At 50.5% G+C, this 57,671-nt stretch carries 53 protein-coding genes (1 of these 53 only partly in view); 15 read left to right on the top strand and 38 right to left on the bottom strand.

The features are described from left to right. Nucleotides 1-214 precede the first annotated feature (214 nt). From Q8K39_RS06455 to Q8K39_RS06445, 3 genes are all read left to right on the top strand, one after another. Nucleotides 215-2,161 (top strand): amylosucrase, encoded by a 1,947-nt coding sequence (locus tag Q8K39_RS06455; protein WP_305258808.1) that lies wholly within the window; start codon nt 215-217, stop codon nt 2,159-2,161. A gap of 95 nt (nt 2,162-2,256) precedes the next feature. Further along, complete coding sequence (locus Q8K39_RS06450; protein WP_305258806.1) at nt 2,257-3,261, top strand: PfkB family carbohydrate kinase; 1,005 nt, start codon at nt 2,257-2,259, stop codon at nt 3,259-3,261. Next, on the top strand, nt 3,258-4,589 hold the full coding sequence (locus Q8K39_RS06445; protein WP_305258805.1) for an MFS transporter: 1,332 nt from the start codon (nt 3,258-3,260) through the stop codon (nt 4,587-4,589). The genes Q8K39_RS06450 and Q8K39_RS06445 overlap by 4 nt, the downstream gene beginning before the upstream one ends. Before the next feature lie 25 nt (nt 4,590-4,614). On the opposite strand, the gene Q8K39_RS06440 is transcribed toward Q8K39_RS06445, so the two are convergent. From Q8K39_RS06440 to soxC, 11 genes are all read right to left on the bottom strand, one after another. Further along, nucleotides 4,615-6,210: a tetratricopeptide repeat protein gene (locus tag Q8K39_RS06440; RefSeq protein WP_305258804.1), complete on the bottom strand. Its 1,596-nt coding sequence runs from the start codon at nt 6,208-6,210 to the stop codon at nt 4,615-4,617. 6 nt (nt 6,211-6,216) lie between these two features. After that, a complete protein-coding gene (locus Q8K39_RS06435) occupies nt 6,217-8,121 on the bottom strand; it encodes a tetratricopeptide repeat protein (protein WP_305258802.1) in 1,905 nt (634 codons plus the stop codon). Nucleotides 8,122-8,243: 122 nt separating this feature from the next. Then, entirely contained in the window at nt 8,244-10,211 is a 1,968-nt protein-coding gene (locus tag Q8K39_RS06430) for a tetratricopeptide repeat protein (RefSeq protein ID WP_305258800.1), read from the bottom strand. 31 nt (nt 10,212-10,242) lie between these two features. Further along, nucleotides 10,243-11,970 carry a molecular chaperone HscC gene (locus tag Q8K39_RS06425; protein WP_305258799.1) on the bottom strand — a complete coding sequence of 576 codons (1,728 nt, stop codon included), beginning with the start codon at nt 11,968-11,970 and terminating at the stop codon, nt 10,243-10,245. Nucleotides 11,971-12,204: 234 nt separating this feature from the next. Beyond that, complete coding sequence (gene soxB, locus Q8K39_RS06420) at nt 12,205-13,917, bottom strand: thiosulfohydrolase SoxB (RefSeq protein WP_305258917.1); 1,713 nt, start codon at nt 13,915-13,917, stop codon at nt 12,205-12,207. Between the two features lie 471 nt (nt 13,918-14,388). Beyond that, nucleotides 14,389-15,009, bottom strand: coding sequence for a sulfur oxidation c-type cytochrome SoxX (gene soxX, locus Q8K39_RS06415; protein WP_305258798.1), 621 nt, complete (start codon nt 15,007-15,009; stop codon nt 14,389-14,391). 10 nt (nt 15,010-15,019) lie between these two features. Continuing rightward, nucleotides 15,020-15,853, bottom strand: coding sequence for a sulfur oxidation c-type cytochrome SoxA (soxA, locus tag Q8K39_RS06410; RefSeq protein ID WP_305258797.1), 834 nt, complete (start codon nt 15,851-15,853; stop codon nt 15,020-15,022). A gap of 12 nt (nt 15,854-15,865) precedes the next feature. After that, nucleotides 15,866-16,177 carry a thiosulfate oxidation carrier complex protein SoxZ gene (gene soxZ / locus Q8K39_RS06405; protein WP_186954858.1) on the bottom strand — a complete coding sequence of 104 codons (312 nt, stop codon included), beginning with the start codon at nt 16,175-16,177 and terminating at the stop codon, nt 15,866-15,868. A gap of 271 nt (nt 16,178-16,448) precedes the next feature. After that, nucleotides 16,449-16,937 carry a thiosulfate oxidation carrier protein SoxY gene (gene soxY / locus Q8K39_RS06400; RefSeq protein WP_186954859.1) on the bottom strand — a complete coding sequence of 163 codons (489 nt, stop codon included), beginning with the start codon at nt 16,935-16,937 and terminating at the stop codon, nt 16,449-16,451. 129 nt (nt 16,938-17,066) lie between these two features. Then, nucleotides 17,067-18,098: a c-type cytochrome gene (locus Q8K39_RS06395; protein ID WP_370868568.1), complete on the bottom strand. Its 1,032-nt coding sequence runs from the start codon at nt 18,096-18,098 to the stop codon at nt 17,067-17,069. Beyond that, nucleotides 18,082-19,446 carry a sulfite dehydrogenase gene (gene soxC, locus Q8K39_RS06390; protein ID WP_305258792.1) on the bottom strand — a complete coding sequence of 455 codons (1,365 nt, stop codon included), beginning with the start codon at nt 19,444-19,446 and terminating at the stop codon, nt 18,082-18,084. The genes Q8K39_RS06395 and soxC overlap by 17 nt, the downstream gene beginning before the upstream one ends. Nucleotides 19,447-19,716: 270 nt before the next feature. On the opposite strand from soxC, the gene Q8K39_RS06385 reads away from it, so the two are divergent. Beyond that, on the top strand, nt 19,717-20,313 hold the full coding sequence (locus Q8K39_RS06385) for a rhomboid family intramembrane serine protease (RefSeq protein ID WP_305258790.1): 597 nt from the start codon (nt 19,717-19,719) through the stop codon (nt 20,311-20,313). A 7-nt stretch (nt 20,314-20,320) separates the two neighbouring features. Continuing rightward, the gene (locus tag Q8K39_RS06380; protein WP_305258788.1) at nt 20,321-20,992 is read left to right on the top strand and encodes a M23 family metallopeptidase; all 672 of its coding nucleotides are present in this window, start codon (nt 20,321-20,323) and stop codon (nt 20,990-20,992) included. A gap of 24 nt (nt 20,993-21,016) precedes the next feature. Here Q8K39_RS06380 and Q8K39_RS06375 read toward each other — a convergent pair whose 3' ends face one another. Then, on the bottom strand, nt 21,017-21,892 hold the full coding sequence (locus Q8K39_RS06375) for a LysR family transcriptional regulator (RefSeq protein ID WP_305258786.1): 876 nt from the start codon (nt 21,890-21,892) through the stop codon (nt 21,017-21,019). Nucleotides 21,893-22,031: 139 nt separating this feature from the next. Between Q8K39_RS06375 and Q8K39_RS06370 the strand changes: the two genes are divergently transcribed. The 3 genes from Q8K39_RS06370 to Q8K39_RS06360 all read left to right on the top strand — a co-directional run bounded on the left by Q8K39_RS06370 (nt 22,032) and on the right by Q8K39_RS06360 (nt 23,925). Beyond that, entirely contained in the window at nt 22,032-22,631 is a 600-nt protein-coding gene (locus Q8K39_RS06370) for a short chain dehydrogenase (RefSeq protein ID WP_305258784.1), read from the top strand. Nucleotides 22,632-22,680: 49 nt separating this feature from the next. Next, the gene (locus Q8K39_RS06365) at nt 22,681-22,836 is read left to right on the top strand and encodes a hypothetical protein (RefSeq protein WP_305258782.1); all 156 of its coding nucleotides are present in this window, start codon (nt 22,681-22,683) and stop codon (nt 22,834-22,836) included. A gap of 273 nt (nt 22,837-23,109) precedes the next feature. Next, nucleotides 23,110-23,925, top strand: coding sequence for an ABC transporter substrate-binding protein (locus Q8K39_RS06360; protein WP_305258780.1), 816 nt, complete (start codon nt 23,110-23,112; stop codon nt 23,923-23,925). A gap of 21 nt (nt 23,926-23,946) precedes the next feature. Here the strand turns inward: Q8K39_RS06360 and Q8K39_RS06355 are convergent, their stop codons facing one another. The 4 genes from Q8K39_RS06355 to Q8K39_RS06340 form a co-directional block, all read right to left on the bottom strand. Further along, complete coding sequence (locus Q8K39_RS06355) at nt 23,947-24,525, bottom strand: YdeI family protein (RefSeq protein ID WP_305258779.1); 579 nt, start codon at nt 24,523-24,525, stop codon at nt 23,947-23,949. An 84-nt stretch (nt 24,526-24,609) separates the two neighbouring features. Beyond that, complete coding sequence (locus Q8K39_RS06350; protein WP_305258778.1) at nt 24,610-25,137, bottom strand: hypothetical protein; 528 nt, start codon at nt 25,135-25,137, stop codon at nt 24,610-24,612. A 31-nt stretch (nt 25,138-25,168) separates the two neighbouring features. After that, a complete protein-coding gene (locus Q8K39_RS06345; RefSeq protein WP_305258777.1) occupies nt 25,169-25,810 on the bottom strand; it encodes a glutathione S-transferase family protein in 642 nt (213 codons plus the stop codon). Nucleotides 25,811-25,883: 73 nt separating this feature from the next. Further along, entirely contained in the window at nt 25,884-26,714 is an 831-nt protein-coding gene (locus tag Q8K39_RS06340; protein WP_305258776.1) for a helix-turn-helix domain-containing protein, read from the bottom strand. Nucleotides 26,715-26,857: 143 nt separating this feature from the next. Here Q8K39_RS06340 and Q8K39_RS06335 point away from each other — a divergent pair, with 143 nt between their 5' ends. Both Q8K39_RS06335 and Q8K39_RS06330 read left to right on the top strand, forming a co-directional pair. After that, nucleotides 26,858-27,268: a hypothetical protein gene (locus Q8K39_RS06335; protein ID WP_305258775.1), complete on the top strand. Its 411-nt coding sequence runs from the start codon at nt 26,858-26,860 to the stop codon at nt 27,266-27,268. 128 nt (nt 27,269-27,396) lie between these two features. Continuing rightward, on the top strand, nt 27,397-27,762 hold the full coding sequence (locus Q8K39_RS06330) for an MmcQ/YjbR family DNA-binding protein (protein ID WP_305258774.1): 366 nt from the start codon (nt 27,397-27,399) through the stop codon (nt 27,760-27,762). Between the two features lie 231 nt (nt 27,763-27,993). On the opposite strand, the gene Q8K39_RS06325 is transcribed toward Q8K39_RS06330, so the two are convergent. The 3 genes from Q8K39_RS06325 to Q8K39_RS06315 form a co-directional block, all read right to left on the bottom strand. Continuing rightward, nucleotides 27,994-28,425, bottom strand: a complete 432-nt coding sequence (locus tag Q8K39_RS06325) for a hypothetical protein (protein ID WP_305258773.1) — start codon at nt 28,423-28,425, stop codon at nt 27,994-27,996. A 266-nt stretch (nt 28,426-28,691) separates the two neighbouring features. Beyond that, nucleotides 28,692-29,102, bottom strand: a complete 411-nt coding sequence (locus tag Q8K39_RS06320; RefSeq protein ID WP_186954874.1) for a hypothetical protein — start codon at nt 29,100-29,102, stop codon at nt 28,692-28,694. 280 nt (nt 29,103-29,382) lie between these two features. Further along, nucleotides 29,383-29,835 carry a DsrE family protein gene (locus Q8K39_RS06315; RefSeq protein ID WP_305258772.1) on the bottom strand — a complete coding sequence of 151 codons (453 nt, stop codon included), beginning with the start codon at nt 29,833-29,835 and terminating at the stop codon, nt 29,383-29,385. Nucleotides 29,836-30,093: 258 nt separating this feature from the next. Here Q8K39_RS06315 and Q8K39_RS06310 point away from each other — a divergent pair, with 258 nt between their 5' ends. Further along, complete coding sequence (locus tag Q8K39_RS06310; RefSeq protein WP_305258771.1) at nt 30,094-30,909, top strand: phosphate/phosphite/phosphonate ABC transporter substrate-binding protein; 816 nt, start codon at nt 30,094-30,096, stop codon at nt 30,907-30,909. A gap of 51 nt (nt 30,910-30,960) precedes the next feature. On the opposite strand, the gene Q8K39_RS06305 is transcribed toward Q8K39_RS06310, so the two are convergent. From Q8K39_RS06305 to Q8K39_RS06275, 7 genes are all read right to left on the bottom strand, one after another. Continuing rightward, nucleotides 30,961-34,737, bottom strand: a complete 3,777-nt coding sequence (locus tag Q8K39_RS06305) for a two-component regulator propeller domain-containing protein (protein WP_305258770.1) — start codon at nt 34,735-34,737, stop codon at nt 30,961-30,963. Between the two features lie 241 nt (nt 34,738-34,978). After that, nucleotides 34,979-35,536, bottom strand: a complete 558-nt coding sequence (locus Q8K39_RS06300) for a helix-turn-helix domain-containing protein (RefSeq protein WP_305258769.1) — start codon at nt 35,534-35,536, stop codon at nt 34,979-34,981. 136 nt (nt 35,537-35,672) lie between these two features. Beyond that, a complete protein-coding gene (locus Q8K39_RS06295) occupies nt 35,673-37,118 on the bottom strand; it encodes a hypothetical protein (RefSeq protein ID WP_305258768.1) in 1,446 nt (481 codons plus the stop codon). Between the two features lie 56 nt (nt 37,119-37,174). Continuing rightward, nucleotides 37,175-38,044: an ABC transporter ATP-binding protein gene (locus Q8K39_RS06290; protein ID WP_305258767.1), complete on the bottom strand. Its 870-nt coding sequence runs from the start codon at nt 38,042-38,044 to the stop codon at nt 37,175-37,177. Nucleotides 38,045-38,046: 2 nt separating this feature from the next. Then, nucleotides 38,047-38,469 carry a GntR family transcriptional regulator gene (locus Q8K39_RS06285; protein ID WP_305258766.1) on the bottom strand — a complete coding sequence of 141 codons (423 nt, stop codon included), beginning with the start codon at nt 38,467-38,469 and terminating at the stop codon, nt 38,047-38,049. 260 nt (nt 38,470-38,729) lie between these two features. Then, on the bottom strand, nt 38,730-39,032 hold the full coding sequence (locus tag Q8K39_RS06280; protein WP_305258765.1) for a hypothetical protein: 303 nt from the start codon (nt 39,030-39,032) through the stop codon (nt 38,730-38,732). Nucleotides 39,033-39,041: 9 nt separating this feature from the next. Further along, nucleotides 39,042-39,368, bottom strand: a complete 327-nt coding sequence (locus Q8K39_RS06275) for a hypothetical protein (protein WP_305258764.1) — start codon at nt 39,366-39,368, stop codon at nt 39,042-39,044. A gap of 261 nt (nt 39,369-39,629) precedes the next feature. Between Q8K39_RS06275 and Q8K39_RS06270 the strand changes: the two genes are divergently transcribed. The 4 genes from Q8K39_RS06270 (at nt 39,630) to Q8K39_RS06255 (ending at nt 48,090) form a co-directional block, all read left to right on the top strand. Next, nucleotides 39,630-40,643 carry a MerR family transcriptional regulator gene (locus Q8K39_RS06270; protein ID WP_305258763.1) on the top strand — a complete coding sequence of 338 codons (1,014 nt, stop codon included), beginning with the start codon at nt 39,630-39,632 and terminating at the stop codon, nt 40,641-40,643. 33 nt (nt 40,644-40,676) lie between these two features. Further along, nucleotides 40,677-41,447, top strand: coding sequence for a fumarylacetoacetate hydrolase family protein (locus Q8K39_RS06265; protein WP_305258762.1), 771 nt, complete (start codon nt 40,677-40,679; stop codon nt 41,445-41,447). Continuing rightward, the gene (locus Q8K39_RS06260; protein WP_305258761.1) at nt 41,434-43,938 is read left to right on the top strand and encodes a DEAD/DEAH box helicase; all 2,505 of its coding nucleotides are present in this window, start codon (nt 41,434-41,436) and stop codon (nt 43,936-43,938) included. Before Q8K39_RS06265 ends, Q8K39_RS06260 begins: the two co-directional genes overlap by 14 nt. 297 nt (nt 43,939-44,235) lie before the next feature. Beyond that, the gene (locus Q8K39_RS06255) at nt 44,236-48,090 is read left to right on the top strand and encodes a PAS domain S-box protein (RefSeq protein WP_305258760.1); all 3,855 of its coding nucleotides are present in this window, start codon (nt 44,236-44,238) and stop codon (nt 48,088-48,090) included. Between the two features lie 29 nt (nt 48,091-48,119). Here Q8K39_RS06255 and trmB read toward each other — a convergent pair whose 3' ends face one another. The 12 genes from trmB to Q8K39_RS06195 form a co-directional block, all read right to left on the bottom strand. Beyond that, on the bottom strand, nt 48,120-48,836 hold the full coding sequence (trmB, locus tag Q8K39_RS06250) for a tRNA (guanosine(46)-N7)-methyltransferase TrmB (RefSeq protein WP_305258759.1): 717 nt from the start codon (nt 48,834-48,836) through the stop codon (nt 48,120-48,122). 369 nt (nt 48,837-49,205) lie between these two features. Beyond that, nucleotides 49,206-49,619, bottom strand: a complete 414-nt coding sequence (locus tag Q8K39_RS06245) for a hypothetical protein (RefSeq protein ID WP_186956393.1) — start codon at nt 49,617-49,619, stop codon at nt 49,206-49,208. Nucleotides 49,620-49,690: 71 nt separating this feature from the next. Then, nucleotides 49,691-51,721: a phage tail tip lysozyme gene (locus Q8K39_RS06240; protein WP_305258758.1), complete on the bottom strand. Its 2,031-nt coding sequence runs from the start codon at nt 51,719-51,721 to the stop codon at nt 49,691-49,693. Between the two features lie 200 nt (nt 51,722-51,921). After that, nucleotides 51,922-52,167 (bottom strand): hypothetical protein, encoded by a 246-nt coding sequence (locus tag Q8K39_RS06235; protein ID WP_305258757.1) that lies wholly within the window; start codon nt 52,165-52,167, stop codon nt 51,922-51,924. A gap of 376 nt (nt 52,168-52,543) precedes the next feature. Next, the gene (locus Q8K39_RS06230; RefSeq protein ID WP_305258756.1) at nt 52,544-53,077 is read right to left on the bottom strand and encodes a hypothetical protein; all 534 of its coding nucleotides are present in this window, start codon (nt 53,075-53,077) and stop codon (nt 52,544-52,546) included. Continuing rightward, the gene (locus tag Q8K39_RS06225; RefSeq protein WP_305258755.1) at nt 53,067-54,131 is read right to left on the bottom strand and encodes a hypothetical protein; all 1,065 of its coding nucleotides are present in this window, start codon (nt 54,129-54,131) and stop codon (nt 53,067-53,069) included. Before Q8K39_RS06225 ends, Q8K39_RS06230 begins: the two co-directional genes overlap by 11 nt. 143 nt (nt 54,132-54,274) lie before the next feature. Then, nucleotides 54,275-54,520: a hypothetical protein gene (locus Q8K39_RS06220; protein ID WP_305258754.1), complete on the bottom strand. Its 246-nt coding sequence runs from the start codon at nt 54,518-54,520 to the stop codon at nt 54,275-54,277. 74 nt (nt 54,521-54,594) lie between these two features. Continuing rightward, nucleotides 54,595-55,017 carry a hypothetical protein gene (locus Q8K39_RS06215; protein WP_305258753.1) on the bottom strand — a complete coding sequence of 141 codons (423 nt, stop codon included), beginning with the start codon at nt 55,015-55,017 and terminating at the stop codon, nt 54,595-54,597. Then, nucleotides 55,010-55,492 carry a glycoside hydrolase family 108 protein gene (locus tag Q8K39_RS06210; RefSeq protein ID WP_305258752.1) on the bottom strand — a complete coding sequence of 161 codons (483 nt, stop codon included), beginning with the start codon at nt 55,490-55,492 and terminating at the stop codon, nt 55,010-55,012. The genes Q8K39_RS06215 and Q8K39_RS06210 overlap by 8 nt, the downstream gene beginning before the upstream one ends. After that, the gene (locus tag Q8K39_RS06205) at nt 55,479-55,760 is read right to left on the bottom strand and encodes a hypothetical protein (RefSeq protein ID WP_305258751.1); all 282 of its coding nucleotides are present in this window, start codon (nt 55,758-55,760) and stop codon (nt 55,479-55,481) included. The genes Q8K39_RS06210 and Q8K39_RS06205 overlap by 14 nt, the downstream gene beginning before the upstream one ends. 301 nt (nt 55,761-56,061) lie before the next feature. Continuing rightward, nucleotides 56,062-56,517 (bottom strand): hypothetical protein, encoded by a 456-nt coding sequence (locus Q8K39_RS06200; protein ID WP_305258750.1) that lies wholly within the window; start codon nt 56,515-56,517, stop codon nt 56,062-56,064. A 278-nt stretch (nt 56,518-56,795) separates the two neighbouring features. After that, on the bottom strand, nt 56,796-57,671 hold the 3' portion of the coding sequence (locus Q8K39_RS06195; RefSeq protein WP_305258749.1) for a hypothetical protein. It continues 588 nt past the right edge of the window; only the last 876 of its 1,464 coding nucleotides appear in the window; its start codon lies off the right edge, out of view — the gene reads right to left on this strand; it ends in the stop codon at nt 56,796-56,798.

The raw sequence follows: 57,671 nt of genomic DNA, 5'->3' as shown, positions 1-57,671 counted from the left end.
GTGGAGGGGGCGTAGCGAGCGGCGTCAGTTTGGGTTAAGACGCGCAGTCGTACTTTAAGTACGTCGAGCATCGCAGACCCAAAATCACGCCGCGCAGTAGCCCCATCCGCGCTTCCGGAACCAGTCCCTGGTAGCACTTTAGGCTCCCCTACACCCCCAACATGTGGGGGAGCCATTTTTATTGACCCGTTTTTTCTAAGGCACTGCCTGCACCATGTCTGTAGCATCGAACACAGCACCATTCACCCACACCTTGCTCGCCAACATCGCGCCGGGCATGCAAGCAAGCATTAATGCCAGGCTGACAAAGCACCTTCCCGATTTATACCAAACACTGCAGGCGTTGTACGGCGATCAATTCAGCAACGAGCAAGCATTTGCCACATGGCTGGCAGAACTCTTGCAAGTCACAGGCGAAATTATCGCTGTACGCCCCCAGCCATTACAGGAACTCGACACAGCCAGAAGCACAGACAAGAACTGGTTCGCCAAAGAAAACATGCTCGGCTACTGCTGTTATATAGACCGCTTTGCAGGTGACCTGCGCGGTGTACAACAACGTATCCCTCACCTGCAAGAACTGGGTGTGACTTACCTGCACCTGTTGCCTTTTTTAAAAGCCCGCGCTGGCGAAAATGACGGTGGCTTTGCCGTAGCCGATTTTGATGCGATAGAACCGCGTCTCGGCAACATGGCAGACCTGGAAGTACTCAGTTCAGCCCTGCGTACGGCTGGCATCAGCCTGTGTTCTGATTTTATCCTCAACCATGTGGCGGACGATCACCCCTGGGCTATCGCCGCAAAACTAGGCGATCCACATTATCGTGATTATTTTTATCACTACCCTGATCGCACAATTCCAGACAACTTTGAAAAGCATCTTGGTCAGATCTTCCCGCAAGTTGCTCCTGGCAATTTCAGCTTTGTGCCTGAACTGCAAGAATGGGTGTGGACTACCTTCTACCCTTATCAATGGGATCTGAATTACAGCAATCCGAATGTCTTTGCCGACATGGCAGCAGCACTGCTGCGCCTTGCGAACCGTGGCGTAGAAGCGTTCCGGCTGGATTCAACCGCTTTTTTGTGGAAGCGGACAGGCACAAAATGCATGAACCAGCCTGAAGCCCACCAGATCCTGCAAGCCTTGCGCAGTCTGGTAGAAATTGCTGCCCCTGGTGTTTTACTGAAGGCAGAAGCCATCGTTGAAACGGCAGAACTGCCAGCCTATCTTGGCAGCAAGGATGAGATAAATTTAAAACAGGAATGTCACCTCGCCTATCACAGCAGCCTGATGGCAGCCTCCTGGGTGGCCCTGACAGAACAAGACACCCGCCTGTTGCGTCACGTATTTGCGGGCACGCCAATGCTGCCAGAGCAAAGTAGCTGGCTGACTTATGTACGCTGCCATGATGATATAGGCTGGAATGTGCTGCGACCAGAAGCCAGCATGGAAGCAGAAGACGTACAGCAAAGGCTGGCCAGGGTATCCCGCTTTTATGCTGGCGATGGCAGTTATGCGCGGGGTGCCAGCTTCCAGGCAAATGATCCGGCGGCAGTGCACGGCACAGTCGGTATGGCGGCGGCACTGACTGGCTTTTCCAGCGCACAAACAACCGCAGAAAAACATCTGGCCAGGCAACGTCTGCTACTCTTGTATGGATTAAGTTTTTGTTTCGGTGGCATGCCGCTGATTTATATGGGCGATGAACTGGCACAGACGAATGACGAGGCTTACCAGCAAGTGCCAGCACAGGCAGCAGATAGCCGGTGGCTGCACAGGCCAGTCTGGGATGAAGAATTATATGGGCAACGTCATTCCAGTTCGCATGATGCAGGTGCTGTATTCAATGCGCTTGTTTATATGTTGCAGCAACGCCGGCAATTGCCACAACTGGCAGCGCAGACGGCAAGGTATTTACTCAATGCAAAAGATTCTGCCGTGCTGGCTTTTATGCGTGGCAACCCGGATGAAGCATTGCTGTTTTTGGGGAATTTTTCAGAAAATAGCATCAGCCTGAATATCGCGGAACTGCTGGTGGACTATGATATTTCTGGGCAAGGCTGGGTAAATCAGTTGAGCAAAATTGATGTTGATGTCACCGTAACATTGCAAGCATACTCGCAATTGTGGCTGGTAAGAAAATATGGAAATATAGTTTAAGCACTAGCTCCCTCCCCTTCAAGAGGAAGGAGAAAAACTGGATATTGCACAAATACTCGCCATTCGTAATTCAAGCTCGTTATTGGAAAAAACCCATGTCATTGCAAAGCAAACCCATCATCGTCTTTGGCGAAACCCTGATCGATGACTTCCCTGATCAGCCTGTAGTTGGTGGTGCGCCTTTTAATGTGGCACGCAGCCTGGGTTATTTTGATTGCGCGCCCCTGATGATTTCACGCGTGGGCAATGATGCCACTGCAGAATTGATACGTGCTGACATGCAGCGTTTCAAGCTGTCGGCTGTTGGCTTGCAGACTGACCGGCACTACCCCACTGGACGGGTCAAGGTGACTCAGGACGATAGTGCAGACAAGGCCAAACACCATTTCGAGATCTTGCCTGAGCAGGCATATGACTATATTGATAGCCAGCTTGCTATCGCTGTCATGCAACAAACCAGCCCTGTACATGGCCAGGGCATCTTTTACTTTGGCACACTGGCACAAAGAAATCCTGTATCACGTGACGCTTTGTATAGCCTGCTGAAACAAACACAGGCGCTCAAATACGTGGATCTCAATTTGCGCGCCATGCAATACAGCCTGACGACGATAGAGCAATCATTACAGTTTGCCGACATACTCAAGGTCAATGAAGAAGAATTGCAGATGTTGGCAGAAATTTACCTGGACAAGCCAAAGGCAGAAAGCGAAGCAGCACTGGATGATGCAGATATTCAGGCACATGCAACAGCATTGATCAAGCTATTCAAGTTGCAAGCCATCATCATCACGCTGGGTGAACGCGGTTATGCTTATCTGGATGAGGCTGGGGCCTTACTCAGTAGTGCATCGGAGCCTGTCAAAGTTGAAGTCGTGGATACCGTCGGTGGTGGCGATGCCTTCTCCGCCATCTTTTTACTTGGCATGCAGCGCGGCTGGCCATTACACATCAGCCTGCAACGTGCCCATCAATTCGCAGCAGCAATCTGCGGCGTACGGGGTGCAGTAGCCAGCGATGCTGGCTTTTATGACCAATGGCAACAACGCTGGGATGCTGAAACCCTGCCAGCCATTGAAAGCAGCGGAGCGAAGCCATGAATCCAGCCGCAAGCAGCGCACAGTCACTGACAGGGAAGCCCCGTCTGTCATTCTGGCAAATTATCAACATGAACTTTGGTTTTTTTGGCATACAGTTCAGTTTTGGTTTGCAGCAAAGCAGCATGAGCCCCATCTACGCCTATCTGGGTGCTGACGAAGCCAGCCTGCCCTATTTGTGGCTGGCCGGGCCAGTAACAGGTTTGCTGGTGCAACCGCTGATCGGTGCCGTGAGTGACCGCACCATCAGCCGCTGGGGGCGGCGCACGCCATACTTCCTGATTGGTGCCGTCCTGTGCAGCCTGGGCTTATTGATCATGCCGTTCAGTTCCACACTATGGATGGCTGCTGGTTTGTTGTGGATACTTGATGCTGCCAATAATGTGACGATGGAACCATACCGTGCCTTTGTCAGTGACAAGCTCGATGCCAGCCAGCATTCTGTCGGGTTCCTCACACAAAGCGCCTTTACCGGCCTGGGACAAACTCTCGCTTATCTGACGCCATCGATCCTGGTAGTAGCGGGCATGAACAGCAATAGCGTCAACAGCCATCACATTCCCTATATTGTCATTGCGGCTTTTATCATAGGCGCAGTATTTTCCATCGCTTCGATCTTGTGGACTTTGAAGACAACACCCGAAATCCCTTTGACGGCTGAACAGTTGGCACAGATCAGGCAACAAGCAACAGGCTGGCGTGCCACCCTGGTTGAAATAGGTCTCGCAATAAAAGAAATGCCGCCGACCATGCGCCAACTGGCGCTGGTCAAACTGTTCCAGTGGTATGCCATGTTTTGCTACTGGCAGTACATCATGCTGTCGTTGGGACGCAGCATATTTGACACCAGTGACCCTAGTTCTGCCGGTTTCCGCGAAGCGGGATTATTGAATGGGCAGATAGGCGCTTTCTACAATTTCATCGCCTTCATTGCCGCCTTTGCGCTGGTGCCCTTTACCCGCCGTTTTGGCCCCAAGATCAGCCATGCTAGCTGCCTGACTCTGGCGGGCTTGTGCATGATAAGCATACCGGCCATACATACACCAGCCCTGTTATTCATTCCTATGCTGGGCGTGGGCCTGGCCTGGGCCAGTATCATGGGCACCCCCTATATCATGCTGGCAGGCAGCATACCGGCAGAGCGCACAGGGGTCTATATGGGCATCTTCAATATGTTCATCGTCATCCCCATGATCATACAAATCTTCACTCTGCCGCTGTATTACCAGGCCTGGCTGGGCGGCAATCCTGAGAACGTGATCAGGCTGGCTGGTGGCTTGCTGATTTGCGCGGCAATGGCGGTGGGCCTGGTTAAGTTGCAGAAAAAGTGACCGTGAGCATAAATCGGCAACACAATTAGCCTGTACAGCCTGAGTATTTCTTTTTCCTGCAAATTGACTTCAATCTTGCTTTTGATTGCAAATCGTCATGCATAGCGGCCTGGGCATACCATATACTGGCCTTGTCGAGATCCACAGCCTGGCCTGCCATGCCCTCATCATAAATTGCGGCCAATGCGCGCTTGGCGATCATGTCGCCTTGCGCAGCTGCCAGCTCATAAAAATATACTGCTTTGTTCACATCCTGATTGACCGTACTCAGGTAAAAATTTCCCATCATCACTTGCGACCTGCGCTCGCCCTGCTTTGCAGCTTTCTCATACCATTGGTAGGCTTGTTTCATGTCCTTGGCAACGCCATTGCCCAGGTCGTACATCCAGGCCAGCTGATATGTTGCCTCAACATTGCCTTTTTCAGATGCCATTTCCCAAAAATATACGGCTTCAATCACATTGCGAACTTTGCCTCCATGTCCGCTAAAATACTGGTCGCCTATTTCCTTGAGCTCTTTACCGCTTAACAGTAAGTCTTGCTGTTTGCGCTCAACTATACTCAGGTAACTATTATTGAGATAGGTAGTTTGCTCGTGCAATGGGACAGGAGTGTAAACTCTCGATGTTTCAGGCCCCCTATCCATCAATCCAGCCATCCAAATAAAGACGGCAAAACAGATCAGTATGCCGACCAAAAACCTGGTCTTGTAGCTCGTGTTCTCCTGATCGGCTATAGCAGTTTGGATGGACTGTGCTGGTTCAACAGCCTCCCCTTGTTGCATGTCCGCATATCTTGCATGCCATGCCTCAATATTTTTCCTGCTTGACACCATGAGCACCCAGGTCGGATACATTTCCAGCATGCGTAGCATCATGGGAAAATGTACCGATAGGTAATACTGTGCAGGTTCATTTTCATACCTTGCTTTCAATAGTAAAGCCCACTGCCCTTCGCGAATTGCCTCGCTCTTCTTATTGAATTCTGCCTGCTCTGTGAGCGCCCGGCTCAAGACGTATCCACCTTCGCCCCAATTATGCAAACGCCTGACATCTTTCTTCCATCCATAATAGTCAGCGACAACATCAAGTAACTCGCCATTGCCCGGCTGCCAGCCTTGCAACAAGTAGTGCGCCAGCATTCTCTCAAAGATCAGGCCGGTTTCCATATGGATCAGACGTGTATCCTCCATCGTCCGCAAGAAGCATTCACCAGCGTAGGACGGAATACTGTAATGCCCACGCATGTCATTGATCATGGCGACGATGATATCTTCAGCAGTGCCTTCCGGATCGGCCAGTTCTGGCGTTTTGGCAGAAGCGGATAAAGTGTGATGCTGCGAATGTGTTGCATACGCGCCTGTGTTTTGCGGCGCTTCCATGCTGCTATCCCGATGTGCTCCTTCGTCTGATTCTGCACTTGTTTCTGGCATCCCGGTTTGCTGACGATACTGCAACCAGGCAATTGCTTCTTCAAATGTGTCACGCAATGCCTGAAAACCTTCAAGATCGGTTTCCTGGTCTATCAGTTTCAGTTGGCGCGCATAGACGCGCTTGATGGCGCGCTCATCCGCATCTGCTGGCAAATCATATTGAACAAAGAAATCTGGCAACTTACTCATGGATAGTCACTTTGCCTTAGTCACGACAGAAATCGTACTGACGCTTGCGGGCGTTGGCTTGCATTCTGAAAATTCCTGCTTCTTGCAAAGGCGCTGCAAACTTTTCACTGCATCCTTGTCGCCATGGTCACGTGCCTTGCCATACCACTTCGCAGCTTCAGCCAGATTGATTTTATAAGTCCCCAAACCCTGTTCATGGACCAGGCCAAAATAGCGTTCTCCCACACGGTCGCCGTGCTTGGCGCTTAATGAAAACCAGTTGGCTGATTTAACTTCATCCCGTGGGAATCCATATTCTCCGCGCAGGTGAAACTGTCCCATCAGCGACTCGGAGTGAGCAAAACCTTTGTCGGCCGAAGCCTTGACAAGACGCGCAGCAACTGCTTTGTCCGGCTTGATTCCATAGCCACGGTCTAGCATATAGGCCAGCTTGAACTGGCCCTGTGCATCCCCCTGGTCAGCTGCCTTCTTGTAATGTTGAAAAGCTTCTTTGTAGTTGGGCTTGCCGCCCAAGCCGTCCATCAAGAGATCACCAACAATAATGCTGGCTTGGGTATGACCGAGTTCAGCCGCCCTCAGGAACCAGGCATATTGCCTTTGCTCGTCTGCGGGTGCGAATTTACCGTCACGGAACAGCCAGCCCAGGCGGTAGGCGGCCTCACTGCTATCGTCCCCCGCCGCACTTTCGAGAGTACGGACTGCCTGTTTGAAATTTGCCTTTTGATTCCAGTTCATGGACAGCAATCTCTCTGCCTTAATGACTCTCTGTTGCGGTGTCAAACTGCGATCAGGTCTCTCCAGAACAAACGAAGTCCCGTCTGCAGAGGTGAATTTTCCGGGATCATAGCTTGGTGTTGACCTGTCCTTGTTGGAAAACATACCCACCAGCACAACAAAGGCAATGACTATCCAATAGGCAGGATGGGCATTGTTATCTTCTTTGTGTGGCATTACCCGCTGATCACCAATGGGGTTGCTGGATTGGATTTCTTCTGCATCTGCTGACCACTGCGCAAGATTCTCCTTGCTTGCTACCAGCAGCAACCAGGACAGATAAGTATCCTGCATGTGCCGCAGCAAGCCCAGATTCGCTTTCAGATAGCGCTGGCCAGGAGATTTTTCTTTTCTGATTTTTTTGATCACAACCCAAAGTTTTTCGCGTGCTTTTTTATCTTTGCGATAAAACTCAGCGGCGTCACTCAGAGCGCGATCAATGACGCGACCAGGCCTGCCCAGCTGAAGCAGACGCAAACGGTCCTTTTCCCAGCCAAAATTTTGCACAGCTACATCAAACAATTCACCATTCCCTGGCTGCCAGCCTTGCAGCAGGTATTCTGCCAGCATGCCTTCAAAGAGCAAACGTGTTTCCATATGAAAAAGACGCGTGTCATCGAGCAATGCTGTCAGATTTTTCCCGGCAAAATCATCGTCACCGTCTTCACTATGCAGGCGCATTGCTGCCAGCATTTCATTGAAGATTTCCTTGGCAACCTGCGCCGAATTGATAGCAACGTCTGCTGTTTGAACGTTTTCTGGCTCTTGCTGCGTCGCTGCAGAAGCGGTCGCCTGAGTTTGCAAAGGCAGGGCAGCATCAAGGTCATCTTGATTAACTTCATTCTGTAGCGAAATCTCATCTGTCACCGGCGCTTCAGTTTCAGTGGCTCCGATTGCAATACCATCCTCATGCTCCTCCTGCGGCATCACCTTTGGCGGCAACTGCCACTGAAACTGCTCCCGGTATTTCAACCAGGTAAGCGCCTCTTCATAGGCATCACGCAAATCCTGAAAGCCCTGGAGGTCATTTTCCTGGTCGATTTGCTTCAGTTTGCGTGCATAGGCGCGTTTGACATCGCGCTCCTCAGCATCTACATTTAACTGATTTTCAACAAAGAATTGGGGTAAATTACGCATGAAAATATTGTGTCGGTATAGCCAATTACTGGTCTATGCTGGTTGTACTGGTTGCGCTTGTTTTATTCCGTATCGCTGCGACAGAGATTTGATCACCAGCGGCAAATTAAACAGGGGCAAATTTAAGTATCGCTGCAATCCGGATAGGTACCCGACTGGCACAGGCTTTTCAATTTCTTGCGGGCTTCGGCGTCGCCCTGTCTGGTAGCCCTACCATACCAGTCTGCGGCAGCATTGAGGTCTTTGTTGTAACCGCCCAATCCTTTTTCATGGATGAGCCCAAACATGCGCTGGCCAACTGCATCATTTTGCCTCGCGCTCAACATGAACCAGTAGGCAGCCTTTTCAGCGCTAACCTGTGTCCCGTACAAGCCATTCATGCGTATCATGCCCAGTTCGCTTTGTGCCAGGGGCTGGCCTTTTTCTGCTGCCGCCGAAATCAGTTCCAGTGCGCGCTGTTTGTCTTTTTTCACCCCCTTGCCATCTGCGTACAAATGGGCCAGCTTGATCTGCGCCAGGCTTTGCCCCGATGCCGCAGCCTTGCTGTACCAGCGTACGGCTGCGTCCAGGTCCTTGTTGACGCCACGCCCTTCAAAATAGTAATCAGCCACCATGACAGCCGCTTCCAGATGCCCCTGTTCCGCTGCCTTGATATACCAATTAAGTGCCTTCGCTTCGTCTGGCCCGGGCTGTGTGCCTTCGCGATAGTACCAGCCCAATTGATAGGAGGCTTTGGCATAACCGCTTTCTGATAGTTGCACCAGTTCATACAGCGCTTTTTGCAGCTTGCCCGCGTTATTATCGGCACGACTCAACTCGCGGCTGGCAGCATCAAATCGCGCTGCTGGTGTTTTTGGCACAGGCTGCTGGACCACAACCTCTGGTGGTATCACTGTCTTGGCATCGTGCACGATCAATTGCACGATGATCAGAGCAAGCACACACAAAAAGGCTGGCAGATAGTAGCGACCGAAAGGCCAGTGCCTGGCGCGCAAGGCGGCGAAGAAACCTGCTTTTCCAGAAGCTCCGGCCTCCTCACCAGGTACGGAAAATGTGCCACCAGTTCCTGGTCCTACCTTATTGCGGGCTTCGGTTTCTGCAGCTTCCCTGAGTGCCTTTGCCCTGGCGATCTCCTGTAGCGTATCGTATTGTGCTTTCCAGATATGAAAATTATCCTTGCTGGTCACCATCCATATCCAGACCGGATATAACTCATCCAGCACCAGCAATTTTTTAAAATTGGCTTCCAGATAGTCATTACCCGGATTTTTTTCCTGCCTGAGTTTTTTCAGCAGCTCCCATTGTGCTTTATGTACCTCGACAGGTCTTTCAAGGAATGCCTGCATCTCTTTGCAGGCACGCTCCAGCACATGGCCGGGACGGCCCAGGCTCAACAGGCGGCGCCTGTCCCTGGCCCAGTTAAAGATGTCAAAGGCCGCATCGAACAACTCACCGTTACCGTGCCGCCAGCCTCTGGCGAGATAGGCAGCCACCAGGGTTTCAAAGGCGTAGCGTGCATCACTGCTACCCAGGCGCGGGTCGCTCATAGCAAGCTGCAATTGTTTTTCAGCATAGCCTTCTTCCCCAGCGCACTTGCGCATTGCCATGAGCATTTCGGCAAAAACACGCTCTGCCTTGCTGGCAGCCAGTTGGCCATCACTATCCTGCAAGGTCTGCGTTGCAGTCTCTGTTGCATCGGGTAGTGATTTTGCCTTTCCGGTTTCTGTATCCGGCGTCAGCTTTGGGGGTGCCAGCGGGCGTACTGGCTCTGGCCAGCTTATGGCGCCAAAGGCTGCCATATCTTCCGAGGAAGCAGAAACTGCCTCTTGCTGCGGGGCCGGGGTCTGACTCTCACTACTTGCCTCAGCAGCCTGCTGCTCTGCTGCGTAAGCCTGACTCAGCCTGCCGCTGTCTCTGTACCTGATCCACTCCTGCGCTTCTTCATAGGCTTCACGCAAAGCCTGAAAGCCAGGAAGATCTGTTTCCTGATCTATCTTTTTCAGTTGCTTTGCATAAGCGCGCTTGACGGAGCGCTCGTCTGCATCGGGAGCTAACCCATGCTGTTGAAAAAACGGCGGAATATATACCATGATTCAATTCACAAGCATCTGTATAGCCTATTTAATTCTGCTGCGGGTCAAAATCCGAATGCAGGTGGCTATCGCTCTCTATGGAATTGAGCATGTCGGAAAACTTGTTCTTGGCCGGATTGATCAGGCGCGGGTTTTGCGTTTCCAGCACTGCTTCAAACTCGGCGATCTGCACACTCAGCCAGGAGCGCAAGTCTCCACGCACCTGCTGGTAAATGCGGTCAGCCCTGGCCAGCAGGGTACGCATTTCAAGCGTGTCGCGCGGATGCATCTTGATTTTCTCCAGCTCGACAAAACGCTGTCTGATCTCTTCATCACTGAGCATGCCAGGGTTGCCCTCAATGATAAGGACATGGCTTTCAGTGCTATTGTTGACATTGACCCTGACCTCAAGCAGGCCATTGACATCATAGGTAAAACGCACATCGACTGCTTTCTCGTCATTGCCATCCTGCTGCAAGGGAACATCAAGCTGGCCAAGCAGGATATTGTCTTTGACCAAGCGAGATTCGCCCTGAAAAACGCGCAACTGCACGCTGGTCTGACGCGCATCGACAGCACGGTAATGACCAACGCGGCTGACCGGCACTGCCGTATTGCGCTCGATAACGGGTGAAAAATGGCCATCAGACGATTTACCATCGGCCAGGCGCATGCAGACTTCTACACCAAGAGAGTAAGGCGCCACGTCGGTCATGACGACTTCTTCCAGCGCGGCATCTTTCATCTTCAGGCCAGCCTGCACGGCAGCGCCCAGGGCCACGACTTCATCAGGGTTGATTTCACTGGTCGGGAAGCGCCCAAACATCAGCGTCACCAGACGCTTGATCACCGGCATGCGGGTCGCACCGCCCGCCAACACGATGCTGTCGAGTTCGTTGGCGCGGATATTAGTATCACGCAGGGCGCGCTCGACCGGTTCGCGCATACGCTTGAGCAAGGGGGCACAGAGCTTGTCCAGTGCTTCTTCATCGATGTCCATGCTGAGGTCATTGCCATCCAGCTGGATTTGTACTTTCGCTTGCTGGCCTGCGGACAAGCTGCGCTTGGCAATCTCGGCCGAAGCGCCCAGCCTTTGCATGAACATGGGATTATTGCGCAAGCTCGTGGCAAGCTTGTTACGCTGGAAGAACAGGTCAACGATGGCACTGGTGACATCTTCACCACCGAGATAATTGTCACCTGCAGAAGCGCGAACTTCCATCACGCCTTCAAACAATTCAAGGATGGAGACGTCAAAAGTACCACCACCAAGATCAAACACCAGGAAGCGGCTTTCACTATCCAACTGGTGCATGCCATAGGCCAGTGCAGCAGCGCTTGGTTCGTTGAGCAGCCTCTCGACTTTCAGGCCAGCCAGTAAGCCCGCGGTGCGGGTCGCCTTGCGTTGGGCATCAGAAAAATAAGCCGGCACAGTGATGACGGCTTCAGTGACCGCTTCGCCCAGAAAAGCTTCTGCATCAGCCTTAAGAGACTTTAAGACGAGGGCAGACAATTCTTCGGCACGAAAATCTTTTTGCCCTAGCCTGACTTTCTTGTCGCTGCCCATGTAGCGCTTGAATACCGCCGCTGTACGTTCAGGGTGAGTCTGCAGACGTTCTTTGGCGGCCTTGCCGACCAGCACGCTGCCATCTTCATCAATACTGACGCAGGACGGAGTAAGCATGTCCCCCAGGCCATTTGGCACCAGTTGGGACTTACCATCCTTCCAGACTGCAACCAGACTATTTGTTGTTCCCAAATCAATACCGATGATCATGCTGACACTACTCCCGCGCTTATTCCAAGCTCAAAACAAATAAAGTGTCATAACATAAACCAAAACAGATGTTTTTTGCGCTTTGCAGCAAAAATAATTTGCTGACGGGCCAGCCCTACAAAAGCGAAGCGAGCAAGCAAAAGGGAAAATCGCAGAAATTAGCGAAAGAAGAAGATCAAAACCCGTAAAATACTCATAGATGCCTGGAAGACAACATCCAGACATCTACTCGCTTTAAGCCAGCATGCCAGGGTTACCAGCAACGCCAATCAAGCGTGGTGCATTCAATTTGCGCGGAGCAATTTTCTTGTGCGTACGCAGCCATTGTGCGACTACATCCCAGACTGGTTCGCCCTTTGCGCCTTCGGCCACTGGTGCCCAGCCTGCCACCTTGTACACTTTACCGTCAGCCAATGGCTGGCCGTTCAAACGCATGTCCTGTATGCGCTTACCCATCGCTGCTGCTGGTTCTATGGCATATGTCAAACCACCAACACGCACCATGTCACCGCCTTGCTGGTAGTAGGGATCGGGGTTGAACAGATTATCAGCCACATCTTCCAGCACGGTCTTGATGGCGGCACCTGTCATTTCTGTCATGGTGGTATGCGAATAAGTCGTGGCGGTCTGGTCCATCACATGTTCCATGGTGATGGCGCTATTGGGCAGCAAGGATGTACCCCAGCGGAAGCCGGGAGAGAAGGCGATTTCTGCCCCCTTGACTTCCATGAGCGCATCGACAATGAGCTGGTCAAAGCTGCCATTGAAATTGCCACGGCGGTACAGCGTGCCTTCAGTCATTGCCAGTTTTTCAGACAGCTTTGTCGTGTAAGGCGCGCGGATTTCTTGTATCAGCGCCTGCATCTCTGCATCCGCTGGCAGGAAGTTGGCAAACACTGGCAACAGCTTGTACTGGAAGCCCTGTATGCGCCCTTCTTTCACATCAAAATCGAGCACACCAAGGAACTTGCTATTGCTACCCGCATTCGTCACCAGAGTCTTGCCGCCACCGTTTTCAACGATGACAGGTGCAGGCATACCATCATGGGTGTGGCCTCCCAGGATGGCATCGATCCCGCGCACGCGCGAAGCCATCTTGAGATCGACATCCATGCCGTTGTGCGACAGGACGACCACCACTTTCGCCCCCTTGGCACGTGCCGCATCAACGGTCTTTTGCATATTTTCTTCCTGTATGCCAAAGCTCCATTCAGGCACCAGATAGCGCGGGTTGGCGATAGGGGTATACGGGAAAGCCTGACCGATGATGGCGACCGGCACGCCATTCATTTCTTTCATGGTGAAGGCTTCAAAGACCGGATCACCAAAATCGGTAGTCTGGATATTTTGTGCGACGAAATCGACCTTGCCCTTGAAGTCGTTTTCAACGATATGTTTGACGCGCTTGTCTCCCAGTGTCATTTCCCAATGCGCCGTCATGACATTCACACCCATCTGCAAACAGGCATCCACCATGTCCTGCCCCTGCGTCCACAATGCTGTCGCTGACCCCTGCCAGGTATCACCACCATCCAGCAAGAGTGCACCGGGTCGATTGCCCTTGATACGTTTGATCAGCGTCGTCAAATGCGCAAAGCCACCGACCTTGCCATAGGTCGCTGCGGCCTGTTCAAAATTCAGGCAGCTAAAGGCATGGGCTTCAGGTGTATTCGGTTTGATGCCAAACTGTTTCAGCAAATGCTCACCGACCAGATGTGGGCTTTTACCAAATGCCGTACCTATACCCAGATTGACGCTGGGCTCACGAAAATACAAGGGCAACAACTGCGCATGGCAATCGGTGAAATGCATGAGATGGACATTACCAAAACGTGGCAGATCGTACAGCTTAGCTGCTGCAGGATTAGCAATAGCAGCCAGTGCATCGATCTGCATGCCTCCAGCGGCGGCGATGGCCATTACTTGTAAAAAATCACGACGATTCAGACCCATGATGATTTGCTTTCTGATGTAGATGTTTGGGGTTGATTCTGGTTTTGAAGTTGGGGTTGCTGTTGATTTTGACCTTGCCGCTGTTTTTGATTTTAGCCTTTCCGATGTGTCGATGCCGATTGTGCAGCACAGAAAATGGAAATAGAAGGACCGCTGTTTGAGCGAAGCGAGTTTCGGGCCTTCCCATTTTTTGTGCTGCATAATCGGGAACCCCCTTTAGGGGGCAGCGACGCCTCGGTCGTCTTTCTTTGATTCCTTTCTTTGGCGAAGCAAAGAAAGGGATTCGGCCGCCGGGCCGAGACCCGGCCTGTGTCTACGAAGGGCAATCGTTTTAATCAAAGCACACGGTATGCAACGAACGCCACTAGGCTCCAACCTTTGCTGGAGCGACGTAAATCGGGTTACAGTAACATGGAGAGTCACGGGCTCCGACAACAGCGGTATCAAAACAATAAAGCCAAGCTCCTACTTATTCACCGGCGACTCAACATCCAGCAACAGTGCCATCACATCCTTCAACTGCTCCTCAGTCAACACCCCGTTATGCCCAAACCGCGGCATCTTGGAACAGGCGTTATAGGCTTGTGCGTTATACAGCTTGCCCCAGGTGTATTTCACAATCTCTGGGCTACTGCCGCGCAGCTTGCCATATTGATAGAGCGAAGGACCGATATTGCCGAAAGAAATTTCTGCCTTGCTCATCTGGTGGCAGGCATAACAATTGCCGCCATTGACAGAACCAACAGCATCAGAGGACTGCATGCCACGGCCATTCTGGGCGATTTTTTCGCCATTCTTCCAGTCGCCCATGTACTGGGCATCGGCAGGATACTTGACCGTCGCCAGTTGTGCCTGCTCCAGTTTCTTTGCCTGCTTGGGTTTCAAGCCTTGCGGATTGGCGCTGCATTGTGCCTGTGCTTCATCCTGTTGCACCATGCGCTCCATGGTGGCCGGGCCTTTGGATTTGAAGTCAGCCTTCATCATCTCAAGTGCGGCTTTGGCATAGTCTGGTTCAGCAGCAACCACCGCCGTGCTGAAAATTGCGGCCAGCAAAACACTGACATGGTGTACACGTAAATTTTTCATGCATGTCTCCTTAACGTTTCAAGGCAGGTGCATTCATGACCGCGCCGTCGGCTGATTTTGCCAGGAACATGGTCAGTGCAGTGATGGTGTCTGAAGCATAGTCAGGCGCAGGAAAGCGTTGCTGGCGGAAGCAGTCATTGAGCCTGTGCTGCATGGTCCTTACTTCACCTTGTGAGACGCGATAAGCAGGCCAGGTGGAATAAGCTGCCTGGGCATTGGCCTTGTTGTTCAGGTTAGGCAAATCCTGCATGCGTATGCGCTGGCCCTCGACGGAGTGACAGGACGCGCAAGAAAAATCATGTGAGCCAGCGCGGTAGTAAAAAATCTTCTTGCCGATTTCGTAGGCTTGTTTTTCTGCCGGATGTTTGGTACTGATAGCCAGCTTGATGCCACGTGATTCTGCCGTCAAAAACGAGACCAGCGCTTCAATATCGGACGGGTTGCCTGCAGAACCAAAAGGTGTTTTCACTGCCTGCTCACGCGTCAAGCCTTGCAGACTCATGCGGCAATGCATGAGTCGCTGTTCCAGGTCCATGACTTTATTGGTGTCCTTGAAATAGCGCGGCAATTCTGCATATGCGCCCTTGGTCACGCCCGGACCTTTGCCCAGATCACATTGCTCCAGTGATTGCTGATTGGGGCCGAGTTTTTTTTGCCAGAGTTCCTGGCCGCGCATTTCCCATAATTCTGCGGGATTGCCATCGGCCAGCATTTGCCGATACTTGGCGATTTCATCAGTAGCAGATTGATTGGCATTCTGCGCCTGGGCAGAAGACAAGACAGATACTGCCAATAGGGCACCAAGCGACAAGCCTGGCAATGATTTAAGAGCAAGACGTGGCATGGTTTTTCCTTATCAGGCTATGGCTGCTTCATCGCTACGCTGGTCACCTTTATTGTCTGTCCAGGTCACCGATACTTTATCGCCCTTGACTCCACCCTTGAACTTGAAGGACAGGAACGGGTCTTTGGAAACCGACGGGCCAAACTGGGCATCCAGCACGACTTTGTCTTTCCATTTAGCTTGCAGGTTTTTAATGAAATGCGCAGGCACAACTTTACCCGTCAAATCTTTGCGCTGACCTGTTTCCATATCGTGACGCATCAATACTTTTACCTCAACAACGTCGCCAGTAACCGCTGCCCGAATACGCATAGGATCGCCCATGATGTCTCCCTTTTTTGCTAATTTTAAATGAATATCTGATCAAAACCTGAAAGCTCACCACAGAGACACTGAGGCACAGAGAAAGACATGAGAAAAACAGTAAAAATGATGACTTGAAATTAAGTCTTACACTGTTGTTAGGCCGAGTGTTGGGCTGATAAATCGTAGCCCAGCGAGGCCCGGCCCAACCTACAGCATGACCCAACCTATGCACAATACTTCCGCTTCTCTTTAACCTTCTCTGCGTCTCTGTGTTGAGAGGTCTTAAAAATTAACCGCCGCAACCGCCCAGTGTTACTTTAATTTCTTTAGAAGCCACCAGCCACTTGCCGTCCGCTTTTACCAAAGCATGCACGTTCGAAGTTTCACCTATCTTGACGCGGGTGCTGACTGAGGCTTCGGTACCTTCCGGGATATTGAAAGCCGCGGACATGGCATTCGGGTTTTTTTCTATCAGGATGGCGATGTATTCAGTGTTCGCGGCCTTACTGCTGACACTGACTGGCACTACCGCACCGTTTTCAGCAATATCAGGCGCGGTGATGGTGATATCAGCACTGATCACCGGGCTACCTGCGCCCATTGCGGCGAATACATCTTGCAAGCTCTTGGCTTCAAAAGCCTTGCTATCCCATTCTGCAGCAAATACATCCGATGGCTTGAGCATGCCTGCGGCAAAGGCCAGGCCAAATACCGTGGATATGCGTAAAAAATCACGGCGTTGCTGACCGTCGTCTTTGCTCTTGATTGCCTGCTTCATTACTGTCTCCTGAAATGGTGCATTTATCTATTGCTGCGGTGCTGCTATTGCTACTATTTACTGCTATTCGATAAGCTTAACGCGAAATCGTTCCATCGATATGACAAAGCTGAAAAAAACCTTGCTGCCTCACTGGCGCATGATCCAGTCCAGCATGGTCTTGATTTCGCTATCCTTGACATGGCCTTGTGGCGGCATGGGAATATCGCCCCAGGCACCACTACCGCCCAGCTTGATTTTCTTGCTCATGCTGGCTTCGGCGTTGGCATCGCCCTTATATTTTGCAGCGATCTGGGCAAAACCCGGGCCAACAACTTTATCCTTGATACCATGACAGGCGATGCAGGCATATTGTTTGGCCAGTTTCAAACCTTCTTCGGCGGCTGGTGTGCTGACTTTGACAACCGCAGCCTTGTTCAAATCCACTCCCCGCACGGCGCCTATACTGCGGTTTTGCTCGACCGGGTTGCCATTGGCGTTGCGGGCAAAAGAAGGCAGCTCAGAGGTAATCTTGACTTCTTTTACACAGTCTTTCATGCAGGCAGTATTTTTTACATCCGGCCTGCCATTGGTCTGCCACAGGCCATGCTTTTCTGTCATGCCCAGACGATTAGGCATGCGTTTTTGCACTTCGGCGATGTTTTCATCCGACATGACAAAATCATCGGCAACGATGCCACCCATGTTCAACATATAAGCGGTTACCGCATACACTTCATCAGTAGTCAGGGTCTTGGGTGCATTCCAAGGCATGGCGCGGTTGACGTAGTCCCAAAGTGTCGAGACTGTTGCTACTTTCATCAAGGTAGTGCGTTGCGGCTGGCTATTACCAGTCAATGCAGCGACGCGGCCATTCTTGACATCGTCCTTGGTGGTGCCACCGACGATGGGTGTGAATACCTGGTTAGATTCGCCGAAAGTGCCATGACAGGAAGCGCACTTGCCATCCCAGATTTGCTGGCCCTGCTCTACACTGCCGCGGCCCTTTGGCAAACCCCTGAAGTCGGGGCGTACATCGATATCCCAGGCTGCCACTTCCTTGGGGGTAGCGGCCCGGCCTACGCCTGAATAATTATCGGCACTGGCCGTCAGGCTGACACTTGCCAGCACCAGCATGCCCATCGCTTTAGTCACCATTGTTAACTCAGGCCACTTGTACATTTGTGACCTCGCCGTCTTCATTGATATTCCACGATTGGATAGCATTATTGTGATAAATCGATTTGGTGCCGCGCACTTCGCGCAGTTGATTGATCTTGGGCTGCACATAACCGGTTTCATCTATGGCACGCGATTGCAGGATCGCTGGTCCGCCATCCCAGTTCCAGTCAATATTGAAGCGGGTCAGGCATTTGCCCAGCACCGGGCCTTCCAGCCTGGCGGTACGCCAGCTGCGACCGCCATCCGCAGAAACATCCACGCGCTTGACCTTGCCACGGCCTGACCATGCCAGGCCAGTGATATTGTGAAAGCCTTTTTCCAGCAACATCTGTCCGCCCGAAGGTGTGGTGATGACGGACTTGCATTCTTGCACCGAGGTATATTGCCTGTGCAGGCCGCTGGGTTGCAGGTCAATATAGTGAATAGCTTCATCCTTGGCGGCCCATGGCTGGTCGCCCACTTCTATGCGGCGCAGCCATTTGACCCAGGACACGCCCTGCACACCAGGCACGACCAGGCGCAGCGGGTAACCGTTTTCTGGCCGTAGCATTTCACCATTCATGCCGTAGGCAACGATGACGTCATCCATGGCACGGGCGATATCGATGGTGCGCGTCATGGCAGAACCATCGCCACCTTCGGCCAGGACAAACCTGGCTTTCTTGCGGTCTATGCCGCAATCATCCAGCAAGACCGACAAGGGCACGCCCGTAAATTCGCAGCAGCTCAGCATGCCATGGGTGTATTGCACTGTAGGCACAGCAACATTGCCCCATTCAGTTGCGCTATTCGCTCCGCATTCTATGAAGTGCATGCGCGATACGGAGGGCATGCGCATCAGGTCATCCATGGTGTAGACCTTGGCTTCGCGCACCAGGCCATTGATCATGAAACGATGCTGTTCAGGGTCTATATCTATCCAGCCCTGGTGGTGGCGTTCAAAATGCAGGCCACTGGGGGTGATGATGCCAAAGAAGCCTTGCAAGGGCGCGAACGAGACAGACGCCTGCGGCACCCGCGTCAGGCCGGGAGACTGGCGGCGCTGTAAATTGGCTTCAAACTTCGATGGCTGGCCATAGCCCTGCATGACGACAGGGTTGCCCAGGGTCTTGGCATGATCCTGCAAATTCAGTATCAGCGGGTCACCATCCCCCTCAGGCACAGTACCCAGCCTTGCCATTGCTACGCCAGACGCCAGCGCAGCCGTTGCGGCCGCAAAGCTCTTGCGCAAGAAGCCACGCCGCTCATCATTCAAGCCTTGTTCAGTGATGGACTGGCGCAAGGGTGCATCCAAAAAATTCTCGGGTGCACGACGCAAAAGACCGGACTTTTTAATCTGCATAGACATGAGACTGAAACTTTCCAATGAGATACTAGGTTCATCCTGTGCCAGCTTGTCTTCATGCTACATCCACAAGCGCTGGTTTATAAAGCACAGTTTTATTGATGCGAACTTGATCAAGCTCAAATAATACTATTTGCGCATATAATCAAATAAGGAAGGAGAAAAAGCAAATACTTTCTTTTGTGCAACGCACAAAACCCTTATCAAACAAGTCAAGCCTTGATGATCATGGTAGATTCTGCTCTTCCATTCTAGCTGCCAACGCGTCTCTCCATGAATCAAAAGAACTTTCTTTTCAGGTCACCCGCAGCAATATCCATCTTTATATTGATTTTGACAGGCTGGTTAATATCAACCCAGTATTTCGGACTATCGCTGTTTGCCTCGCAAAAGTCCTTGCGCCTGCCGCAGTTGGGGGCAGCAACGGGCGACATTTATATCACGCATGAATGGTGGCGCTTGCTGGTCTCGCAATTTTTGCATGTGCATTTTTTGCATATGTTGTTCAATGCCATGTGCATCCTTATCCTTGCCAGCACGATGGAACGCAAACATGGATGGCGGGTGCTATTGGGGATTTACCTGATTGGTGGCCTGACAGGCCAGGCCGCCCGTGTCTGGGCTTACCCTTTACTGGTGACTGACGGCGCATCACAAGCCTTGATGGCGTTGTGTGCTGCCACGTTTATCTTGCTGCCAAAGAGTAGACTGGTATGGTTTGCCAGCCTGATCGTGGCTATACAGGTAGCGCTGGACGTGCACGCCATCGCAGGGATCAAGGCCGGACATTTATATGGCTTTTTTGCGGGCTTATTCATCAGCCTCGCCATTTTCTTCATACCTGGAAAGCAAGCCCTGCCCGTCAAGTAACTCCAATATGAAAACACCCATCACTATTGAATTCCCTCTTACCGGAGAATGGCTGGTCGGTGCCGATGGTACTGAAGCAGGACATGAAAGAGCTTTCGATTTTTTGCGCGTCGATAAAAAGCTAAAGGCTAGCAGACGTGCTGCCTGGCGAGAGTTATTTCAGGCCGTGCCGCTGGAAGAATATTATGCCTGGGGCCAGCCCATGCTTGCACCTTTTCACGGCACGGTGCTGGCAGCTGTTGATGGCAGCGAGGAAATCGCTACAAGTTATCTGCGTACGTTGATAAACACACTATTCTCAAAACAAGGGGATGCAGAATTGCAGCAATTGCAGGAAACGGGTGCTGGGGATATCCGTCACTTCGCGGGCAACCATGTAATCTTGCAATCAGCAGAAGATACCGAAGTTTATGCGTTTCTGGCACATGCCCGCAAGGGTTCGGTTTGCGTCACAGCCGGACAGCAAGTAGAACGCTTGCAAAAGCTGGCAGAGGTTGGCAATTCTGGCCAGTCAATGACACCACATCTGCATTTTCAATTGATGAATCAGGCCAATCCCATCAATGCAGAAACTCTGGAATGCCGCTTTCGAGCTTATGAAGTTCTGGTCAATGGCCATTGGAAAAAGTGTGAATTATCCGTACCGAAGCGCAGGCAGCGCATACGTGCGGTGGGGTAGTATGATCTGACTATTGCGCCCACGCTACAAACCAAACCTGCTCAGCACAAATTCAATAAATGTAGCCAGCTTGGGTGTGGGTTGCCTGTCACGCGGATACAGCAAATGCATGGGGCGTGGCGCAGGCACATAGGCTTCCATCAGCGGCACTAGCCTGCCGGCAGCAACCTCGCCGGCAAGCAATAACTCGGATTGCATGACGATGCCAAAACCAGCTACTGCGGCACTCTTCAAGGCCTGACCGTTATTGGAGCGCAAACGGCTGACCGGGATTTCACTTAGCTCTCCTGTCAAACGCCAGCGCACATGTTTGTTCCAGTGTAAAAAATCCAGGCATTCGTGAGCGATCAGATCCGCAGGCGTGCGGGGTATTCCCTTGCGTTGCAAGTACGAAGGAGCGGCACAGATCATCATACTGTAAGGCTGCAGGGGACGTGCAATCAAAGTGGAGTCTTCCAGCTGGCCTATGCGTATAGCAGCGTCGAAACCGTCTTCCACTACATCCACCAGCCTGTCGTTCATATGCAGGTCTGCACGCATTTCAGGATACTGCGCCAGGTAATCAACCATGGCCGGGGCCAGCATTTCACTGCCAAAGGTCACAGGCGACGTGATCTTCAGTACGCCACGCGCGCCGCCACGCATTCTGGCCGCACCAGATTCTGCCTCGCCGATCTGCACCAGTATGGCCTTGCATTGCTCTGCGTATTGCAAACCCAGCTCGGTGAGGCTTTGACGGCGAGTGGTACGCGTCAGCAGGCGTGCGCCTAGCAGGTTTTCGAGAAACTGTATGTGCTTGCCCACCATGACAGGTGATATCTCGCACTGCGCTGCCGCAGCAGTAAAACTGCCAGCATCAACCACGGCCACAAAAACTTCCATGCTGCGCAATTTATCCATGAGTTCACCCTTTATTACTAACTATTGGTTAGGAATATATGCATTTTCTGAATATTTATCTACATTAAAAATTGGAAGATACTTAATTTCAGGCCAAAAGCCCTTTGAATTAACTCAACCTAGACCAGCAAGGAAAGCTATGAAACTCATCATCATCGGTGCCAACGGCACAGTAGGCAGCGCCATCAGCAATGAACTCGGCTCTCGTCATGACATCATCCGCGTTGGAAAAACCACCGGCGACATCCAGCTTGATATCAGCCAGAGCGGGCAAATACGAGAACTGTTTGCCCGTACAGGCAAGGTCGATGGCGTTGTGGTAGCAGCAGGCAGCGTGCATTTTGCACCACTGGCTGAAATGGAAGAAGAACACTTTCAAATCGGCCTCAATAGCAAGCTCATGGGCCAGGTGAATGTCGCGCAAATCGCCCAGGCCTATTTGCATGACGGCGGTTCGATTACCCTGACCAGTGGAGTGGTGGGTGAAATGCCTATACGCATGGGTGCCAGCGCTGCCATGGTGAATGCGGCGCTGGAAGGATTTGTGCGTGGTGCCGCGATAGAGTTGCCGCGTGGTCTGCGTATCAATGTCATCAGCCCTGGCTTGCTGGAAGAATCGGTTGCTGAACTGGGCAGTTTTTTCCCGGGCTTTGAAGCTGTGTCTTCCAAACGCGTGGGCCTGACCTATGCCAAAAGTGTGGAAGGCGCGCAAACCGGACAGGTGTATACCGTGCGCTAGTGAATGCATGCAGCGTTAGCCAGTAGAGATGTCTTAGAGGCGGTCATAGATGAAGGCAATCTCGCTGACCGACATAAGGATAGCGCAGGGCGACGCCATCGCCCTGCCACCCAAGTGCAGACACAAAGCCCCCCGCAGGGAAGAACCCTGGCGTCCCTATCCAGCAACCAGGCCGCCGGAACAGTATTACAGGCAAGATGTATGACCAAAGCTGCCACAGGCTTGTGTTAATTTACAATTGTTAGCAATGATGGTCTGGTGTGCAATAGCAAGGCAGATCTTCAGCAGACAACACAGACAAGCCAGCATTGCAGAGCAACCCACTGTAGTCGAGCAACAAATACCCTGGCACCTGCACCAATATAGATCAATCCAATATTGGAATCCTGACAGCCAGTAGTCAGTCTTATCGTTTCGACTATTGCGCAACTTGCTTTATGACACTAGGCTGAGGACAGGGTAGTTTTGGAGCATGTATATGCATCGCATGGCACTTTTATTCTTGATACTGGGGTTGAATTGCATTGCTGCTGGCGCTGCTGAACACAGCACTGCCTGCGGCAGCATGCAACTGGCCTACTATGAATTGGGAACCTTGTATTACCGCCATGTCGATGGCAGTTATACAGGCATAGACAAGGATGTGGTGGAAGAAGTCGCAAAGCGCAGTGGCTGCAAATTTGATACTGTGCTGGAATCGCGGGTACGCATCTGGACTCAATTGAAAAACAATACCCTGGACATGTCGGTCTCTGGCATTCCCACACCCGAAAGAGAAAAATTTGCCGAATTCATCCCCTATTTTTCCACCAGAAATTATGTTTTGCTACACCGAGACATGCCGGTGCATGGCCTGAGCATGGCTGGTTTCTTGAACGATGCCAATTTGAAAGCCGCTGTCATCAAGAGTTTCAAACATGGTCCAAAGTTTGATGAGTGGCTGGAAAAATTATGGGCACAAAAACGGGTATATGAAGCATCCGATATTGATAGCCTGTTACGCCTTTTCCTGGCCCGCCGCGTAGATGCCATCATCGCTCTGCCTACAGTATGGCAACCCTTGTTGAAAAAAGAAGAAATCAATAAACAGGTACAATTATTTGACTGGGCGCCACAAGACAGCATTGTGCATGGCCTTATTGTCTCCAAAGAACGCGTTAGCAAAGCCCGGCGTGACTTGCTCAGAAAAGCCATCTACAGCATGGCAGATGACGGTACGCTGGAACAAATTTTTACCCGCCATATGGGCAGTAAGCTGGCGCAAGAACTGCGCTATGAAGGGCCGAGGTTTTAGAGCACGTTGGGCAAATAGACGCTAATCATCCAGACCCTTTCCATCAAGTATATGCGGGATCGCTTTTTCCACCCTTGCGTCCCGGGTCTTGGATTGCTTCGCCGCGGAAAAATGCATCAGATAGGCTTTTTGCCGTCCAGGAGTCAGTGTTTCAAACGCTGTCTTCAATGCTGGCATGCTATCGAGCTTCATTTGAAATTCTTCAGGCATGTTGAAATCTGCCGCCTTCTTGAACTCCACTTTCAAACCAGCCTTTTCCACTGCAACAGCCTCTTTGATATAAGCTTTAATGGTGGTTTTCAGCTTGGCTATTTCTCCGATACTGGTGAAGCGCAACTGTCTTGCTGCCTGGGTATTTTCTGTCTGCTGGATCAGGATACCCTTGACATCTTTCATCAAGGCACCCTTGAAAAACAGGAGTGCGGCGTACTCCTTGAATACGTGGATCAGGACAACATTGCTGCCCTCAAGTGTGTAACAGGGGCTGCCCCACTTCAACTCCTCTGTCAAGGGACATTCAAGAACGATACTGCGCAAATGCTCAATTTCTTCTTTCCATTTTTTTGCTTTGCTAACATAGGCATCAACTTGAGTATTCATTTTAGCATTCTCCAAAAAATGTGCGCTTCATGGTCGGCTACCGTAAAGTAGCGAATTACTCTTGAGCGCAAGAAAAAAATGCCGCTAATTGCCTGACATCTTGCCTGTCCGAAGATCAAAATAAAGTAACTTTCCATCGGTTCTTTCCAGCACGAATTTGTTCTCTTCATCAATACCTCTGAAATGGCCCCAGGCATAGTGCGACGCTGTTTTTCTCAACAAGTGCTTGTCAGGAGCGATTTCTTTCAAGCGCACTTTGTGCAAGAGCTTGCCACGCTGCCAAAAACTCAGCATGATCAGGTCATCACTATAATCCTCGGGAATGAGATTCAAGCCATCATAGACTGTCACTGCATACTCGCCATCATCACTGATAAACGCCAGCCGAAACCAGTATGGTGAAGTCCACAAGACTTTGTTTTTGTTTTTCTGATCAATTACTTTCGAGCCGAGGGCAGGATCCGAGATGAGTTGAACGCGATTGTTGTTACTGTTGAAAACAGTTTTAGCGGGGGCAGGCAAAGGCGCGTCAGCGTGGGCCTCATTAAAGAGCAAGGAACTGAGCAGCAAACTCAGAAAGCAAGAGGCAAGAAACCGTGCAGGCATAGTCATTTCTCTCAATCTGTATAAATAAAATCAGCATCTACCACTTGGGCGCAATCCGCTCTCCCGGCAAAATATCGTAGGGAAAGGCCCAGCCAGGTATGGCACGCAGGCGTTCCAGCCAGGCGATGATATGTGGGTAGCGGCCTTCAAGCTTGTAGTCGCTTTCATTCTCAGGGTAAAACAGATAACCGCTGAGGGAAAAATCAGCGATCGTCGGTGCGTCACCCACCATGTATTCGTGCTTGGCCAGATGCTTGTTGACGATATTAAAGGCATTGTCGATACGCCCAAGCAACCATGCCTGGACAGCGGGGTCAGGTGCAGCGGGGCCAAAGGATCTATTGAAACGGTAGCTGGCAAAATAGCTGGTGAACTTGTGGTTATCAAACAAGAGCCAACGCAAGACTTCCAGTTTTTCATCTTCATTCCTGCCACCAAAAGCACCATGCTTGTTGGCCAGGTAGCTGAGGATGACACCAGACTGTGTCAGCACACGCCCACCATCTTCCAGCACCGGTACCTCCCCCATTTCATTGGCTTGTTCGCGCCATTCACTACTGCGTGTCACGCCCTGGAACATATCAACATAGCCGTTCTCAAACGGCTGGTTCAAGGCGCGTAACAAAAATGCGACTTTGAAGGAGTTGCCTGACTGGCAGAGGCTATGCAGTTTGTACATGATCCGTGTCCTTGTGTGTGAAGAGGACAGGTATCTTACCAAGATTTACAGATTGTGCACGAGTGTGACTATGTCACCCAGCCAGCGCTTTTAAAAAGACTTCCGTCTGCGTGTCTGCCGGATAAAATAATTCCACGCAAAGCTCATGCAAAGTGATGTCGCGTGGACTGCCAAATGTAGTCAAGGTGGTGAAGAGTGAAAGCTCTTGCCCGTGCAATTCCATGATGCAGGGTATCAATAAGGAAGGCTCGGTCGATTGTATGACAGGTGTTTGCTGTTTCAAGGCGATCACATTGGGATAGGCATTTACCTCGTCCACCAGAGCAATGATGTCTTCATCCCGACCACTGAGCATCAGCCGCTGCAAGACTTGCAAAAGATAACTGCCCCATTCAGAGAAATTCCTGGTATGCGCGGCAAAGCCTTGCGGATGCAGGCTGGCCCTGAAGATATTGATTTCTGGTTTGCACAATTCAGCAGGCAGCAAGCCCATGAGTTTTTCTGCGGCGCGGTTATGCAGGACCACATTCCAGTGCCTGTCCAGCGCAACTCCAGGATAAGGGTCATGGGTATCCAGCAGGCGCTGTACTGCAGCCCTGACCTGAGACATACGCGCACTATCCAGACCCTGCTCACTATAGCGTGGTGCATAGCCTGCCGCCAGCAACCAGACATTGCGGGTACGCAAAGGTACGTCAAGCTGGATGGCGATACTCATCAGGAGCTCAGCACTGGGGCGGGAGCGCCCGGTTTCTACAAAGCTCAGGTGACGCGGCGAGATATCAAGGTCCAGCGCCAGTTCCATCTGGCTCAACTTGCGTTGCGTGCGCCATTCACGTATCAGGGTACCGACTGATACGGCGGGTTCGGCTTTGTCTGCTGTAGTAGAGATGAGATGAGTCAATTACTGCTCCAGAGTTAGTTTCTGCGATCTGAACCTGCATTATCAGCCGATTGTCGCACCACCACCATTACCTGTGAGGTAATCGACTTGCTGCAAATGTAGAGCGAAACTGCAATCCCCTCAACTGTTTTTGGAGATACACCATGTCTACAGCATCTACAGCCGTCAAATTGCATGCCCCTGCCCTGTCCTTGAGAAGCATACTGGCACTCGATGCCCTGACGGGTCTTGCCATGGGCTTGTTGCTGGTTGCTACGTCTGGCCTTTTGTCTGGTTTGCTAGACTTGCCCAAGGATTTTTTATTCATGGCGGGTGTCAGCCTGTTCCCGATCGCTGCATTGGTGGGCTTCACCAGCCGCACAGGCAGCGACAAGAAACCACCCGCCCTGCTGGTATGGGTCGTCATACTCGGTAACCTTGGCTGGGTGCTTGCCAGTATCTTGACGATGGAAGTCTGGTTTGAACCCAGCGTATTGGGATTTATCTTTGTCAGTGTACAGGCGCTGGTGGTGCTGGGTTTTACTGTGCTTGAGTATCGTGGCTTGCGTGGCTAAGCAATGTGAACAAAAGGGGCAAGGCAGACTTGCTCCTTTTCTCAGGTAACAGCCCAAGCAAAATTATCGCTATTACAATACACTATCGAGTCTGATCAATTTGATCTTCGATTTGGCCTATCACTACGATGAAACTAGCTGCTCTCAAAAAACTGTGCGCCAGTTATGCCGGTGCCCGCGAAAGATTACATGCAGATCCGAGCAATGTGTTGGTGTATAGCGTGGGCGAAAAATCCTTTGCCTATTTCAAGACCAGCGAGCCTGAACGCTGGCGCTTCAGCATACGGGTGACACCTGCGCGTTTTCTTGAGCTGACTGATATGCCGGGTGTAAAACCAGCGCGGTATATAGGGCGCTTTCACTGGGTGACGATAGTCGCAGTAGAGCAATTTCCTGAGGCGTATTTGCGAGAATTGCTGGAGTATTCTTACCAGAAAGCTTTGTCGGGGTTGACGAAGAAGAAGCGGGACGAAGTTATTACTGGATGTGCTTGATTGAGGCTTTCGGTTCTTTGATATCAGCAGGGGCAGTGCAGGCTTCAATGTCTGCCCTATACTCTAACTGATCCGGACATGCAGTAACCGGATTAAGCTCATTCCTGCGGAGGCAGGAATCAATCTGGCTGACGCACCAGCGGCGTTAATCCTATTTCAAGATCGCAGGCCGCTGGTAGCCCGTCTATCATGTTGTAAACTCAGGTCTTACGTCGTGGTAGCGAAAAAACCTCAAACCGTCTCCAAATCCACCACTTCATTCACCGGCATAATCACGCAGCGCAAAAGCAACTTCGCTGCATCTTCATGCGTCAGCAAGCCTTGCAAGTCCGCTGGTATCTGTCCTGTAAAAGCAAACCCTGATCTGGTGTGCATACCAGCTTCACGTTCTGTCCACAGCAGTTGTAGGCGGCAATCGCTCAGTGTCACATTGGGCTGGGTTTCATCTGGCAAGAAGCTGATTTGATACTGTCCTGCCGGGATATCAGTCTCAAGTTCGGACAGCACTTGCAAGCCACCTGCACTGAGATTGACCAGCAGAGCTGGCAGGGCATCAGCATGTTCGGGTGATTTGAACACCCAGACTGGGCGTACATCATTGTTGCCAAAGGGGACCAGGAAGAATTGTACGCGTTGGTGGCGACGGTTTTCAGACAGGTTCATGGTATGAGTCATCAGGTGGAATTGGAATTTCGTCTTATTTCAAAAACGCAGCAAACAGAAATTTATTCCATATTTGTGTCATGGACATGACCAGGCTGCGTCTATATCAGACAGGCTTGATTTCAAAAGTGCGGCTGACTTCGCCTTGACTTGATGGTATTCAACAGGAAATTTTGCATAAAAAAAGGGGCAGCGAATCGCTCCCCCATTCTCAGCTAAGACCTATTCTGGAAATGCACGACAACCAGATCAATGTCAGCCAGCTCTTACTTGTCAACTTCCTTGGTCAGCATCTCCCATGAAGGCTGGGAAGTACCATCGGTAGTCGCAACTACTTTACCGCCAGCAAATTTCAAGGAAGTTGTCGCTGCCTTGCTGAATTCTATGGTCTTCATCTTGCACATGGCTTTCTTGGAAGCAGCATCGGCGCAATAGGAGCCAGCATTGTCCTTGATGGTAGAGGCAAAATACTTAATCTTGAACATGTCGTCCGTGGTTTGGAAGCTGTCTGTCTTGATGTCAAACTTAACGTCACAACCGCAAGATGTTTTCAGGCTGCCTGTGGCGGCCTTGACTGCTGGTTCGACTTCATTGCTCATCATTTCACGTTCTGCTTTACCGGCGAAGGCAGTCAAAGGCAAGACTAATAAAATGGCGGCGAGTTTAGAAATTTTCATCGGTATGTCCTGGTGTGAAGAAAGACTGTTATAGAGCCTTGCATTCTAATTTTCCAGAGCAGCATATGCTGAATTGTTTGTAACAAATTTCCTGAAAAAAAATGCGCCTGACAGCAGGAAAATCTTAAGCTGTCACCTGTGCTTACACTTTTGACAAAAGCAATTTCTTTCCCAATTGCCAAGCGGCATGGTTATCACAATCCATCAATGCCGCTGCCGCCACCCACGCAGACACCGGGGTCCCAGCATCTTGAGTAGAAAAGACTGTGTCGCAGCAAAGTCACGGTCTGATATATGCATACCCCTGCTGCTGCCGCTTGATCAATTGCGACACGCCCGCATCTACATAGGCAAGATTATCTAGCATGTCTGCCTTGGTGATTTTCAGGGCGCGCATGGTGTTTTCACAGATAACGACACGGACTCCCATCTTGATGATCTCATCAATACGGCTGGCTGCCGGTGATTCGAATTTGAACATGTCTATGCCAGGTCCATAGGCGACGATTTCTACCTCAATATTGTCCTTGCCCATATCATTGATGACGTTTCTGACATTGTGCAGGGCCAGCTCCCATTTCTTGCTTTCGCCATCGCTGACCTGGAAAACGACTTTGGATTTTTGTGCTGCCTGTACCTTGGTTTGCTGCTGAGCCATGACACTGGCATGCGCCAGTCCACCCAGAAGCATGGCCAAAGTCAGGTTACGGCTGATGTGGAAAAGCTGTCGCATGTTCATTCCCTTAATCAATTCAATTGTCAACTCAATGTGGCAAAGATATCAGATTTATGGCAAACCTGAATATGAAGTTTTTCAGCCAAACCAATATCAATAAAACAATCCTGAATATCGCAATTGTTAAAAATGATTGCCTGAATGCACATATCTAGTTTACAGTTACCCCCCGGTGCTGGCATAGATGTCTGCGTAAATATCGTGCTTGCGGGACGTATGGGATTAGGAAGTTAACAGTTTTCCAGGATGACTGATATGAAAAAAGCTCTCTCAATTGCTGCATTCGCCCTGGCGAGCATTGCTACACAGGTGCAGGCACAAAGCAACTATAGTCTGTATGTCAGTGAAGGGACATCTGGTGGCCTGGATGCGGCTCAGGTGATAGAAAAATACACTGGTCTGGCAGAAGTGATGGGGAAAGCGCTGGGCAAGAAGGTGACTGTCGTAGTGACACGCGAGTTTTCCCAGCTGGAAGAAGGCATGAAGTCTGGCAAGATGGATTTTGTGATTGCCCGGCCCAGTGATTACCCCGGACGTGGTGTGCGGGATTACAAATATCAATTAGTGTCTACTTCCAAACCGGATGGACAGTGCCTGCTTATCGTGCCCAAGGCATCACCTCTGAAGAATATCGCTGATGTCAAAGGCAAGCGCATCGCCCTGCCTGAGAAAATTTCCTATATGTCGAAATTTTGCTCGGCAGAGTTGACACACAATGGCTTCAAGCTGGAGACAGAAAAAATTCAACATGCCAAAGAACAAGGTGCAGTCCTGTTTTATCTGGACAATCAACTGGCAGACGTAGGCGGCATTGCCTCGTACTCAGGGGTAGCCAAAAACCTGGAAAAAACCGGGCACAGGGTCATCCACAGCAGCCAGCCTCAACCTTACCAACCATTGATTGCGCATGCAAAAATCTCCGCTGCACAAATCCAGTCCCTGAAAAAGGAATTGGGTCAATTGAATGAAAGTGAAAGCGGCAAGCAGGTACTCAAACAATTGGGTATCAAGGAATTTGATACCGGCAATAATGAGCAGCGCCTGCGCGACTTGCTGAAATGGCTGGGATAGATCCTGCTGCGGACAACGGCAGGATCAGGTATACATGATTGATGTGCCATTTCAATCTGGTGAATTGCTACCACTACTGTCCTGCCCCGCTGGCTGCAAAAACAGACTGCATAAAGTTAGATGTAACACCTCAGTCGAGACTGGTTTGTGCAACACTGGAATATTGACACTGCCATTTTTCAATTGGATATCTGCATGGATATCGCCAGTAATGATCAGGGCGGGGATGTCATGATTAAACATGTCACGCAAACTGAAAATGGCCTGCACACCATCTACATTGCCTGCCAGATGAAAATCACAAACGATGGCATCCGGTATGCTCATGTCATCGGCAATTTTTGCCATCGCCTCTTCACTGCCGTTGGCAGCCGTCACTACGCAATGCCATTGCATTAACCAGCTTTGAGTAGCTTGGAGTATGGCTTCGTCGTCATCAATGATGATGATGCGTTTGCCTTTCAGTACACTGGCATGATCACTCTCAAATTGCCTGGGCAAGACAGCATTTTCAGACGCATCCACTTTATTGAGCAAGAGAGTGAACCTGGTACCATGACCCGGTTCTGAATGCAAGACCATGGGCATGGCCAACAAGTCTGTCAGACGTTTGACAATCGCCAGGCCCAGCCCCAATCCTTTGGTGCTATCACGTCGCTGCATGACTGCACCGTGCGCCTGAAAAAATTCCTGGAACACGGTTTCTTGCTGATGCAAGGAAATACCAATACCCGTATCGCTGATCATCAGCCTGACCTGGTCTCCGGCTTCTGCACAACTGAGTTCTACCTGGCCCTCGTTGGTATAACGTATGGCATTGGCGACCAGATTACGTAAAATTTGTTCCAGCAAATTACTATCACACTCTACCCAAAGCTGCGTTTCTGCCACCGTGAGCAAGAGTTTCTTTGCCTGCGCCTGTGGAGCAAATTCCAGCTCTATTTTTTTCAGTATCAAGGTCAGCGGGAATTTGCTTAATTCTGGTTCGACTATTCTGGCGTCCAGGCGCGACAAGTCCAGCAAGGACAGGAACATGCCATCCATGGTGTGCGCGCACTTCTTTAGCTTGTACAGTAACCCCCTGGAACTGCTGGACAATTCTTCGAAAGACAGTGCATCCAGATACAGGTTGAGGGCATGCATGGGTTGGCGCAAATCATGGCTGGCCACCGCCAGAAAGCGCGTCAATTCGCTCTGGTGTTCAAGCTGCTGCTGATTCGCCAGTGCCAGTACGCCTACGGTTCTTTCCAGTTCAGCGGTCTTCTGTTCTATCTCTTGTTTTTGCAAGGCGATTTCTGTGGTTCTTTTTTCGACTTCTGTTTCCAGCAACTTTTTTTGCATCAGCAAATGGTGCAAGCGGTAGCGATGTATTGCCCACAATACAGCCAGCAACAGGCTGACAAGCAAGAGCCTGAACCACCATGTTTTCCAGAACGGTGGTGTGATGGTAACGCGCAGCTGTGCCCCGGTTTCATTCCAGACGCCATCTTTGTTCGCTGCCTTGACGCGAAACAGATATTCACCGGCATCCAGATTGGTGTACGTGGCGAAACGGCGGCTGGCATCTGTATAGACCCAGTCCTGGTCAAAGCCTTGCAACTGATAGGCAAATTGATTGCTTTGTGGATCGGCAAAATGCAGAGCGGCAAATTCCAGTGAAAACACGCTATGAGTATGTGCCAGGGTGATGGCTTGATTGTCCTGGATTTGCCCTCGCATAGTAAAACCGGCAGCCGTTTTTCCTTCTTCCTGTGGTTGATTAAAAATCTGCAAACCGGTAATCAAGACCTTGGGCGGGATGGTATTTTCGCGCACATCTGCCGGCTGGAAGGCACTCATTCCGTTCAAGCCACCAAAATACATATTGCTTTGCCTGTCCTTGAAGCAGGCAGCCATATAGTAGCCGCCGTCAATCAATCCGTCCTTCCCTGTGAAGTAGCGGAATTTTTCTGTCACCGTATCAAAGCGTGCTATACCAGCATCTGTGCTGAGCCACAACTTTCCTGCCTGATCTTCCATGATGCAATCGACAGAGGCATTGGTGGCGTAATTGCTGAAACTGACCATGCCCTGGCTATTTTTCTTTATTTTGCTGATACCGGCACTGCTACCTATCCAGATATTTTTCTGGCTGTCTTCAAACAGGGCTGAGATCGCATTGCTCGCCAGGCTGCCTGGCTCTTTACTGTCGTGCCGGTAGTGTTTGAACTTCATGTTTGATCTGTCCAGCAGATCCAGACCATCGAGGGTGCCTACCCACAGACGGGACTGGCTGTCTTCCAATATCGCCATCACGCCATCATGAGCGATACTGGATGGGTCAGCGCTATTGCGCCGCAGACTGCTGAGTTGATTGCTAACCGGGTCCAGCCTCAACAGTCCACGGGTATTGGCAGCCCAAAATATGCCTGCGCGATCTTCAATGATCGCTTGCATCTGGTGAGCTGCTGGCTCACCTGGCAATATCTGGCGGGGGTAGGATTTACCGCTCGCCAGATCGATGCGCGAGATACCTTTTTCAGTGCCAGCCCATATCTGCCCGTCTTTAGCAGTAAACATGCTGAGTATGGTTTTGCCATCCAGGCCATATGTGGCACTGCCATTGCTGGCGATCCCCGTCTGCAAATCCAGGCTGTTCAAGCCGCCCCCAAATGTGCCAAGCAAGAGCTGGCCCGGCGCGGCTTCAAGTATGCTGGTCACCTTGATATTGCTCAGGCTGCCAGCCTGGTCTGAAGCGACATAGCGCCGAAAGGCAGCCACGGATAAATCGACATGGCTGGTACCACTGGTCCAGTAGCCCAGCCACAGGCTGCCACTATGGTCCTGAAAGACCACCTCCACCTGATCGTCTGTCAGGCTGCTATTGTCGCCCGGATCACGCTTGAAATGCTGCATCGATTGCGTTGCCGGATTCCAGCGCAACACTCCCTGGGCGTGCGGTACCATCCAGATTTGTCCCACTTGGTCCTGATAGAGTTCCTTGATGCTGATATTTGCCAACTTGTCAGGCAGGCTTATTCTTGTCCGCGTATCCCAGGCATGCTTGTGCTTCCACAACAACATGCCTTTGCGCAAACCCAGCCACATGTTGCCTTGCCTATCGATCAGGATTTTATTGACTGCATTGATTTTGGATTCAGCACTGGCCGTACTGTCCACACGGTAGTGAACAAAATCATTACTGCCGGGTTCCATGCTATCGAGACCGTTATCGGTCGCCAGCCACAGCTTGCCAGTGGCGTCCAGCGCCAGAGTATTGACGCGTTCATTTGCCAGGCTTTGTTCACGACCAGGCTGATGATGCCACCAGCGTACTTTCCCGGTAGCTGGCACAAAATGGCCCAGGCCATTTTCTGTTGCCAACCACAGACCTTGCTGACCATCGTCAAGCACGTCATTAATGGCACTATTCTGCACTTGCGATGCCAGTTCCCCTGGTATGATAAAACGCTGGAACTGATTCTTTTTTCTGTCGTACAAATGCAGCCCACCTGCAGCGGTGGCAACCCACATACGGTCTTGCCTGTCAAAGTAAACCTGCCTTACCCAGTCACTATTGAGACTATGCTCATCATCCGTGACATTCTTGTACAGGCTAAAGCGATAACCGTCATAGCGCACCAGGCCAGCCTGCCCTCCAAACCAGAGATAGCCCTGCTTGTCCTGCCCTATGGTTTGCACAGCCTGCATAGGCAAGCCCTGCTCCAGACCCACATGCTGGAAACGCAGGGTACGTAAGGCAGATGCCTGAGCTGTCTGAAAAAGCAAGATCAGCGACATTGCCAGCAAGAGAAACAGACATTTTGAATGGCGTAGTGTATTCGACATCAGAAACCAGGAAAAAGACAAGAAAAGCGCAAATAGGCTCAGGCTTGAAGCTTCCGACGAGCCACCCAAGGCATTTTAGCCTTGGATGCCGGGTTTATGTGAAGAGACTGAAGGAACGCAGAATAGCGTGACAAAACTGCTTGTTGGCGGGATGAACCGAAACTGACTGGTACACCTAATCCGAGGGATGGACTGAATAAGTAAAACTCATTTCATCACAAGGATGAAATGAGTCCGGGGATCAAGTAGGTGACTCTTCTACACTGGCAGGCTCGGCAACCGATACTACAAGCGGTGCAGTTGGCACAGTGAGGACTGCGGGTACTGCAGCTACTGTCAACCGGCCGTGCTGTGGCCTGGGTTCGGCCCTTTCCACAACGATATTCCAGCGTTTCAGATAGTTGGTGACCGAGCGGATATGCATTTGCACACCCAGGTGCTTAGTGATGAGCTCAGCCACTGCCGGGCGATTCCATTCAGGAAAATCAAGCTGCAACTGACGCGGCTTCTTAGCCTTGATCATTTCCTGCAACTGTACTTCCTGCTCGCTGCTCAGGGCGCGCCCCTCGCCTGCCCGGCGACCACGCTTATGCGGCAATAATGCATCAGCGCCCTGATTGACATAGCGCGTAATAATCAGACAGACTGCCGTATAGCTGAGACCCAGTTCGCGCGCTATCTGAACTTTCTTGGCACCGCGCTCATGCGCTCGCACCACCTGGCGACGCCGCTCATACTGTTCCATAGCACTCAGGCTTCTGGCATCTTCTTTATTTGTAATCTGTGAACACATTTGCATGACCATACTCATTCTGACATCCTTAAGCTGACAAATTCAACTCCGGTAAGTCTGAGAATATAGGCCATTTAAGACTTGCCGTGCCCTATACTAAAGTATGACCCTGGCAAGAAATGCAGACGCAGTACCCCTCATTTCATGCAGCACGACCAGCCGGAAATACGGCGTTCGCTTGCATGAGTATTTGCCAGCGCCAGCGCAAGATGGGGAGCGTCACCAGCACGATCAGCAAGCAGATCAGCCAGACTGGCAATGCTGGCCACAGCTTGAGCATGCCCAACGAAACCAGCCCCAGAAAAGCCGGAAGTGCGAAAGCAAGTAACAAGGCAGTTTCATAGCGGGACCTGATCCTGGCATAATTATGCAAACTCATGAAACTCAAAGGCAGCAGACAAAAGCAGGCAAGCCAGGCCATCTCTGCTGCATTCGTGGAAGCTGGTGAAAAATGCATGGTGACAGCCACGATCAATAATGTCAGCAGCCATAGGCCAAAGAACTGGCGCAGTAAAAAATGTAGCACGATCCTGGTTTGCTCCGCCTGGGGTGGCAACGCTGCCGCCAGCAATAGCAAGCTGTGCTCCCCTTTGCGTTGGTACATGGTGGCGCGAAGCATGGAAACATATATCACGGGTAGCATGACAAAAGCGACCATGGCAGCAGCGTATGCCAATCCCATGTCGTTCTCAGCAAATTTTGATGAATGATGCAAGAAAACGGCAAAGTAAATACTCAGACCGGCACTCATCAAGGCAACCGATACAAAGCTGGTCAGCCAGAAGACCTGTGCCCCGAAGGCAAAGGGAATTAGCTGCGCAACGGCTGCCGGTGTTCTGCCTGTCTTGTCCACCTTGACCATACACCAGCGCATCAACAAATCATAGGGATTAAAGAAGCGCAGTGAATAGTGTGTCGAGGTCACTTCCTCACCATTCATGGCTTTTTGTATCATGCTAAAGCTTTCTTCTCGCTTGAAATGCTGGTCACCATGAATGGCAAAAACCCAGTGCAAGATCGCTGCGGTCAGGCCCAGCCCTACCAGCATGAGCAAGGCAGGCTGGTTCCAGCTTGCCTGCGGATCCAGGCTGAATCGATTACCCCACCACATCGGTAACTGACTGAGCAGCACCAGGAATATCACTACCCATTTACTGCGCAGGGTCGCAACATAAACCAGCATGGCAAACACGCCTATCAGCCAAGACTGGAAAAACAGACCCTTCAAGTGGGTGACCAGGGTCAATGCAAGGATAGCAGGCATCAGCAATACAGGTATTGCCAGTGCCACCTTCATGTATCGCCTGAGTTGTGGCACCAGGCCTGCATTCGCCGGGCTATATTGCAAGGCCACACTGGGCACCAGCAGAACAAACCAGAATACCAGCAGCACGCCGACCGCAACCCCGATGCCTATGGCGAGCGCCATTAAAATGGATATCGCATCTGATTCATCTTTGCGTGCCAACAAGAACAGAATGAGGGGCAACAAGGCAATTATCCCCAACAAGGCATACAAGATTTTTAAACCAGCAGCATTGCTGCGCGCATAGACAGGCTGCATCCATACCGAGATGATGGCTTTCATATTCTTACTTTCGCGAGCGGTTTGAATTGACGAATGGTGTGCTTCAACATGCTTTTCTATCGTGTCATTTCGATGAAGATGTCTTCCAGACTGAGCTTGTCAACCCGCACACCAGTGCGTGCCTGGAGAACCTGCAATTGTTCAGTGCTGAACTGAGCCAGCAATTTGTCGTCGCCCTCGGCAAAACGGCGCAAGACTTTGTGTGGCTGCAATTGCTGCAGCACTGTAGGGCTGGCACTGATACGCACCGTATTGTCCATCATGTCGTCCAGCGCCTGCTGATGAACAATCTGTCCTGCATGCAGAAAAGCGACATCCATGGCGACTCTTTCGAGATCAGATAAAATATGGGTCGAGAACACGATGGTGGTTTGCTTGTCGATCACCCGGTCTATCAACTCACGCAAAAAATCACGGCGACCGGCAGGGTCAAGGCTGGAGACAGGTTCGTCGAGTATCAGTAATTCTGGCTCATGGGCCAGGGCACGAATGATGGACAGGCGCTGTTTTTGTCCTATCGACAGTTTATTGATAGCTTTGTCAAAAGGCAGATCCCATCCCTGCATCAACGACTCTACCTTGCCGTCATTCCAGCGTGGATAGAGCCGCTGGAAATAGGCCAGCATTTGCCTGGCTGTCAGCCATTCAAACAAATCACTGCGCTGTGGCACGTAGGCGATTCTGGCCTTGGTCGCAGCACTGAGTTGGGCGGCATCTTCACCGTAGAGATTGGTCGTTCCAGCATCGATATCCCGCAAACCCAGCAGACATTCAATCAGGGTAGACTTACCCGCACCGTTACGCCCCAGTAAGCCGACGATACTGCCAGGGGCGATTTGCCAGTCGAGATTTTTCAAGACACTTTGCCCACTGAAGGATTTACTCAATCCTTGTATCTGTACCGGAGCATTTAACTGAGCTTGCATGTTCATTTTCCTTTGAGAATACTGGTCAACAGAGTGATGACGGATTTAGCATCTAGCTCAAGCTGGCTGGCTTCGAGTGCTATGCGCTCAAGGCTGGGACGCAATAATTCCAGCCTTGACGCGAGATCAGAATGGCCCTTAGCCTGGGCCGCTACTTCCATTCCCAAGCCACGGCGACGCACCAGCAAGCCCTCGGCTTCGAGCATGCTGTAGGCCTTGGATACCGTCATGGGGTTGACGCCCAACTCGCTGGCGACATCGCGCACAGATGGCATAGCATCACCTGCGGCAATTTGCCCACCCGCCTGCAGGCGTCGCAATTGTTCTATCAACTGGCGATAGATAGGCTCGCTACTCCCGGTGCTTACCTGAAATATTTCAGCGCCCAACTGGCGCGGCTTGATGTGCGTCATGCCTGGCGTCATGTTATATGCTCCATGTTCCAGCCTCTCATCGTGTTTACATGAATACCTGAACACCTTCATCGTGAGGATGAGCGCGTCATGGTAGCTTCTCATGGGGGCAATGACTAATACAGCAACCTCATGTGTATTAATACAGTAATACACTAGTTTTACAAATTCAAGCAATTTTCAAAAGATGTTGGCAGATTTTCCAACTACCACCACCCAGCAAAAAAACCATGGGAAGCGAGAAACAAAAAAATGCCAGCGGAGCTGGCGTTTTAAACACGACAGACAGGAATCAGAAATGATACCTGCCCTGATGATCCGTTTCTTTGAGCAATCAGTTTACCTGCAATAATAGGGCGAACTGTTCCTATCAATTGCACAAAGAAGTCAGTAGTGTCAAACTTCTGGGTTGTAGTAGAGCCGATGTTGAGAATGTCGGTACCATTGCAGGCGTCCACTATGGTCAGGAAATTGATGATCTGGTTGGTACTAAAATTAGGGACATCCTTGCCGGTACCGCCAATCACATTGACGGCCATGTTGGCCGACGTGAAATTGTTGGTACCGTTGGCCAAGTTGTACTTTTACATCGTGCTGAAAGCATTGAAAGTACCAGCCGTCGTCAGATTCAGGGTCTCGGTTCTCGCTGCATAGACGGTGCCGGTAAATTGCAACATCAGGGCTATGGATGCCGTAATATTGGCATTATTGGTTAGCGCCAGATTTTCAAAGCCGGTGATCGTGGCATTGCTGAGATCAGGTGTCGATGAGGAAAATATCAGACTATCTGTGTCAGTGCCGCCGGTGTAAATACCGAGGATGGTAACGCCCTTGAGGGCAAGGCTACTTTTTCCGTTGCCTATTGATTCAGCAAATAAGCTTAAGATAGTACTTACGCAAAACCGCCCCAACTGCGTTGCGGCACTTCTCCCAGGAGCCGCGTACTAACGTACTGTCTTCGTCGCTACGGTGTAGGCGGGTTTTTGGACAACATGTTGTCCACAGACGTAACAAACCTCTCCGGCAAGGGATGTGTCCTTAAGCGATAGCCTTGCTGCGACAATTTTGCGTAAGTCCTATAAGATTGACTTTTGCATCTTGTGCCTGACCCAGGGTCAGGGTTTATCATCCCTGCTTATGATCAAGAGAAAATGCATGGATACGCGAACAAAATGAAGCTAAAAATAGGTGAACTGGCGAAACGTACAGGGCTGACCGTGCGCGCCCTGCACCATTACGACAAGATAGGCTTGCTTTGCCCGTCGGTGCGAGCGGATAACACTTACCGTTTATACGATGACGAAGACGTATTGCGCCTGTACCGCATACAGGCCTTGCGACGGCTGCAACTGTCGCTGAATGAAATCCGGGCCATACTCGATGATGACAGCGTCAGCATGGGCGATATCGTTAAGCAACAAATCAGCCTGATGGAAAAGCAAGCGCGGGAAGCACTGGCCTTGCGCGACCATTTACTCAACCTGTCCGCACATTTGGACGGCGCGCAGTTACCTGTCGTGGATGACTGGCTGACAGCGCTGGAGATGACCGTGCATAGCGAAAAATATTTCACCACAGCAGAACTTGCTGCCTTGCGCCGTCAACGCACGGCATCGGATACGACAGACAAGTCTGCACTCATCCATGCCTTGCATGGTTTGATGGAAAAGCAGGTGTCGCCACAAGATGCACTGGCACAATCATTGAGCCAGCGCTGGCTACAGTGCATGCAGGACGAGAGCGGCGGCGACGCAGCGATACTGATCAAGTTTTATCAGATGCAAAGTGAAGAAAAGGCTTTGCAATTATTCTCGGGACTGGACCAGGCCACGCTTGACTACATGGTGCGCGCTCTGGCCTGTGCCAGCCTGCCTTTGTACGAGGCCTATTGTCAGCCGGAGGAGTTGGACATACTACGCCAGCATAGCGTGACAGATGCCGCCGCCTGGCCAGCCCTGATCGCTGCCTTGCATAGCGAATGTGTCGCTGGCAGTCGTGTCAGCCATCCCAAAGTGCAGGAACTGGCAAAAGCGTGGCAAGCACTGTCGCTGAAAAAAGCGGGCAATAATCCAGCATTGCAAAAGAAAATCCAGCAAGCCTTTGCTGAGCAGCCGGAGTTACGCATGGGCATAGACAATCGCCTGTTCGCCTATTTACAGTCTGCATTGAAAACCATGGCAGGATAAAATGCCTACTTTCACTTCTTTCCAATCGCTACCATGAATCAAGCCAGTGTCAGTCATGCAGCCAGGATTTTAATGGAACGGCGGCAAAGCGGTACGCAGGGTGATGCCCTGCCTGAGCCACATCGCCCGCGTGATCTGGATACGGCATTTGCCATCCAATGTGCCGTCAGCAAGTGGATGGATCAAGCCATCGTTGCCTGGAAATGCGGCATGCCCGCAGCAGACAACTGGATAGTGGCGCCTATCTATGCAAATGATGTGCATGAAGCGAATACACAGCCATGCGCGGTCTGGGCCAGACACGGACAGGTCAAGATAGAACCAGAACTGGCATTTGTACTCGCGAATGACTTACCTGCCAGGATAGCAAGCTATTCACCCGCAGATGTTGATGGTGCAGTGGCAGAAACCAGGCTGGCACTGGAGCTAATCGATAGCCGCTATGCGCATGCGGAGCAACTGAATTTTTATGACCACTTTGCTGATGGCTTGTTCAACCAAGGCCTGCTACTCGGCCCTGTCGTGAATTCAAACATAGCCAGGCAGACCAGCCAGTTCGCTATCAAGTTGACTATCGCCGGCCAGGAAAGCGTCACATTGAATGGACAACATCCGGCCAGACGGCCACGCCTGCCCTTGTACTGGCTGGCAGAATTTTTACGCAGCAAGGGGATTGGCTTGCAGGCAGGCCAGGCTGTTATTACGGGATCCTATGCAGGCAGCCCTTCAGTGCCTGTCGGTACGGATATCCAGGTGCAGTTTGGTGAACTGGATTTCATACGGACTCATTTTGAAGGAAAATAAACCAGCACCTCGTGGCTTGCCTGAAGTGACGGGCCATTTTCGCCCACGCATCACCCTGCAAACCCTGCACAGGGGGGATGGCTTACTGGGCATGAAACCCAGTGGTGACTTTGGCCCACGCGGTGGCAGTGTCACGGTGGTGGAGATCGACTGGCTGTATCGGACCAACACCGGGCTGAACTGGCAAACCCCGGCACCTACAGCCTTGCTGAACCGCAGACCACATTCCACCCAATTATTGCACGATGCAGATGGCAAGCCTCTGAGTCTGCTGCGTGATCTGGGTGCAGAAGCAGATGCACTCGACAAGGTGTGGGATATAGGCTTGCAACCCTTGCCCGCTGCCAGCCTGCAATGGCGCAACGGCAGCATTGCAGAAAATTTTGGGCCGATCTGGAGCTTGGTGCAAGAAGGATTTTTTGCCGACTTCTGGGCTGAAAAATTACCTGAAATGCAGGCGTTGGGCTGGCAAGTTATAGTGCGCCCCGGCTTTGCACATGAGAGCGTGCCTGTCGATGCCTGGCATCTCATCATCGATGAAAACACAGGTGCGATTACTGGCAAGCAGGTGGTATCACGCATGCGTGGCCGTAACGAGGTCATCACGCCACTCGGTCTGCCAGCGCGCGAAGGCTCATGGATGCTGAGCCTGGGCATAGAGATCGAAGGTGAGGTACTGGACCTGGTGCCCATGCTGGCACACCTGTTGCAACGCGATGCGCGCTGGTTGAGTGCCAGGCAAGTACGACAGATTGACGACATGGCCATCATACAATTACGCGCCCCTGGTGGCAGGCGTATTGATGCCATCGCAGCGCCGCTGAAAGCTATCGTCATCCACATGCTGGATTTACTGACCGACAGGCCGCAAGCGGAAGGACCAGTACCACTGTCTACTTGGGACAGCTACAGGCTGGAAGCCTTGCGCGTCAGCCTGCTCGATAGCCAGCCTGCACGTGCAGGTGACTATGGAGGTTGGCAATTGCAGGGCGATGTGGGCTTGCGCAGCCTGGCGCAACGCCTGAAGAAAGTTGGCAGCCCGCGTGTAGTGGCTGCACCGGAGGGTTTAGGTGTGACTCTGCGTCCTTATCAATTGCACGGCGTAGCCTGGCTGCAATACCTGCGCGAACAACATCTGGCTGGCATACTGGCCGACGATATGGGGCTGGGGAAAACAGCCCAGGTACTAGCCCATTTGCTGATAGAGAAGCAAGAAGGCCGGATGGACATCCCTGTCCTGATCGTGCTGCCGACTTCACTGATTTTCAACTGGCAAGCCGAGGCGAGGCGGATGGCCCCAGCCCTCAGCGTATTGACGCTGCAAGGGCCAGAGCGCGCAGACTTGTTTGCAGATATCAAGCAAGCTGATGTGGTGCTGACGACTTACCCTCTATTGTGGCGCGACCTTGAGGTATTGAAGGCGCAGGAATTTCATTTGTTGATCCTCGATGAAGCGCAAACAGTCAAGAATGCAGCCAGCCGCAGTGCTGATGCGGTACGACAGATACGCGCCCGACACAGGCTGTGCATGACAGGTACACCATTGGAAAATAATCTGGATGAGCTATGGGCGCAATTTGATTTTTTGATGCCAGGCTTTCTGGGTGACATGCGCAGTTTTTCACGCTTGTGGCGCAAACCCATAGAGGTCAATGGCGAAACCCTGCGCGCACAATTGCTGGCGCAACGGGTGCGTCCGTTCATCTTGCGACGACGCAAGGATGAAGTGGCGACAGAATTGCCACCTCGCACGGAAGTCATCAAGCGCCTGCGTCTGCAAGGTAAGCAACGTGAATTGTATGAAAGCGTGCGCGTTGCCGCTGATGAACAGGTGCGCCGTATATTGCAACGCAAGGGCTTTGACGGCGCACAGATCACGATACTGGATGCGCTGTTGAAGTTGCGCCAGGTCTGTTGTGACCCAGCTTTGCTGAAAGGCCAGAATCTGCCTCCAGAAATGGAAAGAGCCAAGCTGGAAATGCTTAGCGATATGCTACCTGCCCTGGTGGCAGAAGGCCGCCGCGTACTGGTGTTTTCACAATTTACTGAAATGCTGGAACTGATTGCCACTGCGCTCACTGAACTGGACCTGGCTTATCTGATGTTGACTGGTAAAACCGCAACGGCCAGCCGTGGTGCAGTGGTGGCCCAGTTTCAAAACAAGGAAGTGCCCATCATGCTAATCAGCCTGAAAGCAGGTGGTGTGGGCCTGAACCTGACTGCGGCTGACACCATAATTCATATGGACCCCTGGTGGAACCCGGCCGTGGAGGAGCAGGCCAATGCCCGTGCTCATCGCATAGGTCAGGAGCGAGCTGTCTTTATCTATAAATTATTGGTGGAGGGCAGCATAGAAGAGCGCATCATGGGTCTGCAGGCACGCAAGGCTGCTTTGGCAGAGGGTGTGCTGGGCAGCGATACTGCCCTTGCCAGCAAATTCAGTGCAGAAGACTTGCAAACCCTGCTGGCCCCATTAAGTACGGTGGCCTGAAGCTTGTTCACGGCATCATCCTGCGTCAATTCCCTCTTTGTAGTCGCTTTTATGTCAATTTTACAAATTTTGCATTTTTGTACATTGACAAAAAAACACAATTGGCACATCTTAGTAACAAGTGCGTAGTAAGTAAGCGCGCGAGCATGTTACGCTTGAGTAAAATTCCATACGGCAACATACACTTTTCCAGCAGTAGTTTCTTATTGGCAAACTGATCGCCCTCATCGCTACAAGTCGTACGTAAGGTCAGCCAGGCTTCATCTCCGTCAGCAATGTTGAAATGGCAGGTTCTATATGATGACTACTTCACGCAATCGGTACATTGGCATCGTGACGGTGCTGTACTTTTTATTTGCGATGGCGTGGATATTATTGTCTGACAGCCTGTTGACAAGCTTTAGCGATATTGAAGCAATTACCTGGCTATCAACGGTCAAAGGTGTATTCTTTGTTGTCATCACGACTGCATTGATTTTTTTGGCTATGCGTGCGGTTCCGCAAGTAAGTCTTCATGAGCAATCTGCCCTGGATAGTTCGTTGCTTTCAGCCTTTCACTCACAGTTTCAGCTACGCTGGCCCATTTATCTGCTGGCAATTGCACTGCCCTTGTCTGTCCTGTTGCTGCGCATGGCGATGGCCCAGAGTTTTGAAAACCGGCCCATGCTGATCATGTTTGTGCTTCCCATCATTTTAAGTGCAATGCTGGGAGGACTAGGCCCTGGCCTGGTGTCAACATTGGTCGCCAGTGTGGGACTAAGCTACTTCCTCATCCCGCCTTTGCATAGTTTTGCCATTAAATCCAATCAGGACATTCTGCAACTGGGCTTTCTGGTGGTGAATGGCATTGCGGTCAGCATACTCAGCGAGGCAGTACGCGAGTCTTTGCAAAAGGTGAAAAATAGTCGTAATTTGCTCGATGCCATCATCAGCGGTACTTCTGATGCCATTTTCGTTAAAGACCTCAAAGGGCGTTATGTACTGGCCAATGAGTCGGTTACCAGGTTCATCGGCAAACCTGCGGATGAAGTCATTGGACATGGTGACCATGATCTCTTCCCGCCAGAGTCTGCTCAATTGATAGCCAAAATCGATCAAGGCGTGTTAAGCAGCGGCCAGATACAGTCGCATGATGAAAGTATTAGAACCCACAGTGGCAAGTCCATCGTATTCATGGTGACCAAAGGGCCGATGCTGGACAAGTCTGGCAACGTTCAAGGCTTGTTTGGCATCGCCCGCGACATCACTGAGCGCAAGGAGGCCGAGGCTGCCCTGCGGGAAAGTGAAGCTGCCATGAAAGTAGCGCAGCGCCTAGCCGCCGTCGGCAGCTGGAACTGGGATGTGCGCAGCGATGTGCATACCTGGTCGGAAGAAGTGTATACGATTTATGGTCGGGACCCGGCGCTGCCACCTGCCGCCTACCCTGAAGTGCAGCAATATTTCACGCCCGAGAGCTGGTCCAGACTGGCAGCAGTAGTGGAAGAAGCCGTCAGGCATTGCACCCCCTATACCTGCGATGCAGAAGTTGTCCGGCCAGATGGCAGCCACCGTTGGGTTATCGCCCGTGGCGAAGCCTTACAAGATGCAGAGGGCAGGCTGATCAGGCTGCATGGAAGCGTGCAAGACATCACTGAACGCAAGGTCGCAGCCATGCAATTACAAGCCAGCGAAGAGCGCCTGCAAATGGCCATCGCTGCCACCAGCGAGGCGCTGTGGGATTGGGATGTTCCTTCCAACAAGGTCTATCGCTCACAACGTTACTATGAAATGACTGGCTATTCAGAGAATGAAGATACCCAGGATATGGATTTTATCAAGCGCCAGATTTTTCCTGACGACGTCTCTCTGGTCTTACAACATATCAAAAACTACAGGACCACTCACAGCGCCGATATCGATTTTGAATACCGCCTGTTAACCAAGCAAGGTGAGGTCAAGTGGGTGCATGCTAGGGGCCGCGTCGTTGGCCGCGATAGCAAGGGTAACGCCTTGCGTGTGGTCGGCACACTGGCAGACATCAACGAGAAAAAAATTATTGCCGCTGAGTTGCTGGAGAGGGAACAAAGGCTGGAGCGCGTGATGTTGGGCTCGGATCTTGGATATTGGGACTGGGACTTGGTCAACAATACCTTCAAGGTCAGCGCACGTTGGGAAACCATGTTGGGTTACGCACCTGGCGAAATGAAGGTCAGTCCTGAACACTGGTCAGATCATGTTCACCCTGATGACTTGCGAATGGCACAAGAGTCCCTGAACAGGCATATCCAGGGACAAACGGCCAGCCATGAACTGGAATTGCGCCTGATGAGCAAATCCGGCGAGTGGCGCTGGGTGCTGACCAGAGGGGCCATTGTTGCCAGAGGTGAACAAGGCAAACCTCTCATCATGTCTGGCACACACACTGACATTACCGCACAAAAAATGATGGAATTGGCACAGCGCGAGGCTGCCACCGTGTTTTCCAGTAGCTTTGAGGGCATCATGGTGGTCAATCCTCAGGGTTGCATTACCAAGATCAATCCAGCCTTTACCCGCATCACAGGCTATACAGAAAAAGAAGTGTATGGCAAATCCACCAAGATACTGGCATCTGGCCACCACAATGCCAGTTTTTATGCCGAGATGTGGAATGCCGTCAAGGAAGATGATTTCTGGCGTGGCGAAATCTGGAACAAGCGCAAGAATGGCGAAGTTTTCCCGGAACTCTTATCCATCTCTTCGGTTCGCGACGCTGCCGGTGAGATACAGCACTATATTGGCATCTTCACCGACACCAGCGAACTCAAGACCCATGAAGCAGAACTGGACCGCATGGCCCACTATGATCCGCTGACAGGTGCTCCTAATCGCCGCTTGCTGGCAGATCGCCTGAGCCAGGCCGTCAACCGCGCCAATCGCACCAATAAGTCACTGGCAGTTTGCTTTCTCGATCTGGATGGATTTAAAGAAATCAATGACAAATATGGGCACACTGTCGGCGACCGCCTGTTGATAGGCGTGACAGAAAATCTCAAGCATGTTCTGCGCGCTGACGACACATTAGCCCGTTTGGGAGGCGATGAATTTGCGGTGCTGCTATCCGACATTTCTTCAGCAGAGGAAAGTGCGATGATATTGGACCGCGTCTTGGTGGGCGTCAGCAAACCGATACAGATAGATTTGAAATCAGTAAGCATCACAGCCAGCATAGGTGTCAGCCTGTACCCGGATGACAATGTCGATTCCGACACTCTACTACGCCATGCTGACCACGCCATGTATCTGGCCAAGGAAGCTGGCAAGAATCGTTACCATCTGTTTGACCCTGAAAATGACCGCAAGGCGCAGCAGCGCCGGCAGATACTGGAAAGGCTGGAAATTGCGCTGGACCAGAATGAATTTATCCTGTACTACCAGCCCAAAGTAGATTTGATCACCGGTGAAATAGTCGGCGCAGAAGCACTGATACGCTGGCAACATCCAAATCGCGGCATACTTTCCCCTGCAGAATTTTTACCACACATTTATGGCAGCAAACTGGAAAAACCCCTGGGGGAATGGGTTATCAAGGCAGCCATACAGCAAGCCTACCACTGGCAACTACGCGGCATCAGCATCCGCGTGAGCGCCAATATCAGCGCCCATCATTTGCTGGCACCCGATTTTTGTGACTACCTGCAAGCTGCCCTACGGGCCCACCCATATTTCCAGGCCACCAATTTTGAGCTGGAGGTATTGGAAACCGCCGCCATTGCCGATATGGAACAGGCTGTTGCCATACTCAATCGCTGCCGTCAGTTAGGCATACATTTCGCACTTGATGATTTTGGCACGGGCTATTCATCCTTGACCTATCTGCGCAAGTTGCCAGTAGATACCCTCAAGATAGACCAGAGCTTTGTACGCGACATGCTGACCGATGTTGAAGACCTGGACATCGTCGAAGGCGTGATACGCCTGGCAGGTGCTTTTAACCGCCAGGTCATTGCCGAGGGCGTCGAAACCATGGCACATGGCGCGAAGTTACTGGAACTGGGTTGCCGCCTGGCGCAGGGCTACGGCATCTCCCGCCCCATGCCGGCAGACCAGTTTGTTGATTGGTCTGCACGCTGGAAGACAGAAGCACGCTGGCGCGACTTGCGCACCAAGCCAGCCCTGCAAATTTTGCACTAATTCTGTATCACGCTAACAATCCCGCCGACTTACTTTTTACGGAATACCAAATCCCACACTCCATGGCCAAGGCGCAAGCCACGGTTCTCAAATTTTGTCACTGGGCGATAATCTGGGCGTGGCGCATACGCTTCAGCAGTATTTTCCAAGGCAGGTTCAGCACTCAATACTTCCAGCATTTGCACGGCATATTCTTCCCAATCTGTCGCACAGTGCAGGTAGCCACCTGGTGCAAGACGTGAGGCCAGCAAGGCCACCAGCGGCCCCTGTATCAGACGACGCTTGTTATGGCGTGCCTTGTGCCAGGGATCAGGAAAAAACACGTGTATGCCATGCAGGGACGCTGGCACGATCATGCTTGTCAGCACTTCAAAGGCATCATGCTGGATGATGCGCTGGTTTTGCAAACCCATTTCATCCGTCAGTTTGAGCAAGCTGCCCACACCGGGGGTGTGTACCTCAACGCCGATGAAGTTTTTCTCTGGCATGCCAGCAGAAATTTTGGCACTGGTCTCGCCCATGCCAAAACCAATTTCAAACACCGTCGGTGCCTGGCGGCCAAACGCCGCATCGACATCCAGTGGAGCTTTTTGATAAGGGATACAAAAACGCGGACTCAGGTTTTCTATCGCCCTGGCCTGCGCATCAGACAAGCGCCCGGCGCGGGTGACAAAACTACGGATGCGGCGTTCAGTAGGGTCGTAAAACAGCGGTTTAATACCGTCAGCAGGTTTGGATTCAGACATACGGAAATGATAGAAAATAGGAAGAAGTTCTGTGGCGCGGGACAGGGCATCAAGGTCATGCTCATGTGGTGAATGTGAACACACATATCAACCATGCAAGACGCGCCCAGCCAGTGCAGACCCGCAAAGTCGATATTTTAACAGAAGGGATGGGGAAGAAGAAATCTGGCTTTTTTGGCATGCAAGCAGACCAGCTTGATTGGTTTACAGATGATTTGCAGCATTGCACTGCTTTCTGCCTGGACAAAGCAGGCCTTTAGCCTGCGTCTAAGCTTGACCTGATTGACTTCCACAACGGACAAATCCTGCGCCTATGCATGTGCACAGGATTTGTTTTAACTGGCGACAAATGTCGCCAGAAAATAATATCTATCTCTTTTTGACTTCGCAACAGAATTTTTCGTTAGTTTCAGATAATTCTGGCACTGGTGCGCCCAAGATTTTTTCTGCTGCTTTCGCATTGCTTTTATTCTTCTGGCCAGGTGTCAACAACATGCTCAGCTTATCGGTTTCGACTATGCCATACTCTGGCACACACACTGAGCCACCGCAATCAGACTGAAATACGAGCATTGCCTTTCCGGATTTATTTTTTAAGCATGCCGCATCAAAATTACCTGCACCAAGCGTAAACAATTTTTTCTTCTCTTTACCCTTTATGCCATAGAGATCAAATTTCGTCTCCAACGGCCCTCCTTCGTTTTTCATCTGTACTTCGAATTTGCTTTCGCCACAGGTGGTCGTCACCGTTTCAGCATAAGAGGAACAGGTGATAGTTAGCAAGGCGAATGCTGCAGATATAAGTTTGTATAGACTGACCATCAAATTATTCCCTTTAGATTAAAAATCACGAGCTAATCACCTTTTAAAATTTTCAGGTACTGATTTGCAAGTGGCATCACAATATCGTTAGAAATTCCCAGACCACCGTAATTTTTGCTTGGTCCATCATGATGATATTTATATGCATATTCTATCCCCTGCCCACGTTTTTGTGCGAGATTCAAATTATCTACCGTATGTTTTACCAAAGCATCGGCCTGAGTACCGAGATCCCAGCGATTTGCATTGTTTACTCCATAATGCTTCCCCGTTTTATCTATAAACTGTCCGAGGCCAGAAGCGGAAGTTGTGCCAGCAGTAGCATCTGGATTAAATCCTGATTCGGTATGCGCAATCGCCAAAACCAGAGCAGTTTGCTGATCATTTAAACCTGCCTGTCTGGACTTTGCGATAAGGGCATTAATTGCAGATTTCTGAACATCGGGATTAGCATCACCCCAAACACGAGAATTTCCGGCCATTCTACCGTTTGAATTGTCAATTTGATCGTAGATGTGCGATCCATCAACAATCTGATCCTGACTGTATTTGGCACCCTTCTTTTTCACCAACATCTTAGAATAGTCGATCGGGCTATCAGAGAAATTTTCACTCGCTAGATTTCCGCCATCAATAGAATTCTTCGTACTACCAATTCCAGAACCTTGAATCTGTGCTTTTAATATCTGAAGCTTACCAGCTGCAGCATCCAAAAAACCACGATCTTTTTCAGCTTGAAATCTTGCATCGCTATACTCTGGCACTTGGGTACTTTCATTGAATAAAGTGCCGTAAAGATTCCGTGCCGCCGCTATTCCGTATTGTGCCTTAAGTCTGGCGCTATCCAGTAATGACCTGTTTTGTTCCGCGCTGAACCTGGTATCATTAAATTCGGCAGAAGACCTTGGCTGTCTAATGCTCTCCCAAAGATTCTCCCCTGACTTGAGAAAATCTCTTTTGGCAGCATCAGCATATTGCATCTTGAGTCTTACACTATCCCAAAAACTGCGATTCCTGTCAGCTTCAAACCGTGCATCACTAAACTCTGGTCGATTGGAATCTATTTGATTATTCGCGATACCAATATTCAATGGCAATTTTTTTCCTGAAGTGTTTTCCTGGTATTTACTTCCAGGCATAGCGCCAAGCTCAGATCTGCGAATGGCATCAAATCGTGCGTCGCTAAAACTAGCGCGATCATTTTTGGGCAGATATACATCTATATGTGAGTCATCTTCATTAGTTGGAGCAGGTGCTGTCAAATCTCGATTTTGATAAATTCCTAATCGATTGGGATCACGCATCGTTAAATAATAATCTATGCCATTGGAAGAAATGATACCTGATTTGGAATCGCTCGCGAGTGTGTTCGTGCGCCTGTTGAGCAAATCTATTTCCCTCTTCATATCATCCTGGCCCGGGCTGGATTGATCATAATCCGAGTCTCCAGTTGTGTCCTCCTTCTCTAAGTATCCACTTATCAATTTGTCGAATCCGGTCTCGTCACGATCATTGTCATTTCCGGAGAATTTCGATAGCAGTCCCCTTGCCAGAGGCGTTCCTTCCATCTCATTTAGTGGATCTTGATGCAAGCGTGAAGGTAAGTAGGCATCGCTATTTTTTATATTCGCAGAGAATTCACTAGGAGCCGATGATCTGATCAGATTGGCATATTGATTCAACTCACCAGCACTTGGCGTATAACCATAGTTCTTCTTGAACAGGGTTGACACGGTGCAGCCAGCGGCATTCAGGTCTCGCGTGTTAAAGTCTCCTGTTTCATATCCAGATTTTTCTGATCGCAAGAAGTTGGACTTGGCCCACTCGGCGTCGTCATCTATCGCTCCCCGGTCACGCAAGATGGAAGGAAACAGTGCATTGCCATTGTCAGAGCGGGGCAATCTTTCATCAAAGTCACGCTGTGCCTCAGCATAGCCAGATAGCATACCTGGGTCAAACCTTGGCGTGTTCATTTTATTTAAGTAACTATTATCTTCATCAAGCTTCAAATTTTTATACAGATCAGACAAGTCAGATTCATCTTCGTAAAGTTTATATGTCATATTTTCCTCTTGATATTGGTTGCGGCATGCTCATGCATCTCACAGGCGATTTAGGTGATATGTGCCAACAGAGCGGACGCACAGAGTGCTGCCTGTTGGCATATATTTGTAAAAGCGACGGTGGAGATTTTTTCTTGCGCAGTGAGGGTGGCAATCTGTGAACCAGAACCCGGTCTCAATGCTCGCATCGCTATTAGGATTTAGCTCGGACGTTTTGTCGTAGCGACCAGATCATTGAACAAGCCACTAACGAAAGGCCAGGCTTGCTCAATTTGCGCTTCCACATTCAGACTGGTAGCGATGAAATTGCGTATGATCAGAGCCTTGCTATTGCCTGGTGTCGCAGGGATCAGGCTTTCTATGTCCAGTATCAGTTTCTTGATTTGCTCTTTGTGTTCAGCCAGAAAGCTGATGACTTGCAATATGGTTGCGGCGATTTTCAGCATGGTTTGTCCTTTAAAATTGACATGTATATTTCAAAGTGATGCCGTCGATTGAGGTGACGTAGTCGCGGGCCGAGACAGCTACGGAATGTGGTGTCGGGCCCGGCAAGTGGGTTGTCGCTCTCGACAATTGCCCTGTCAGGATGGCGCTGCAGGCAATTGTTGCAGCAAGTGTCGATATTGCGGGTAAGAGACCGTCTATCTAAGCAGCGCGTGCTCTCGATCTATAATGATCTCGACCGGCGGCAAGGATGAGGGTTTGACTATTTAAAAATGGGTAGCAGTAACCACCATCACTTTGTCAGATGTGTGATGGTGGTTAGGTTGCTAATTTCAAAAGGCTGAAGGTGACGGGAGGTAAAAAGTATTCACGTTGGACCTACATTTTTTTGGGACAATTCGGCTCGACATCATATCCCAGGGAAATATACAAATGACTGAGTTTCTTCTTTCCCTCCCGCCTGATCAAATGCATTCCCTCTGAGCTATAACAAGTTGACACGGTTGAAACCACTTTTTTATCAGTGATTTGATATTGCATACCTTTGGCTTGAACATTCACATTTTTCCCTATAACAGCAAATCCCATAAAAGGATCTGGATAAGAGACGGAATTATTGAATTTCAAGCGATATGCATGTATCTTCCGATTGCTCATCTCATCGGTAACAACATCACCAGGGTCTAATTGAATTTCCTTCTCAATTACCGCTTTTGTACAGCATTGTGCTTTGCCACCTTTACCAGGAAATTCAAGCTGAATTTCATCTGCTCCAGATAAAACTCCAGCACTAAATAGCAAGGGAGGCTTATCAGGAAATACTTTTACAAATCCATCAAGAGCTGTCGCCGCGTTTATTGACTGGGATAGTAATAATCCCATTGATAGCATGAGTGTATTTTTAATTTCCATCATCTGACCAGTGTGGTTTATCGGATACTAACTTTCGCACACCATAGCTCGCTCCCACGGGATAAAGGTCACTTTCCTTATCTATTCGGACGGAATTACCATTTGCATCAGCAACGGTGCGACCAAGCAAACCAGTAACCCTCATGTCTACCGCTCCTCGAGCAGTATGTCGTGAGACGAGTGCAGGTGGATAAACAATACCATAAGCTTGTTTCATTTGTCTTGCTGCATTGACAGAATCACTTGGGACTGGATGCACCCATTGAACAGGTACACCTGCCATTGGCGGAACATCCTCTGGATTAATCTGACCACTAGCAATCTTATGTGCGTAATGCATTAGATAAGCTCGCTCAGATGGTCGGTAAGTAGCATCCACATTGATGTCGCCGCCCCCACTACGTATTGCTTCGACAAATCTATTCATACTTGACTTAAATTGAGGATGAAGATCATCCAACGAACGACTTGTAGGAAATCGACTTACCCACGTCGGACCGCTCAAAACAAAATCAGCAGGATTTTCTTGTGTTTGTGAAGTTGTCGAAGACGAGATCGATGGATTATTTTTAGCGTTGCGCATTGACAATCGTGTCTGGTCTCTATCGAAAATTTCCTGTTCCAGCTCGGGGGGGATTGGTAAGCGATTCAGGTTGACATATTGAATCATTTCATTGGCGCCGGCTGTGTATCCATAATCTTTCTTAAATAGTGCAGCCACATCATCTCTTCCTCGGACCGGAAAGGCACCATCAAAGTTCCTCTCGGGGTAAGCATTTTTCTCTGAACGCAGAAAGTCAGATTTCGCCAATTCACCCGGATTGGATATCACGCCTATGGACTCTGTGCGACTTGGTTGAAACTCTCTAAAACGGGCCATGTCTTGTCCGTAACCAAAGTCCATACCACGAGAAAATGGTGGAGGCTCTGACCTTAGTTGAAGATCATCATTGCCATTACTCCATGGCGAATAGCTTTCATTTTCCCGTTCACCTGATGTATCGATGAGATAAGGGAGTCCATCTTCTCCAAAAATTCTTTGGAAATTTGCCATTGTTTTTTCCTTCTTAAAATGGATTTGCTATGCCTACTCTTGTCTGTGTTTACGCATAGCTGTCAAAAAAGCGCTAATTTTTGTACAAAAAAGCTGCCCAAACCAGGCAGCCTCTCTCTCGCAATTCTTCGCAAATTCGTAGTCTAGCCAGGCCGTTTGGTAGCTGCGACCAGATCATTAAACAAGCCATTGACGAAAGGCCAGGCCTGTTCAATTTGCGCTTCCCCATTCAGACTTGTGGCGATGAAGTTGCGTATGATCAGAGCCTTGCTATTGCCTGGTGTCGCAGGGATCAGGCTTTCTATGTCGAGTATCAGTTTCTTGATTTGCTCTTTGTGTTCAGCCACAAAGCTGATGACTTGCAATATGGTTGCGGCGATTTGCAGCATGGTTTGCCCTTTAAAATTGACATTTATATTTCAGGGTGATGCCGTCGATTGAGTTGAGGTAGTCGCGCGCCGAATCAACCACGGAATGTGGTGTTGAGCCCGGCAAGCGGATTGTCGCTGTCGACAATTGCAGTGTCAGGCTGGTGCTGCAACGTGGCTGTTGCCATAGGTGTTGGTATTGCTGGCACGCTGCCGATGAAACTATGATCTTCGATTGGAACGGGTTGCCCTGTTTTTGCTGGCAATAGACCGACTCTTTTAGAGGTAATGACAGGGAGCACGACACCGACAAGACTGACGACGCCAATAGCAAGACCATTGAGCTGTTCTGACGTGATGGCCAAATGGATACCAAATGCGTCACCAAATTGCGCCAGCGCACCCAATGCTGCGGCCAGAGCGGCGACTGAGATGCCGCCGTTTTTCCAGAGTTCAACATCGCTGATCTCGCTGCCTTTGCGAAAAAGATTAATGACTGCATTGATTTTTTCAAACATGATCTGTCTCCCATAAAGCATTGTTTGCCAGGCGGTTGACCCAACCCGCACCAAAGGTAGGCCAGTTGGATAATTTGGTGTAGAACTTGATGCGGTGAGCAAGCATGCGTTTGAGCAGTTTGTCGGCATTGAACTTGCCAACTGCTGCCAGGGTGACGGGGCCGATGATGCCGTCTTCAGCGACACCAACGGCACGTTGCAGCAATCTTGCTGCCGTGCCAGCTCCGCAGTTGACCGCGCAATCGAAGAATTCAAAGGCAACGACCAACGGGAATTGGTCCAGCTGATTAGCATCCCAAAAATCACGCTTGTAAAGTGCTTTGGCTTGCTCTGCCGTGAGCGCTGCAATATCCAGCTTGGGGTAGCTACGCTGGCTGATACCGAACCGGGTAAGTTTGCCAGCATCCAGCGGATGGTTGCTGGTGCCACCTTCGTTTTTTAATATGGGAGCAATGCAAGTATTAAAGTTGTTCATGTTGATGTTCTTTCCATCGTTGTTCTGCTTCTAGTCTTTCAATTTCTGTTGTTTGCAGGCTGACCCAGCGCTGGCGTAGCAGAATGAGCGAAATCGCTATGCCGATGAACATGGAAGCAATCGACAAGTAACCTTGTAGTTCGGCAATTGAACTTAAGGGTGCAATTGCTGTAGTGATCGCTGGCACGGCGAGTGCAGTTTTTGGGTTGTTGATAATAGCTTCTGCCACATGGCTGGCGGCAGTTTCAGCGTGATCAGGTAGTTTCATGTAAAGATTTCTGGATGAATTTTTTAATATTTCGGGGGCGAAATTTCTATGTCTGAAAGTCTTAGAGTCTGGAAGACTGCAAGACTGGAAGTGCTATGCTCGGGAAATATCCACGCGAATACTAGATGTAAATTTAATTTTAAGTTGCGTCGAGAGCTTATTCTCTACTCAAAATAAATGACCCGCCGAAGCGGGTTACTTATTAAATAACTCAGTTTTTGGTATACTGGTTTTATGCTTGCCAGGTTGACTTTCAACTGACGCTGTTTAACGAATATTTTTAAAAATAGAAATATTGTCGTCAGCGACAACACAAAGATAGAAAGTTGTTGTCTGACGAATTTACCTCAAAATCGTCCTGCATCAAGGGTTTTATATCAGGAAAATATCCTCTGCCGCCAAGATATGGTTTCGTTGGATCATCTTCCAAAGCGCGCCGCCATGGATCAAGATTCGGTGACAAAGAAAATCCAGCTGTTAGCTGCTTTATCTGTTGCGGCAGTGCGTCACGCATTGCTGATGTCAATCTGGCATTCTCAAAAGCCATTCTGCTGCGCAGCGCATCTTGTTGCAGTTGACGGTCTTTAGCGCTTTGTAATGTTTGCTGATAGCTCTGCATTGCACCACCCAGTGCCTGCCCCAGGGAAATGGGCGTACGAGACGGGCCACCTGCTTGTAGCAAAGCGGCGGCCATAGCCATTTGGGCCTGCGATTGTGCATCATTATCACTGCCTGAAAATAGGTCGAGTAATCCCATAATAATCCTTAACTATTCAAAATATCGCCGGTCTCACTATCTGGATAGCGCTTAGTATGCCGGACACATTGCTGATTGTTTTGCGAACTTAATATCTGCAAGAACCCTGGTGTATTGAGTGAAGCAATAATTCAGAGCGCTACTGGAGAACAACAATTGAAGCGGAATTGAAAGATGTTGCCTGACCATCACGATAAGGTGTAGATAGAGGCAATAGCCATCAAGCAAATTTCAATTATAATCATTTACTACCAGTACTTGCAGGCGTATTTGCAGTGCTATGCAGTGCTAAATTGTTTGTACATATTAAGGCCCGCCAGTGCGCCGCCTAAGAGGTTAGCCCCCTGGTTCTGATACATCGGCGCTGTTGCATTGGTAGTTTGCGTACTGCCGAGGTTAGCATACGGTGCAATCAGATTATTCACTTTCATTGCCCGATTGATACCAGCATCATTGGCGCTCATTGCCTGATTGTAAATATTATTTTGTATTCCGCCGAGCAAACCAGCGCCTGTCGCCATGTTCTGGCTATTCATTTGATTCGTACTTAGCTGCCATGCACCATTCTGCATGTTGGCTTGCTGACGGTTATTCAGGTTGGCAAGATTCATTTGTTGATCACCTTGGTAATTAGTCATATTTGCTTGCTGTTGTAACTGAGCATTTTGCAAAAATGAATTGGCCATGGCTTGAAATGCTTGTTGTTGCGACTGATTTATCGAGTTTGCATTGAATTGATTGCCTTGGTTAATCATGCCTGCATTGGCGAGATTAACCTGATTTGTCGCTGCAGCATTTGCACCTGACACCCCATATTGCTGTCCAGATAAGCCCATGGCTGCAGCGAGTTGATTTTGGCGGTCCTGCGTATACTGTTGCGCCTGTGCCTGGACAGCTGCATCAGTTTGATTTTGAGCGACCTGAGACAATGTACGCGTCAAATTTCGTGTTAGTGAGTCAGCCGCTTTGCCCTCAGCCAAACCTTGTCGAGATCCGCCATATTGGCCATTGACAATTGCATCACCCCGAATTGATGGCAGCAAATCCTGCTTGAAGCTGGTTAGCATGTCATCTTTGAGATTTTGAAAATTTGCCGAACTCTGATTCAAGCCTTTTTGAATTGCACCAGCGAGGTAGGGATTATTCCCTTGCTC

Origin of the sequence: Undibacterium sp. (assembly GCF_030683615.1) — a bacterium.
Classification (GTDB): Bacteria; Pseudomonadota; Gammaproteobacteria; order Burkholderiales; family Burkholderiaceae_D; genus Undibacterium; species Undibacterium umbellatum.
The sequence above is the reverse complement of the archived record's forward strand: the minus strand, read 5'-3'. Positions and strand labels throughout refer to the sequence as shown.

What these genes read in the sequence shown, in the direction of transcription:
- trmB (WP_305258759.1), bottom strand. Translation starts at nt 48,836, where the DNA reads ATGTCTGAATCCAAACCTGCTGACGGTATTAAACCGCTGTTTTACGAC.
- Q8K39_RS06200 (WP_305258750.1), bottom strand. Translation starts at nt 56,517, where the DNA reads ATGGGATTACTCGACCTATTTTCAGGCAGTGATAATGATGCACAATCG.
- soxY (WP_186954859.1), bottom strand. Translation starts at nt 16,937, where the DNA reads ATGAAGCAGGCAATCAAGAGCAAAGACGACGGTCAGCAACGCCGTGAT.
- Q8K39_RS06355 (WP_305258779.1), bottom strand. Translation starts at nt 24,525, where the DNA reads ATGAATACTCAAGTTGATGCCTATGTTAGCAAAGCAAAAAAATGGAAA.
- Q8K39_RS06450 (WP_305258806.1), top strand. Translation starts at nt 2,257, where the DNA reads ATGTCATTGCAAAGCAAACCCATCATCGTCTTTGGCGAAACCCTGATC.
- Q8K39_RS06210 (WP_305258752.1), bottom strand. Translation starts at nt 55,492, where the DNA reads ATGAACAACTTTAATACTTGCATTGCTCCCATATTAAAAAACGAAGGT.
- Q8K39_RS06215 (WP_305258753.1), bottom strand. Translation starts at nt 55,017, where the DNA reads ATGTTTGAAAAAATCAATGCAGTCATTAATCTTTTTCGCAAAGGCAGC.
- Q8K39_RS06380 (WP_305258788.1), top strand. Translation starts at nt 20,321, where the DNA reads ATGAAAACACCCATCACTATTGAATTCCCTCTTACCGGAGAATGGCTG.
- Q8K39_RS06430 (WP_305258800.1), bottom strand. Translation starts at nt 10,211, where the DNA reads ATGGTATATATTCCGCCGTTTTTTCAACAGCATGGGTTAGCTCCCGAT.
- Q8K39_RS06220 (WP_305258754.1), bottom strand. Translation starts at nt 54,520, where the DNA reads ATGCTGCAAATCGCCGCAACCATATTGCAAGTCATCAGCTTTGTGGCT.
- Q8K39_RS06365 (WP_305258782.1), top strand. Translation starts at nt 22,681, where the DNA reads ATGAAGGCAATCTCGCTGACCGACATAAGGATAGCGCAGGGCGACGCC.
- soxC (WP_305258792.1), bottom strand. Translation starts at nt 19,446, where the DNA reads ATGTCTATGCAGATTAAAAAGTCCGGTCTTTTGCGTCGTGCACCCGAG.
- Q8K39_RS06270 (WP_305258763.1), top strand. Translation starts at nt 39,630, where the DNA reads ATGAAGCTAAAAATAGGTGAACTGGCGAAACGTACAGGGCTGACCGTG.
- Q8K39_RS06335 (WP_305258775.1), top strand. Translation starts at nt 26,858, where the DNA reads ATGTCTACAGCATCTACAGCCGTCAAATTGCATGCCCCTGCCCTGTCC.
- Q8K39_RS06445 (WP_305258805.1), top strand. Translation starts at nt 3,258, where the DNA reads ATGAATCCAGCCGCAAGCAGCGCACAGTCACTGACAGGGAAGCCCCGT.
- Q8K39_RS06225 (WP_305258755.1), bottom strand. Translation starts at nt 54,131, where the DNA reads ATGGCAAATTTCCAAAGAATTTTTGGAGAAGATGGACTCCCTTATCTC.
- Q8K39_RS06395 (WP_370868568.1), bottom strand. Translation starts at nt 18,098, where the DNA reads ATGTACAAGTGGCCTGAGTTAACAATGGTGACTAAAGCGATGGGCATG.
- Q8K39_RS06240 (WP_305258758.1), bottom strand. Translation starts at nt 51,721, where the DNA reads ATGACATATAAACTTTACGAAGATGAATCTGACTTGTCTGATCTGTAT.
- Q8K39_RS06300 (WP_305258769.1), bottom strand. Translation starts at nt 35,536, where the DNA reads ATGCAAATGTGTTCACAGATTACAAATAAAGAAGATGCCAGAAGCCTG.
- soxZ (WP_186954858.1), bottom strand. Translation starts at nt 16,177, where the DNA reads ATGGGCGATCCTATGCGTATTCGGGCAGCGGTTACTGGCGACGTTGTT.
- Q8K39_RS06375 (WP_305258786.1), bottom strand. Translation starts at nt 21,892, where the DNA reads ATGGATAAATTGCGCAGCATGGAAGTTTTTGTGGCCGTGGTTGATGCT.
- Q8K39_RS06235 (WP_305258757.1), bottom strand. Translation starts at nt 52,167, where the DNA reads ATGCTGAAAATCGCCGCAACCATATTGCAAGTCATCAGCTTTCTGGCT.
- Q8K39_RS06360 (WP_305258780.1), top strand. Translation starts at nt 23,110, where the DNA reads ATGCATCGCATGGCACTTTTATTCTTGATACTGGGGTTGAATTGCATT.
- Q8K39_RS06435 (WP_305258802.1), bottom strand. Translation starts at nt 8,121, where the DNA reads ATGCGTAATTTACCCCAATTCTTTGTTGAAAATCAGTTAAATGTAGAT.
- Q8K39_RS06255 (WP_305258760.1), top strand. Translation starts at nt 44,236, where the DNA reads ATGATGACTACTTCACGCAATCGGTACATTGGCATCGTGACGGTGCTG.
- Q8K39_RS06205 (WP_305258751.1), bottom strand. Translation starts at nt 55,760, where the DNA reads ATGAAACTACCTGATCACGCTGAAACTGCCGCCAGCCATGTGGCAGAA.
- soxA (WP_305258797.1), bottom strand. Translation starts at nt 15,853, where the DNA reads ATGCCACGTCTTGCTCTTAAATCATTGCCAGGCTTGTCGCTTGGTGCC.
- Q8K39_RS06320 (WP_186954874.1), bottom strand. Translation starts at nt 29,102, where the DNA reads ATGAAAATTTCTAAACTCGCCGCCATTTTATTAGTCTTGCCTTTGACT.
- Q8K39_RS06440 (WP_305258804.1), bottom strand. Translation starts at nt 6,210, where the DNA reads ATGAGTAAGTTGCCAGATTTCTTTGTTCAATATGATTTGCCAGCAGAT.
- Q8K39_RS06455 (WP_305258808.1), top strand. Translation starts at nt 215, where the DNA reads ATGTCTGTAGCATCGAACACAGCACCATTCACCCACACCTTGCTCGCC.
- Q8K39_RS06425 (WP_305258799.1), bottom strand. Translation starts at nt 11,970, where the DNA reads ATGATCATCGGTATTGATTTGGGAACAACAAATAGTCTGGTTGCAGTC.
- Q8K39_RS06345 (WP_305258777.1), bottom strand. Translation starts at nt 25,810, where the DNA reads ATGTACAAACTGCATAGCCTCTGCCAGTCAGGCAACTCCTTCAAAGTC.
- Q8K39_RS06310 (WP_305258771.1), top strand. Translation starts at nt 30,094, where the DNA reads ATGAAAAAAGCTCTCTCAATTGCTGCATTCGCCCTGGCGAGCATTGCT.
- Q8K39_RS06315 (WP_305258772.1), bottom strand. Translation starts at nt 29,835, where the DNA reads ATGCGACAGCTTTTCCACATCAGCCGTAACCTGACTTTGGCCATGCTT.
- Q8K39_RS06230 (WP_305258756.1), bottom strand. Translation starts at nt 53,077, where the DNA reads ATGGAAATTAAAAATACACTCATGCTATCAATGGGATTATTACTATCC.
- Q8K39_RS06385 (WP_305258790.1), top strand. Translation starts at nt 19,717, where the DNA reads ATGAATCAAAAGAACTTTCTTTTCAGGTCACCCGCAGCAATATCCATC.
- Q8K39_RS06350 (WP_305258778.1), bottom strand. Translation starts at nt 25,137, where the DNA reads ATGACTATGCCTGCACGGTTTCTTGCCTCTTGCTTTCTGAGTTTGCTG.
- Q8K39_RS06370 (WP_305258784.1), top strand. Translation starts at nt 22,032, where the DNA reads ATGAAACTCATCATCATCGGTGCCAACGGCACAGTAGGCAGCGCCATC.
- Q8K39_RS06295 (WP_305258768.1), bottom strand. Translation starts at nt 37,118, where the DNA reads ATGAAAGCCATCATCTCGGTATGGATGCAGCCTGTCTATGCGCGCAGC.
- Q8K39_RS06305 (WP_305258770.1), bottom strand. Translation starts at nt 34,737, where the DNA reads ATGTCGAATACACTACGCCATTCAAAATGTCTGTTTCTCTTGCTGGCA.
- Q8K39_RS06290 (WP_305258767.1), bottom strand. Translation starts at nt 38,044, where the DNA reads ATGCAAGCTCAGTTAAATGCTCCGGTACAGATACAAGGATTGAGTAAA.
- Q8K39_RS06285 (WP_305258766.1), bottom strand. Translation starts at nt 38,469, where the DNA reads ATGACGCCAGGCATGACGCACATCAAGCCGCGCCAGTTGGGCGCTGAA.
- soxX (WP_305258798.1), bottom strand. Translation starts at nt 15,009, where the DNA reads ATGAAAAATTTACGTGTACACCATGTCAGTGTTTTGCTGGCCGCAATT.
- Q8K39_RS06265 (WP_305258762.1), top strand. Translation starts at nt 40,677, where the DNA reads ATGAATCAAGCCAGTGTCAGTCATGCAGCCAGGATTTTAATGGAACGG.
- Q8K39_RS06330 (WP_305258774.1), top strand. Translation starts at nt 27,397, where the DNA reads ATGAAACTAGCTGCTCTCAAAAAACTGTGCGCCAGTTATGCCGGTGCC.
- Q8K39_RS06325 (WP_305258773.1), bottom strand. Translation starts at nt 28,425, where the DNA reads ATGAACCTGTCTGAAAACCGTCGCCACCAACGCGTACAATTCTTCCTG.